Source organism: Phocaeicola sp. HCN-6420 (assembly GCF_037890145.1).
In the GTDB taxonomy this organism is placed as follows: domain Bacteria; phylum Bacteroidota; class Bacteroidia; order Bacteroidales; family Bacteroidaceae; genus Phocaeicola.
In genome coordinates, this window is record NZ_JBBKBJ010000008.1 from 115,343 (window position 1) to 161,268 (window position 45,926).

At 46.2% G+C, this 45,926-nt stretch carries 34 protein-coding genes and 2 pseudogenes (1 of these 36 cut by a window edge); 19 read left to right on the forward strand and 17 right to left on the reverse strand.

From position 1 onward, the window contains the following. Positions 1–1,188 carry the 5' portion of a site-specific integrase gene (locus WKT12_RS06995; protein ID WP_118773625.1) on the reverse strand. It extends 96 nt beyond the left edge of the window, so the window shows 1,188 of its 1,284 coding nt (coding positions 1–1,188); it begins with the start codon at positions 1,186–1,188; its stop codon lies beyond the left edge, outside the window. 430 nt (positions 1,189–1,618) lie between these two features. Between WKT12_RS06995 and WKT12_RS07000 the strand changes: the two are divergent. The 5 genes and pseudogenes from WKT12_RS07000 (at position 1,619) to rny (ending at position 6,940) form a co-directional block, all read left to right on the forward strand. After that, positions 1,619–2,018, forward strand: a pseudogene (locus WKT12_RS07000) (GNAT family N-acetyltransferase). Positions 2,019–2,219: 201 nt separating this feature from the next. Then, a complete protein-coding gene (locus tag WKT12_RS07005; protein WP_340319235.1) occupies positions 2,220–4,367 on the forward strand; it encodes a M3 family metallopeptidase in 2,148 nt (715 codons plus the stop codon). 313 nt (positions 4,368–4,680) lie between these two features. After that, complete coding sequence (locus tag WKT12_RS07010) at positions 4,681–4,974, forward strand: hypothetical protein (RefSeq protein WP_021971370.1); 294 nt, start codon at positions 4,681–4,683, stop codon at positions 4,972–4,974. 19 nt (positions 4,975–4,993) lie between these two features. Next, complete coding sequence (locus tag WKT12_RS07015; protein WP_021971369.1) at positions 4,994–5,293, forward strand: cell division protein ZapA; 300 nt, start codon at positions 4,994–4,996, stop codon at positions 5,291–5,293. A 111-nt stretch (positions 5,294–5,404) separates the two neighbouring features. Next, positions 5,405–6,940, forward strand: coding sequence for a ribonuclease Y (gene rny / locus WKT12_RS07020; RefSeq protein WP_021971368.1), 1,536 nt, complete (start codon positions 5,405–5,407; stop codon positions 6,938–6,940). Between the two features lie 207 nt (positions 6,941–7,147). Here the strand turns inward: rny and WKT12_RS07025 are convergent, their stop codons facing one another. Then, the gene (locus tag WKT12_RS07025; protein ID WP_021971367.1) at positions 7,148–7,993 is read right to left on the reverse strand and encodes a patatin-like phospholipase family protein; all 846 of its coding nucleotides are present in this window, start codon (positions 7,991–7,993) and stop codon (positions 7,148–7,150) included. Positions 7,994–8,114: 121 nt separating this feature from the next. On the opposite strand from WKT12_RS07025, the gene WKT12_RS07030 reads away from it, so the two are divergent. The 5 genes from WKT12_RS07030 (at position 8,115) to WKT12_RS07050 (ending at position 15,791) form a co-directional block, all read left to right on the forward strand. Further along, the gene (locus WKT12_RS07030) at positions 8,115–9,506 is read left to right on the forward strand and encodes an aminopeptidase P family protein (protein ID WP_340319237.1); all 1,392 of its coding nucleotides are present in this window, start codon (positions 8,115–8,117) and stop codon (positions 9,504–9,506) included. A 39-nt stretch (positions 9,507–9,545) separates the two neighbouring features. Beyond that, a complete protein-coding gene (locus WKT12_RS07035) occupies positions 9,546–10,739 on the forward strand; it encodes a C1 family peptidase (RefSeq protein WP_021971365.1) in 1,194 nt (397 codons plus the stop codon). A gap of 191 nt (positions 10,740–10,930) precedes the next feature. Further along, the gene (recJ, locus tag WKT12_RS07040) at positions 10,931–12,652 is read left to right on the forward strand and encodes a single-stranded-DNA-specific exonuclease RecJ (protein ID WP_021971364.1); all 1,722 of its coding nucleotides are present in this window, start codon (positions 10,931–10,933) and stop codon (positions 12,650–12,652) included. A 97-nt stretch (positions 12,653–12,749) separates the two neighbouring features. Continuing rightward, on the forward strand, positions 12,750–14,645 hold the full coding sequence (locus tag WKT12_RS07045) for a RecQ family ATP-dependent DNA helicase (RefSeq protein WP_340319258.1): 1,896 nt from the start codon (positions 12,750–12,752) through the stop codon (positions 14,643–14,645). A 42-nt stretch (positions 14,646–14,687) separates the two neighbouring features. Beyond that, positions 14,688–15,791 (forward strand): choloylglycine hydrolase family protein, encoded by a 1,104-nt coding sequence (locus WKT12_RS07050; protein ID WP_340319238.1) that lies wholly within the window; start codon positions 14,688–14,690, stop codon positions 15,789–15,791. Here the strand turns inward: WKT12_RS07050 and WKT12_RS07055 are convergent. The 5 genes from WKT12_RS07055 to WKT12_RS07075 all read right to left on the reverse strand — a co-directional run bounded on the left by WKT12_RS07055 (position 15,754) and on the right by WKT12_RS07075 (position 20,751). Beyond that, the gene (locus tag WKT12_RS07055) at positions 15,754–17,130 is read right to left on the reverse strand and encodes a VWA domain-containing protein (RefSeq protein ID WP_340319239.1); all 1,377 of its coding nucleotides are present in this window, start codon (positions 17,128–17,130) and stop codon (positions 15,754–15,756) included. The two genes, WKT12_RS07050 and WKT12_RS07055, sit on opposite strands and share 38 nt — an antisense overlap. Further along, entirely contained in the window at positions 17,045–18,682 is a 1,638-nt protein-coding gene (locus tag WKT12_RS07060; RefSeq protein WP_340319240.1) for an AAA family ATPase, read from the reverse strand. Before WKT12_RS07060 ends, WKT12_RS07055 begins: the two co-directional genes overlap by 86 nt. A gap of 3 nt (positions 18,683–18,685) precedes the next feature. Further along, positions 18,686–19,573 carry a DMT family transporter gene (locus WKT12_RS07065; RefSeq protein WP_021971359.1) on the reverse strand — a complete coding sequence of 296 codons (888 nt, stop codon included), beginning with the start codon at positions 19,571–19,573 and terminating at the stop codon, positions 18,686–18,688. Positions 19,574–19,648: 75 nt separating this feature from the next. After that, positions 19,649–20,251 carry a hypothetical protein gene (locus tag WKT12_RS07070; protein WP_021971358.1) on the reverse strand — a complete coding sequence of 201 codons (603 nt, stop codon included), beginning with the start codon at positions 20,249–20,251 and terminating at the stop codon, positions 19,649–19,651. Further along, complete coding sequence (locus tag WKT12_RS07075) at positions 20,236–20,751, reverse strand: flavodoxin family protein (protein ID WP_340319241.1); 516 nt, start codon at positions 20,749–20,751, stop codon at positions 20,236–20,238. Before WKT12_RS07075 ends, WKT12_RS07070 begins: the two co-directional genes overlap by 16 nt. A gap of 276 nt (positions 20,752–21,027) precedes the next feature. Here WKT12_RS07075 and WKT12_RS07080 point away from each other — a divergent pair, with 276 nt between their 5' ends. Then, positions 21,028–21,606, forward strand: coding sequence for a helix-turn-helix domain-containing protein (locus tag WKT12_RS07080; protein WP_021971356.1), 579 nt, complete (start codon positions 21,028–21,030; stop codon positions 21,604–21,606). Between the two features lie 14 nt (positions 21,607–21,620). Further along, a complete protein-coding gene (locus WKT12_RS07085) occupies positions 21,621–23,273 on the forward strand; it encodes an AMP-binding protein (protein WP_340319242.1) in 1,653 nt (550 codons plus the stop codon). Positions 23,274–23,414: 141 nt separating this feature from the next. Here the strand turns inward: WKT12_RS07085 and WKT12_RS07090 are convergent, their stop codons facing one another. Next, positions 23,415–24,119: a TapB family protein gene (locus WKT12_RS07090; protein ID WP_021971354.1), complete on the reverse strand. Its 705-nt coding sequence runs from the start codon at positions 24,117–24,119 to the stop codon at positions 23,415–23,417. Between the two features lie 126 nt (positions 24,120–24,245). Here WKT12_RS07090 and WKT12_RS07095 point away from each other — a divergent pair, with 126 nt between their 5' ends. Both WKT12_RS07095 and WKT12_RS07100 read left to right on the forward strand, forming a co-directional pair. Further along, positions 24,246–25,196 (forward strand): tetratricopeptide repeat protein, encoded by a 951-nt coding sequence (locus tag WKT12_RS07095; protein ID WP_021971353.1) that lies wholly within the window; start codon positions 24,246–24,248, stop codon positions 25,194–25,196. A 261-nt stretch (positions 25,197–25,457) separates the two neighbouring features. After that, the gene (locus WKT12_RS07100; protein ID WP_340319243.1) at positions 25,458–26,462 is read left to right on the forward strand and encodes a quinone-dependent dihydroorotate dehydrogenase; all 1,005 of its coding nucleotides are present in this window, start codon (positions 25,458–25,460) and stop codon (positions 26,460–26,462) included. 88 nt (positions 26,463–26,550) lie between these two features. On the opposite strand, the gene WKT12_RS07105 is transcribed toward WKT12_RS07100, so the two are convergent. The 9 genes from WKT12_RS07105 to WKT12_RS07145 form a co-directional block, all read right to left on the reverse strand. Further along, complete coding sequence (locus tag WKT12_RS07105) at positions 26,551–27,924, reverse strand: hypothetical protein (protein ID WP_340319244.1); 1,374 nt, start codon at positions 27,922–27,924, stop codon at positions 26,551–26,553. Positions 27,925–27,966: 42 nt separating this feature from the next. Then, positions 27,967–28,884 (reverse strand): hypothetical protein, encoded by a 918-nt coding sequence (locus tag WKT12_RS07110; RefSeq protein ID WP_340319245.1) that lies wholly within the window; start codon positions 28,882–28,884, stop codon positions 27,967–27,969. Between the two features lie 24 nt (positions 28,885–28,908). Continuing rightward, a complete protein-coding gene (locus tag WKT12_RS07115; protein ID WP_340319246.1) occupies positions 28,909–30,675 on the reverse strand; it encodes a tetratricopeptide repeat protein in 1,767 nt (588 codons plus the stop codon). Between the two features lie 12 nt (positions 30,676–30,687). Beyond that, the gene (locus tag WKT12_RS07120) at positions 30,688–31,233 is read right to left on the reverse strand and encodes a DUF3575 domain-containing protein (RefSeq protein ID WP_340319247.1); all 546 of its coding nucleotides are present in this window, start codon (positions 31,231–31,233) and stop codon (positions 30,688–30,690) included. A gap of 370 nt (positions 31,234–31,603) precedes the next feature. Beyond that, positions 31,604–32,620, reverse strand: coding sequence for an endonuclease/exonuclease/phosphatase family protein (locus WKT12_RS07125; RefSeq protein ID WP_340319248.1), 1,017 nt, complete (start codon positions 32,618–32,620; stop codon positions 31,604–31,606). Between the two features lie 14 nt (positions 32,621–32,634). Beyond that, a complete protein-coding gene (locus tag WKT12_RS07130) occupies positions 32,635–33,918 on the reverse strand; it encodes a DNA/RNA non-specific endonuclease (RefSeq protein ID WP_340319249.1) in 1,284 nt (427 codons plus the stop codon). Positions 33,919–34,012: 94 nt separating this feature from the next. Continuing rightward, complete coding sequence (locus tag WKT12_RS07135) at positions 34,013–36,469, reverse strand: choice-of-anchor J domain-containing protein (protein WP_340319250.1); 2,457 nt, start codon at positions 36,467–36,469, stop codon at positions 34,013–34,015. A gap of 25 nt (positions 36,470–36,494) precedes the next feature. Continuing rightward, the gene (locus WKT12_RS07140) at positions 36,495–39,203 is read right to left on the reverse strand and encodes a TonB-dependent receptor (RefSeq protein ID WP_021971681.1); all 2,709 of its coding nucleotides are present in this window, start codon (positions 39,201–39,203) and stop codon (positions 36,495–36,497) included. Positions 39,204–39,469: 266 nt separating this feature from the next. Next, a complete protein-coding gene (locus WKT12_RS07145; protein ID WP_340319251.1) occupies positions 39,470–39,598 on the reverse strand; it encodes a hypothetical protein in 129 nt (42 codons plus the stop codon). Between the two features lie 391 nt (positions 39,599–39,989). Between WKT12_RS07145 and radA the strand changes: the two genes are divergently transcribed. The 5 genes and pseudogenes from radA (at position 39,990) to WKT12_RS07170 (ending at position 45,892) form a co-directional block, all read left to right on the forward strand. Beyond that, positions 39,990–41,363: a DNA repair protein RadA gene (radA, locus tag WKT12_RS07150; RefSeq protein WP_340319252.1), complete on the forward strand. Its 1,374-nt coding sequence runs from the start codon at positions 39,990–39,992 to the stop codon at positions 41,361–41,363. Between the two features lie 22 nt (positions 41,364–41,385). Beyond that, positions 41,386–41,703, forward strand: a pseudogene (locus tag WKT12_RS07155) (cell filamentation protein Fic); the annotation flags it as partial. 53 nt (positions 41,704–41,756) lie between these two features. After that, a complete protein-coding gene (locus WKT12_RS07160; protein ID WP_340319253.1) occupies positions 41,757–43,409 on the forward strand; it encodes an NAD(P)/FAD-dependent oxidoreductase in 1,653 nt (550 codons plus the stop codon). Positions 43,410–43,537: 128 nt separating this feature from the next. Continuing rightward, the gene (locus tag WKT12_RS07165; RefSeq protein ID WP_340319254.1) at positions 43,538–45,112 is read left to right on the forward strand and encodes an RNA-binding domain-containing protein; all 1,575 of its coding nucleotides are present in this window, start codon (positions 43,538–43,540) and stop codon (positions 45,110–45,112) included. A gap of 192 nt (positions 45,113–45,304) precedes the next feature. Further along, positions 45,305–45,892 (forward strand): helix-turn-helix transcriptional regulator, encoded by a 588-nt coding sequence (locus WKT12_RS07170; RefSeq protein ID WP_340319255.1) that lies wholly within the window; start codon positions 45,305–45,307, stop codon positions 45,890–45,892. The last annotated feature ends 34 nt before the right edge of the window (positions 45,893–45,926 follow it).

Genomic DNA, 45,926 nt, shown 5'->3' on the forward strand with positions numbered 1-45,926 from the left:
TTTCATGACCACCTGTGCCGGGATTCCAAGAGCCAGCGCATTGCAGATGAATGTCCTTCTTCCGGCATGGGTGCTTAACAAAGCGTACTTGGGTGTGACTTCATCTATACGTTCATTCCCTTTGTAGTAGGTTTCCCGTACAGGCTCGTTGATTTCCGCCAGCTCACCCAGTTCTTTCAGATAATCATTCATCTTCTGATTGCTGATGACGGGCAATGCCATGTGATTCTCGAAATGAACATCCTTGTATTTTTCAAGAATGGCTTTGCTGTGGTCGTTCAGTTCGATTATCAGGCTGTCCGCTGTCTTGACTGTGGTGACTTCAATGTGGTCGGGTTTCACATCGCTTCTTTTCAGATTGCGAACATCCGAATATCGTAAACTCGTAAAACAGCAGAACAAGAAAACATCCCTGACACGTTCCAAATACTGCTTGTCATGCGGTATCTGATAATCTTTCAATTTGTTCAGTTCTTCCCACGTCAGGAATATTACCTTTTTAGAAGTGGTTTTCAATTTGGGTTTGAATGTATCGTATGCAATGTTCTGATGGTGTCCTTTCTTGAAACTCCAGCGCAGAAACCATTTGAGGAATCCCATCTGTTTGCCGATGGTACTGTTTCTCATGTCTTTCTTGTCACGCAAGAAATTGACATATTCGTTCAATCCGAACTCATTGAAATATTCAAAGGTTACATCTTCTTTGAACTCTTTGAGGTGATTTTTCACTGCTGCAAATTTTTCGTATGTGGATGCCGTCCAATTATTCTGATTGCCACACTCCTTTACAAACTCATCGAACACTTCCCAAAAGCTGACAGGGGCTTCTTCCGTCTGTTCTTCACTTGTATTTTTCATCCGTAAGTTGAACGCATCTTTTAACTGTTGCGTGGTAGGCATGGTTTCCTGTACCTCAAATTCCTTGAACACGTTTTGCATTTCGGCATAGTATTTCAGCAAGTCCGCATTGATTTCGGATGCGCTTTGCTTTAGCTTGTTGGTGCATCCGTTCTTTACCCGTTGTTTGTCGGCATCCCATTTGGCTACGTCAATCCGGTAGCCTGTTGTAAACTCGATACGTTGGCTTGCGTATATGACACGCATACGGATAGGCACGTTCTCTACGATTGGCACACCGTTCTTCTTCCGGCTCTCCAATGCAAAAATGATGTTACGTTTGATATTCATAATTGGGTGCGTTTGAAATTCTACACCCAAATATACACCCAAAAATTGAGATAGCAAAAGACATTTAGAAAAATTTAGATTTACTCCGTATCGTGGATAGTGTATGATTATCAGCGATTTGTGATTTTATGATATTTTCTGAAAGCGTAGGTTCGAGAGCCTGTCCCTCCGCCAATAAGAAGTGTAAATCAAGCATTTGCGAGGTTTACACTTCTTTTTTTATATTCCGAATTAGAACCTCTATCTGTTTTATTGGAACATCCAACAACTGAAGTGTCGTACAAGTCTATATACATAAAATGGTTCCACTAACAATACAGAACCATAAAATTCAGTTTATATTTGTTGAATACGTTACAGCCATCTAATTTATGACTTCAATAAAAAAAGTATTTTATAGCACATCAAACCATTTACATAAAAACTGAATATGATAAATATATATCCTATCTCCTACAACAAAAAGCAATATCTCGATTTACTGCTCCTTGCCGATGAGCAAGAATCCATGATCGATCGCTATTTAAAACACTGAAGAAGGTAAAGGTATCTACGAAATCAAAAACATTGCTGTCTATCCACAGTTCCAGCGTCAGGGATATGGAAAAAAGTTGATATTCTTTCTTCTGGAACATTATAAAGCTCGACGCCATACAATGCTTGTCGGAACCGGAGACTCTCCTATAACTATAGCCTTCTACAAGAATTGCGGATTTGTATATTCACATCGGATACCCAACTTTTTCACCAACAATTATGAGCATCCGATTTTTGAAGCAGGTAAACAATTGAAAGATATGATTTACCTTAAAATTAAGATAAGTAAATAAGGAGCAACGCAAAAATCAAAAAGATTCGTCGACTAAAATAGAGAGTTTCTCTAACTATACAGAAAGAATCACACACTTACCTAAAAACGAAAAAACATCAAATATAAAAACAGACAGTCTACCCCACTTGCTAAACTCCTGACATTTCGCTATATTTGCGCCCAATATAACAACAATTAACCAGACATACCTATTATCAAAATGAAGAAATGTTTATTAACTGCTGCTTTAGCCCTGACACTGGGAGGAGCCAGCATGGCACAAAGTACCAACCCATTTCTATCAGAATCGTATGGTACTCCGTATGAAATCGCTCCTTTCGAAAAAATCACGACCGACAACTATCGAGAAGCTTTTCTGAAAGGAATGGAACAACAGAAACAGGAAATCAATGCCATCATCCGAAATCGTGCAGTACCTGATTTCGAAAACACAATCGTAGCTCTCGACCGCAGCGGAAAACTGCTAACAAAAGTTGAATATGTATTCGGAGCCATTGCAAGCAGCAATTCCACCGAAGAAACCCGTGCACTGGAAAAAGAGCTTTCTCCTCTGTTCTCTGCTCATTACGACGACATTTATCTGAATCCTCAGCTTTTTGCTAAGGTGAAGGAAGTTTACGATAATCAGAAAAAATTCGGACTGGATAAAGAACAAACAAAATTACTGGAAAACGTATACAAACGCTTCGTTCGTGGTGGTGCAGGTCTGAACGACGAACAGAAAGCAGAACTACGCAAGCTGAACAGTGAAATCTCGTTACTGGAACTTACTTTCAGCCAGAACCTGATGCACGAAACCAACAATACATTTGTCACTGTCGACAAGCTGGAAGATATGGAAGGCCTTCCTGAAGCAAACATTGAAGCTGCGGCTAAAATGGCGGAAGAAAACGGACAGAAAGGCAAGTGGATGTTCAACATGCAACGTCCCAGCTGTAATCCGGTGCTGCAATATTGCAAGAACCGTGACCTGCGCCATCGTGTATACGATGCTTATTACAACAGAGGAAACCAGAATAACGAATACGACAATAAGGAAATTTCCCGCAAACTGGTTACCTTACGTCTGCAAAAAGCTAAGTTAATGGGCTACGAAGACTATGCTTCGCTTGCTCTCGACAACCGTATGGCAAAAAATGAACAGAATGTTTATCGTCTGCTCAATCAGGTATGGACACCTGCCGTAGAAAAAGCAAAAGAAGAGTTGAACGACATCCGTGCCGAAATCAAGAAAGAAGGATACGACTTCGAGCCGGAGGGATGGGATTATATGTACTATCTCAACAAGGCCAAACAGGCTAAATATGCCATCGACGAGGATAAAGTGTCAGAATACCTGGAAATAAATAATGTAATGAAAGGTATCTTCTATGTAGCCAACAAGCTGTATGGACTGACATTCAAGGAATGTACTGATAAATTCCCCGTATACGAAAAAACTGCACAGTCGTGGGAAGTTATCGACAAAGACGGAAAGGTACTGGCTATTTTCTACAGCGACTACTATCCACGCGACGGAAAAGGTGCGGGAGCGTGGTGTACCGGCTTCAGAGATCAGTCATACAATGGAAAAGAACGTGTACTGCCTATAGTAGTGAACGTCTGCAACATGACAACAGCCAGTGGCGACAAACCAGCGCTGCAAAGCATTGACAACGTAACAACCATGTTCCACGAGTTCGGACACGCACTGCATGCCTTTATGCACGACGTTCATTATAATGGAGTATCGGATGTAGAACGCGATTTCGTAGAACTTCCTTCACAAATCAACGAACACTGGGCTTTCGAACCCGAAGTGCTGAATATCTATGCCAAACATTACCAGACAGGAGAAGTCATCCCGATGGAGCTGGTACAGAAAATAGAAGAAAGTGCCAAGTACGGTCAGGGATTTGCAACCGTAGAATACTTAGCAGCCTCACTTACAGATATGGATCTGCACACCTTGAAGGAAGTTCCTGCCGACCTGAACGTGATGGATTTCGAAACTCAGAAACTGAAAGAACGTGGCATTCCGTCACAGATCCTTCCACGTTACCGCGTTACAAATTTCAGCCATACCATGGGAGGCGGATACACAGCTGGATATTATAGCTACATGTGGGCGGAAGTGCTCGACTGTGATGCTTTCCAAGCCTTCAAGGAAACAGGTGACATTTTCAATCAGGACCTGGCTGAAAAATTCCGCAAATATATCCTGACTCCGGGCGGTATAGACGACGGAATGACGATGTACAAGAACTTCCGTGGACGTGAGCCTCAAATTGATGCATTACTCAAGAACCGTGGATTACTGAAAGAAGAGCCTCAGACACTTACCAACGGCGACATCGAAAAAAGATAAATCCTTTCTACCACCAACCTTGACCGGTAGACTTACCTTATAATCCCTCCGGATGCCTTTACGACAAGACATCCGGAGAGATTTCTCGTTATAAACAGCAAACAGCAGACACAAACAGAACAGTCCGACCGACTCCTTCGAACTCCAATTCATCCACAGGCTTTTTCCACAGAGGACAAATAGAACATTCCGCGCCTCAATCTGCCATTTTACCCCATATCACTTAAAATTCACCACTTTTTAAAGAAAATATCAGCAAAAATTTTTGTGTTTCTCCTCAATCCACTATATTTGTATACAATTTTGGTACAAAATGACGGAAGAAGATAAAAAGCTATTGAACACTTTCGAAGGAAAGCTGAGGCATTTTATGTATTTATACGAAGAATTAAAGAAAGAAAACGCCTCTCTCCGACAGCTTCTTGCCGAAAAAGAAGTTGAAATATCCGAACTTCAAAATAGCCGGAAAGAATTAGAAGCCATGTATACCAATTTAAAAACAGCTCGCATAATCAGTATCAACGACAATGAACTCCGCGATACGAAACAGAGATTGGCGAAGCTTGTGCGTGAAGTCGACAAATGTATCGCTTTGCTGAATGAATAATCTAAACGGTGAAAAGAACATGACGGACGACCAAATGAAAATACATCTGCTGATTGACAATGAACGATATCCCCTGATCATCAAACGTGAAGAGGAACATTTATATCGGGATGCAGCCAAACAGATTGACTATAAACTAAACAAATACCGCAATAAGTTCCCAAATTTCAATACTGAGAAGTATTGGGTGATGACAGCTCTGGAACTGGCTTTTGAAAATATGTCTATGAAAGACCGTAATGATACGCAACCTTATCTCGAAAAGCTTAAACAGCTGGAAGAAGACATAGACGAATGTATCAAAAAAGAAAGTGAGTAAGCGTTTAGTGTACAGAAGATAGGAAAACATTTGCGCACAAGCTTGATGCCGGGAATATAACCCGACTGATAGTTTGTGCGCTTTTTATTTATATATTTAAACTAACTTGTAATGTTGACATTAGTAATATTGACGGTCATTGCCTTTCTGGTTGGAGGGGCACTTTCGTATTGCTTTTTCAAGTATGGCTTGAAAGCGCGATATGATAAAATTATAAAAGAAGCGGAAACAGAGGCCGAGGTTATCAAGAAAAACAAACTTCTGGAGGTAAAGGAGAAGTTCTTGAACAAGAAGGCCGACCTGGAAAAGGAAGTAGCTCTGCGTAACCAGAAAATCCAGCAGGCAGAAAACAAGCTGAAACAGCGTGAAATGGTTCTGAACCAGAAAAACGAAGAGTTGCAGCGTAAACGTAACGAAAACGAGGCTATCAAGGAAAACCTCGATGCCCAGCTGGTTATCATCGACAAGAAAAAAGAAGAACTGGATACACTCCAGGCTCAGGAACGTGAAAAACTGGAAGCTCTCTCCGGACTTTCTGCCGAAGAAGCAAAAGAACGCCTGGTAGAATCACTGAAAGAAGAAGCTAAGACGCAGGCTCAGTCTTATATCAACGATATCATGGACGATGCCAAACTTACAGCAAACCGTGAAGCCAAACGCATCGTTATCCAGTCTATCCAGCGAGTTGCTACAGAAACAGCTATCGAGAACTCGGTAACTGTATTCCATATCGAATCAGACGAAATCAAAGGACGCATCATCGGTCGTGAAGGTCGTAACATCCGTGCACTGGAAGCTGCGACCGGAGTGGAAATCGTAGTAGACGATACTCCCGAAGCTATCGTATTGTCAGCATTCGACCCCGTCCGTCGTGAAATTGCCCGCCTTGCCTTGCATCAACTGGTTACCGACGGCCGTATCCATCCGGCACGTATTGAAGAAGTGGTTGCCAAGGTTCGCAAGCAAGTGGAAGATGAAATCATCGAAACCGGTAAGCGTACGACAATCGACCTGGGTATACACGGTCTGCATCCTGAACTGATCCGTATCATCGGTAAGATGAAATACCGTTCTTCTTACGGACAAAACCTGTTACAGCACGCCCGTGAAACAGCCAATCTGTGTGCCGTCATGGCATCCGAACTGGGACTTAATCCGAAGAAAGCTAAACGCGCCGGACTGTTGCACGATATCGGTAAGGTACCCGACGAAGAACCTGAATTGCCACATGCACTGCTGGGTATGAAGCTGGCCGAGAAGTATAAAGAAAAACCCGATATCTGCAATGCGATCGGTGCTCACCACGATGAAGTGGAAATGACCAGCTTGCTGGCTCCTATCGTACAAGTTTGCGATGCTATCTCTGGTGCTCGTCCGGGAGCACGCCGCGAAATTGTAGAAGCTTACATCAAGCGTCTGAACGATCTGGAACAACTGGCCATGTCTTATCCGGGTGTTACAAAGACATACGCTATTCAGGCAGGCCGAGAGCTGCGTGTCATCGTAGGTGCCGACAAGATAGACGACAAGCAGACAGAAAGTCTGTCGACTGAAATCGCCAAGAAGATTCAGGATGAAATGACTTATCCGGGACAGGTTAAGATCACCGTTATCCGTGAAACTCGTGCGGTAAGCTTCGCTAAATAATGCCAAGACAAGCAATCATTCGAAAGAAAAAGATTAAAGCGAAAGCATTTACTCTGCAAAAGACATATTACAAGTAAATAAAAGAGCCGTATCATTACTCCCAAAATATTGAGGTATATGATACGGCTCTTTTTCTGTTTTTTCAATAACATACACAGTTTTGCCTCCAAATGCCAGCATCTTTGTGGAAAATCTTCAAGAGTTTTTTCAGATATACGGGCTCATAACTTTCTCCGCACAAGCATATCCTTCTTCGTATAGCGCACTCAGTTTTTTCACATCCTTCTCAATCCGGTTCACGACAACAGGCTGCTCGGGACGAATGACAATAATACTTCCCTCATCTTCCATACGCTCCACCATCGCAAGCTGTTCGTTGTAAACCCGACAACGGTGACTCAGTACCACACGCAGACGCGGATAACGGGTGTAAATGAATCTCGGAATCCGAATATCCTTTTCCGACTTGCGATAACCTCTGTTGCGGGTCAGTACTACAACATTCTGCTTATATCCCTGATTGATGGCACGTAACACAGGAATAGAATCGACAATTCCTCCGTCCAGCATCGGGCGTCCGTCGACATACGCAATGGGACATACATAAGGCAGGCTGCTCGATGCCTTCGCTATGGCTACCAAACGCTCCTTATCCTCCTTTTCCTCCAGATAACAAGCACGGCCGGTCACACAATTCGTCGTAACCATTTCAAAACGTGCCGGATTCTTAAAGTATGCTTCATAATCGTACGGCAGCAGTTCTTCGGGAAAGATTTCGTACAACAGCTTCTGATCGAGTATGCTATGCTGATACCACAAATACTTCAAACCTATATAATGATATTTTTTCATCATATCGATATTGCTGTATTTGGCACGTCCGCGCTGATGAGACATATAAGAAAGTCCGTTACACGCACCGGCGGAGACCCCGATACCATATGGAAACTCGATATGATGATCCATGAAATAATCCAGAACACCGCAGGTAAACACCCCACGCATGCCTCCTCCTTCGAGCACCAGGCCCATATTCTTCAAATCTAGTTTCATAGTGCACAATAGTTTAGTTTCACAAAGATACATTTTTTAGGAAAATGCTTAGGACATTATTCAATTTAATTTCCTATTTTTGCAACACTTATTACAATAAATTTACTTTAACAATAACAATATGTTTGATTCATCAGTATACCGCAACCGCCGTAAGGCACTAAGAGAGAAAGTTAGTAGTGGTATTATCCTGATACTGGGAAACAATGAAGCCCCCGCCAATTATCCCGATAATACATATAAATTCCGTCAAGACAGTTCATTTCTTTATTTCTTCGGCCATTCGCATCCGGGATTTGCCGGCGTGCTGGACGTAGACGCCAACGAAGATTATTTCTTCGGCGATGACGTGACGATGGATGATATTATCTGGATGGGCCCACAGCCCAGCGTAAAAGAACTGGGAGAACGCGTGGGTGTGGAGAAAAGTTTTCCGTTTGCACGACTGAAAGATTTCGTCGGAAAAGCTATTTCACAGCGACGCAAAATACATTTCCTGCCTCCTTACCGTTACGACAACATGATGTTGCTGGAAGACCTGACGGGAATCCGTGCATCCATGACCAAGCAGCATGCATCTTTGGAGCTTATCAAAGCTGTCATCAGTCTGCGTGCCGTAAAGGAAGCGTGTGAGATTGAAGAAATAGACAAGGCCTGCAACATCGGTTACGAAATGCATACGGCTGCCATGCGCCTGTGCAAACCGGGTGTTTCGGAACAATATATTGCCGGAATCCTCGACGGCATTGCTGCATCATACGGCAACATGGTATCGTTTGCCACCATTCTTTCGCAGAACGGACAGACGCTTCACAACCACGACCACAGCCAGATTCTTCAGACAGGACGTCTGATGCTGACTGATGCGGGCGCAGAAAGTGTTACCAACTACTGCTCCGACCACACACGTACCATACCGGTAGGCGGAAAGTTCACCAGCCGTCAGCGCGACGTATACAGCATTGTGCTGGCTTGCCACGACCGTGCACTGGAACTGACTCGCCCGGGAGTGACTTACATGTCCGTACATCTGGACGTATGTAAGGTACTGGCTCAGGGATTGAAAGACCTGGGACTGATGAAAGGTAACGTCGACGAAGCAGTAGCTGCCGGAGCACATGCACTGTTCATGCCTCACGGACTGGGACACATGATGGGTATCGATGTACACGATATGGAAGATCTGGGACAATGCTATGTAGGTTACGACGATGAAACCCGTCCGTCCGATCAGTTCGGACTGGCTTCGCTGCGTATGGGACGCCGCTTGCAGGAAGGTTTCGTCATCACCGACGAACCGGGATGCTACTTCATTCCGGCACTGATAGACAAATGGAGAGCCGAGAACATCAATACAGAATTCCTGAACTTCGACGCCATCGACAAATTCAAGGATTTCGGCGGTATCCGTCTTGAAGACGATATTCTGATTACTCCAGAAGGTTCGCGCTTTACAGGCGAGAAACACATTCCTATCACGATAGAAGAAGTGGAAAAGATTATGAACGAATAATAAACAATTAAATAATAATTAAAAACCTAACAGAAAACAATGAACAAATTAATTGCCATTTTGGCTTTGGGCGTATGCTTCAGCAATGTATATGCCAAGAGTCCGAAGAAGAACAAAGCGGAAGAAGGTTTTGTGTTTACAACAGTAAAAGAAGTTCCTATCACCTCTATCAAAGACCAGAACCAGTCGAGCACTTGCTGGGCATTCTCAACACTGGGATTCCTCGAAGCAGAACTTCTGCGTGCCGGAAAAGGTGACTTCGACTTGTCTGAAATGTTTGTCGTACACAAGACCATGGAAGACCGTGCCGTAAACTACGTTCGTTACCACGGCGACGCTTCATTCTCTCCGGGCGGAAGCTTCGAAGACATTGTATATTGCTACGAAAACTATGGTATGGTACCGCAGGAAGCTATGCCGGGCATCATGTACGGCGACTCTCTGCCTAACCATAACGAACTGGATGCTGTAGCTTCTGCATACATGAACGCTATCGCCAAAGGCAATCTGAAGAAACTTTCTCCGGTATGGAAAAACGGTATTCAGTCTATCTACGATACTTATCTGGGTGCATGTCCGAAGGAATTTACTTACAAAGGAAAGACTTACACTCCGAGAACATTTGCCGATGAAGCTCTGGGCCTGAACATGGACGACTATGTTTCACTGACTTCTTATACTCATCACCCGTTCTATACTCAGTTCAACATCGAGGTACAGGACAACTGGCGTAATGCGCTTTCTTACAACCTGCCTATCGACGAACTGATGGCTGTTATGGAAAATGCCATCAACAACGGTTATACTTTCGCATGGGGTGCCGATGTAAGTGAACAAGGCTTTACACGCGACGGTGTGGCTGTTTGCCCGGACGCAGAAAAAGGTGCCGAACTGACAGGTTCTGATATGGCACGCTGGTTGGGTATGAGCCAGGCCGACAAGCGTAAAGAGCTGACAAGCAAACCACTTCCTGAAATCACAGTTACTCAGGAAATGCGTCAGCAGGCTTTCGACAACTGGGAAACTACCGATGACCACGGAATGGTAATCTATGGTATCGCTAAAGACCAGAACGGAAAAGAATACTTCATGGTCAAGAACTCATGGGGTACTGAAGGTAAATACAAAGGTATATGGTATGCTTCAAAAGCATTTGCTGCTTACAAGACTATGAATATTCTGGTAAACAAACATGCCATCCCTGCCGACATCGCCAAGAAACTGGGACTGTAATTGGATAATATAGACCAATTATAAATAATTAAACGGTTAATCCCCGAAAATAAATACGGGATTAACCGTTTTTTTCTTTCTTTTTTTCTAATTTTACAGATTGAATAACCAGGCAAAGAAAAAGAGAAACGGCTTGATACCTGTCTTGACCTGGTTCCTGAAAAAAGAAAAGAAAGAAAAAACATATATAAATGAATTACAAATGGAACTATCAACCTCCGACACTCGAACAGCGGGAAGCAGCTAGGGCACTGGCTAAGGATATAGGCATCAGTCCTATATTATGCCGTCTGCTACTGGAGCGCGGTATCACTTCTACCGCCGAAGCCAAACGATTTTTCCGACCGCAACTGAGCGAACTGCACGATCCGTTCCTCATGAAAGACATGAGCATTGCTGTGGAACGGCTCAACAGGGCTATGGGACGGAAAGAACGGATTATGGTGTACGGAGATTACGATGTGGACGGAACAACGGCCGTCGCATTGGTATACAAATTCCTTCAGCAGTTCTATTCGAACATCGACTACTACATTCCCGACCGTTATAACGAGGGGTATGGAGTTTCGAAGAAGGGAGTGGACTACGCCGCCGAAACGGGCGTAAAACTGATTATTGTATTGGACTGCGGCATCAAGGCTGTAGAGGAGATTGCATATGCCAAGGAAAAGGGTATCGACTTCATCATCTGCGACCATCATGTGCCCGATGACGTGCTGCCACCGGCTGTGGCTATCCTGAACCCTAAACGGTTCGACTCGACTTATCCGTACGATCACTTGTCGGGCTGCGGAGTGGGATTCAAATTCATGCAGGCTTTTGCCGTGAACAACGGGATAGAGTTTCATCAGCTTACCCCGCTGCTGGACTTGGTTGCCGTGAGCATTGCCTCCGATATCGTGCCGATTATGGGCGAAAACCGGGTGCTTGCCTATCACGGACTGCGTCAGCTTAACTCGAACCCGAGCATCGGACTGAAGGCTATCATCGATGTCTGCGGACTGGCCGACCGGGAAATTACGATGAGCGACATTGTGTTCAAAATCGGCCCGCGCATCAATGCTTCCGGACGCATACAGAACGGGAAAAAGGCGGTCGACCTGCTTATCGAAAAAGACTTTCAGTCGGCTCTCGAAAAGAGTAACCAGATCAACCAGTTCAATGAAACCCGTAAGGACCTCGACAAGACGATGACCGAAGAGGCAAACAAGATTGTAGATCATCTGGAGAATCTGTCGGAACGACGCTCCATCGTAATTTACAACGAGGCTTGGCACAAGGGAGTGATCGGTATCGTCGCTTCCCGTCTGACGGAGATTTACTACCGTCCTGCCGTGGTACTGACACGTACCGACAACCTGGCAACCGGTTCTGCACGTTCGGTTTCGGGATTCGATGTGTACAAGGCTATTGAAAACTGCCGCGACCTGCTGGAAAACTTCGGAGGACATACCTATGCTGCGGGACTTTCTATGAAGATTGAGAACGTACCGGAGTTTACACGGCGCTTCGAGCAATATGTAACCGACCATATTCTGCCGGAACAGACCAGCGCAACCATCGACATTGATGCCCAGTTGGATTTCCGCGACATCACCCCGAAGTTCTTCTTCGACCTGAAGAAGTTCAACCCCTTCGGGCCGGATAATCCGAAACCGGTCTTCGCCACCCTGAATGTCTATGACTACGGTACGAGCAAGGTGGTAGGACGCGATCAGGAACACATCAAGCTGGAACTGGTAGACAACAAGTCGAACAACGTGATGAACGGCATCGCGTTCGGACAAAGCTCGCAGGCACGCTACATCAAGACCAAACAATCGTTCAACATCTGTTACACGATTGAAGAAAATACGCACAAACGTGGAGAAATCCAGTTACAGATAGAGGACATCAAGCCCTCTTTCCAATAAACAAAAATGATGAATGAAGAACTGCTTCCGGCAGGACATTTCTTCATTCATCATTGTTCATTTCAGCACCTTCTTTCATAACTTTTCAATCGACAACGTGGACTACAAAAGCATACTGAAGCAATATTGGGGATACGACAACTTCCGTGGCATACAAGAAGATATCATCAACAGCATCGGAAGCGGACGCGATACTCTCGGACTGATGCCGACGGGAGGAGGTAAATCCATCACCTTTCAGGTTCCTGCCCTTGCCCAGCCCGGACTATGCCTGGTGGTTACTCCACTCATTGCCCTGATGAAAGATCAGGTACGCAACCTGCGCGACCGCGGTATCAAAGCCATTGCCGTTTATTCGGGCATGACGCGTGAAGAAATCCTCGTGGCACTGGAAAACTGTATCTTCGGCGATTACAAGTTTCTCTATATCTCTCCCGAACGACTGGACACGGAGATTTTCCAGACCAAGCTGAAAAGTATGAAAGTCAGCATGATTACCGTCGACGAATCACACTGTATTTCGCAGTGGGGATACGATTTCCGACCGGCATACCTGAAGATTTCAGAAATACGCAAGCTGCTCCCCGGCGTACCCGTACTCGCCCTTACAGCCACTGCCACCCCCGAAGTGGTAAAAGATATTCAGCAACGACTGGCATTCAAGGAAGAAAACGTGTTCCGGATGAGCTTCGAACGCAAAAACCTTGCCTACATCGTACGCTGCACGGAAAACAAAGCCGAAGAACTTCTCCACATTCTGAACAGTGTGGAAGGCTCGGCTATCGTCTATACACGCAACAGGAAGAAGACCAAAGAGGTTGCACAATTTTTGAATGCACAAGGAATTACCGCCACATTCTACCACGCCGGACTAAACAATGATACCAAAGACCAGCGACAGAAGGGCTGGATAAACGGAGAATTTCGGGTAATGGTGGCCACCAATGCCTTCGGTATGGGTATCGACAAGCCCGATGTCCGTCTGGTAGTGCACATCGATTTTCCAGATTCCCCCGAAGCCTATTTTCAGGAAGCGGGACGTGCCGGACGCGACGGACAGAAAGCGTATGCCGTTCTGCTGTATGCCCGCAGCGACAAAACCATCCTGAACAAACGTATCACCGATACTTTTCCCGAAAAAGACTATATCCGTCAGGTATACGAACACATCAATTATTACTATCAGATGGCAATGGGCGACGGACTGGGCTGCACATATGCCTTCAACATCGACGAGTTCTGCCGAAACTTCAAGCATTTTCCCATTCAGGTAGACAGTGCATTGAAGATTCTCACCCGTGCCGGTTATCTGGAATACACCGACGAGCAGGACAACGCCTCCCGACTGATATTCACTTTACGACGCGACGAATTGTACCGCATCCACGAAAGTAGTCAGGAAACGGAAAATCTGATTCGTATCATCTTGCGCTCCTATACAGGTGTGTTCAGCGATTATGCTTACATCAACGAAGATACGCTTGCTTTGCGAAGCGGACTTTCACGCCAGCAAGTGTATGAAACGTTGGTATCGCTCACCCGGCAACACATCTTGCACTACATACCAGGAAAGAAAACACCTTATATCATCTATACCCGCGAACGTCAGGAAAGTGAACGTATCGTGCTGAGCCGGGAAGTTTACGAAGACCGGAAGGCAAGTTACGAACGGCGCATCAAAGCCATGCTCGACTATGCTGATGCCGAACAACAGTGCCGAAGCCGTCTGCTCCTGCAATATTTCGGTGAAAAGAACGAACACAACTGCGGACAGTGCGATACCTGTCTTGCCAAACACGCTTCCGGACTGAAACAGGGAGAGTTTGAAGATATCCGCAACGAAATCATGTCTATGCTGCAAACGCCCCGTTCCTCACACGAACTACTGGAAAACCTGCCCGGCGACATAGAAAAAAACAAGAAAACTCTGTCGTACCTGCTTGCAGAAGAAGTAATCAGCCAGCAGGATGGAAAACTATTTATCTGCAAATGAACATATTTACCGAACCTTTGTTATATTAAAAAAATACAGAGTATGAAATCAACGTTATCAATTTTATTACTGGGCCTGGCCGGTTTATTCACCTCGCAGCCCGCAAATGCCTGCACAGGCATCACACTGAAAAGTAAAGATGGAACAACCATCGTAGCACGTACCATCGAATGGGGAGGAAGCGACCTGAAAAGTCAGTACATCATTGTTCCGAGAGGATATACGGCACAATCGTATACACCCGAAGGAGTGAACGGAATGAAGTTCACGGCACGATACGGATATGTAGGTCTGGCGGTGGAACAAAAGGAATTTATCGCGGAAGGCGTGAACGAAGCCGGACTGTCTGCCGGACTGTTCTACTTCCCTGCCTACGGAGAATACGAGAACTATAACGCAGCAGAGAAAGAAAATACCATATCCGACCTCCAACTGGTTTCGTGGATTTTGGGTAACTGTGCCACACTGGATGAAGTAAAAGAGGCGGTAAAGAATGTGCATGTAGTCAACATCGACCCGCGTTCGTCTACCGTTCACTGGCGATTCACCGATCCGGCCGGCAAACAACTCGTACTGGAGATAACAGGCCAGACCCCGCACTTCTTCGAAAACAACTTAGGTGTGCTGACCAACTCTCCGGGCTTTGAATGGCAGCTTACCAACCTGAACAATTACGTGAACCTGTTCCCGGGAACGGCTCCGGCACAAGACCTGGGCACTACCCCGCTGAAATCGTTCGGAGCAGGAAGCGGATTCTTAGGCATACCGGGCGATGTAACCCCTCCTTCACGTTTCGTGCGCGCAGCTTTCTACCAGTCGACTGCTCCGCAACAGGACACTGCCGAAAAGACTGTACTTCAGGGATTCCAGATTCTGAACAACTTCGATATTCCGGTAGGCATCGAATTTCCATTAGGACAAGTACCGGCCGACATTCCGAGCGCCACACAGTGGACATCGGCTACCGACATGGCGAACCTGACCATCTATTACCGCACGATGTACAACAGCGCGATACGCAGCATCGACCTGCGGACCATCGACTTTGCCAAGGTGAAATATCAGGCTATCCCGCTGGACAACGTTACTCAGCAACCCATCCAGCAGATCAAGGTATCTCCATCTCCCAAGTCCGGTCGCAAATAGTGAGATAATCCATTTCGGGCCGAGTCCCGAAAACCAACGCATAAAACGAAGTATCTCTCTGCTTCAAACGAATTATCTGTTTCATTAACTCGTCCTCTACGGGTGGCATTTCGAAATCGGAAATCATCACGACGTCCGAACGATGCCACCCGTTTGTCTGTATCATACGGATGGCTTCCTTCAGCGCTGGAGCCATATTGGTTCCACCATCGAAACGATAATTCAGAAAATCGGCCAGTAACGGAAAGTCGGTACGCAAATCTTTTATCAGCATACAACGAATATCCTCGGCAAAGTTGATGATATAACACTTGCGATGCGTACTGTCTACCAGCTTCGCCACTGCCAGCAAAGCCGATTTTGCCAGCATTTCACGCTTACCCTGCATGGAGCCGGAAGTATCCAGACAAACCACAAACGGCCCCTGACCGCTCACGGGCTTTCTACCTTTCTGAAGTGTCGAGCTGTCTTCTGCCGAACGGCTGTCGAATACCTGCAGGCGTTTTTCCACAAACTTCTGCATAAATACCGGACGAAGTGCCTCATCCGTCAGGTAACAATACTCCGTCGGGAGCAGATGATTCAAATCGTTTCCCAATGTTACTCCCTCGATATCGCTGCGCACGGCATGGCGCACCAGTTGTTCTTCACGAATACCTCCCAGCGGGTCGAAGCTGCGCTTCTCTCCCTTGCTGTGCTTTCCTAATATCCGAACAAGTTCACGGATATGACGGTTCTGTTCCATCACTTTTTCATAGGGCACAACACGACGGTAAAGTTCCGGATGATTCAGCAACAGCCACCTGACGCGCGAGCCCGTCACATCCTCCACTGTTTTCAGTCCGCTCTGCTTGTCGAGCAGAACAAATCCCTCACACAGCGATTCAATGTGATGATACTGATAATCGTATTCCTTATTCGTAAGGAGGCGATGCCATTTATCCAGAAAAAGTTCCTGCAAGCGTTTCCGTTCCGGACTCAGCAAAGGCAGCCGTTCCAGCCGTTCGATGTAATAAGGCACGTCGAGCTCGGCAAGCGAATAACGCTTGCGAAAAGCCGACTGCATGCGGTAAAGAAAATCGAGGAAATCGGACGGCAGCAACTGTTCGTGCTCGTAAAACACCTCCCACTCGGGTGTGTAGCGCGAATAAAACTCCTGCAGAGATGGAGCCGTCTTGCGGTAATACTCCCAGATTTCCCCTTCCAGCTCTCCCGGACGCACCGTCCCGTACTGCAAAGCCTCGCCCAGACACTTAAAGCACCTGCTCCGAAGCTCCTCCAAATAAGTCGCTTTCAGATCCTTGATCCGGATACTCCTCGTTCTCTTTTCGGTACGCATGTTTTAGCTCATCAAGTTCATTTTTATACTTCTCCAGCGAATCGTGCTGCATGCACAGCATGTCTTCCATCGTCCGGCGTTGTTTCTCGTTCAGGAACAGGTGGTTCCGGCAGTATTCCCTCTCTGTTTCGAAAAACTCCCTGCTGCCGGCATCCACCCGCGAAAGCAGTTCCTCCAATTCCCGGAAACGTCTGGTCAGGTCACTTTCCGGACGTACCTCGATAGCCGGAAGCGGTTCTGCATCGGCGTTGCAGCGCAAAGGATACTCATAATTGTTGATGAACACCGAACGTCTTCCCTTGCGCAGGGAATAAATCTTGTTCTGAGGTACCTTACCTCGCATGGAAAGGTCGTACTTCTTCAGAATGAAACATTGCGACTTGTACTTGTCTTTATGCAGATAAAAGAGTTTTCCCGTATCGTCGAGCGACTGGAAATCGGAAGCAAACATCAGCAAGCGTCCTGCCAGCCGCACCCGATCTATCTGATAATAATACGAGTCGACCAGCATCAGTCCCGGATCGTGACTCTCACGAACCGTACCCGTTGCCTTCAGTTCCTCTTTCAGTGTCTGCAACTCACGGTCCACTCCCTGCAAGTTCAGCAGGTACCCTTCGGCACTCTGACGTATTGCCGCGGAAAGCATTTCCTCCGAAACATTCTTCTGCGTCACGTCGCTCCACAGGCAATGTACCAGCAACAGACAGTCCGACAGACGGACGGCCTCCGAACCGTTCAGGAAAGCCGATGCACGCAGCAGCTTGACCATCTTCTTCCAGCGGCGGTCGGATACATACAGCGGAAGATCTGCCGACTCATCATTCTGCAAGCGACGGTTGTATTCCTCTATCTTTTCCTTCAGCAGATGAATCACTTCGAAAATGGAATAATGCAAGGTAATGCCTGCTATCTGCTGCTGCCATCCGCTATACTCCTCGTCGCCGATGGCAAGTTCCTCCGATACACACGGCTCGCTCTCGTCGGCCGAAGCAATCATCCGGTCGAAATCGGACAAATCTTCCACCCCTGTCACCATGACACGCAACAGAAAACGGTCCCACAAAGCCTCCAGTCCCTGACCTACCGCCGGCAACTCATTCGATGCCGCCACCAGTCCTTTAAGCGGAAGCTGCATCGTCACCCGTCCGTTGCGGAAAATCTTCTCGTTGATAGCCGTCAGCAACACATTCTGAATAGCCGGTCCCGCCTTCCAGATTTCGTCAAGAAATACCACCGTAGCCGAAGGCAGATACCCTTCGGTCACACGTTCGTACGTATCGCCTTCCTTCAGTTTCGAAATGGAAACCGGTCCGAAAATCTCATCGGGCGTACTGAAACGCGACATCAGATACTCGAAAGCCTCTCCACCGCGGAAAGCCAGTTTCAGGCGGCGTGCCACCATACTCTTTGCCACTCCCGGAGGTCCCAGCAGAAAGATGCTCTCGCCTGCCACGGCAGAAAGCAGCGACAGCGCAATGACATGCTCCTTGCCGAACACCCGTTCGTTCAACTGCTGCAACAACTGTTGTATGCGTAATCTCAAATCGTCCATGCTTTAGGGTTTTAATTGATTTTTCTTCGCCTGCCAAGCCACCCTTCCCGTCTGCATCACGACAGAAAGAAATATCAGTCCCAGTCCGGTATAAAAACTGAAGTTCAAGTCCTTTGCTTCCCGAAAGATAATCATTGCCAGAATGATGCTGTAAATAGGCTCCAGATTGTAAGTGAGATTGAACGTAAACGCCGAAATCTTCTTCAGCACCTGTATCTGAAGAATATACAACAGAACGGTACACACTGAAGCAAACACCAGCAAATAGCCGAAATCGGTAGCCGAAGGCAATATGGTAGGTACAGGAAAGAAATACAGATACAAAGGCAACATGCAGGTCAGGCCCGCAAATCCCCCTCCCATTTCATAGAGCAAGGTAATGCCCGACGGATAACCCGATGCCACTTTCTTGTTGCAGATGGTAAACAAGGAAGCCAGTGCCGACGACACCACTCCCATGAGAATACCCGTCCGATAACGGGTATCGAAATGAAAGATGAGCACAATGCCCGCCACTCCTATCAGACTGAATACGATTTCGCTTGCCGATACGCGGTGACGGTTGATAAGCGGATCGAACAAGGCGGTGAAGAAACTCATCAGCGACAGGCAGACCACCCCGATAGATACGTTCGATGCCTTGATACTGCCATAGAAAAACAGCCAGTGTACTGCCAGCAACAATCCTACCGAGGCAATACGCAGAGCATCGCGAACTGGAAGTTTACGCAGTTTCTTCAGCAGGAAAAGTACGATATAAAACAACACACCTGCAAAAAGCATACGATACCACACCAGCAGTCCCTCGTTCAGGGTAATCAAACGCCCGAATACTCCCGTACCTCCGGCTATCAGTACCGAAAGATGAAGTTTGATAAAAGCCTCTTTCATTCGTCTTATTTTTTGTCGGCGCAAAGGTACAAAACAATTTTGTAGCACAGGAGGCGAACGGATGCAAAAACATCCTTACTCAATCTTCATGGTCTGCATCTGCTCCTTGGTTGTTCCGAAACGCTTGCCGTACCAAGTCCAGTAGTACGTGGCAGCCCAGAGAAACAAGCGTTTGCTCAGCGGCATGGTGGCACGTATCGTACGGTAACTCCCGCTTCCGACAGATTTCGCCAGTTTCTTGACCGCTCTGACCGCTACATAACGGAACGGGGTGCCAAGAATCGCTTCTCCACTTCCCAATGCCAGCACCGAACCTATCTGATAGCCGTTCTTCCGGCAGAAGAAACGAAGCATCTTCAAGGCGATATCGTTTTGCTGATGCTCCAGAAAACCGCAGTTAATCAGGATAGACACAATTGGTTTCCGCTTCGGAGGATTGGCTTCCAGATGCTTCAGGAAATTCAGGAAACCTACCGGAAGCGAATCGGCATAAAGCGGAAACACCAGCAACACATCGGAATACTCCGACATCCTCCGGCAGAGTTCGGCATGATTGCTCTTCGATATATTGAAATAGTCTGACGGCAACTGACAGTTGGCCGAAAAGATTTCGGCATATTGCCGCGAATTAGATTTCGGTGCCCTCGGGCTGCCGTTCAGAATCAGCACGTTTCCCATTTTTCCACAATTTCTTTTACCACATCGTTCAACATGGCCTCGGTTGCAAACTTCACTTCATAACTCTCAAAACTCATATTGATGGCATTACGGGCTATCAGTTGCCGGAAAATCTCCTGCTCTTCGGGCGAGATGTCACCGTAGGCAAGAATCGTGGCTTTCTTCATCGTCACGGCACGCTGTACGTGATGCGTTTCTCCCTTGTGGATGCGTATAAAAGCCTGCTGCACGGGGATGGCACGCTCCAGCATGGTTTTCATCACGCTGTCGTAGCCGCCGTAACACAGCCGACTGACATACAGTACCGTATCGCTTGCGGCGATATACGGATAAACCCGGGTGGCGTCGTCACGAATCACACATTTGCCCGGCGTCTTTGTCCAGCATCCAAAGCATCCCATGCAGTTGGCTATCCGCAGGGATGACAAATCGATATATTTCACCGCCTCGTTCTTCAGAAAACTTACGTCGACAGGGCGGTCGGTCATAATCAGTTTCATACTCTTTCTGTTTATGTTTGAAAGAACTTCAAATGTCTTTTAAACGGCCAAACCGTCTAAATCAGAACAAGGGTACTTTCACTTTAGTTCACAACCAGCCTGCCGTATATGTTTTTTTATGAAAATATTAGTTAACTGAATATGAACGGAAAAGCACAGTAACCTTTTTTAGACATCTATACCGTGCGTATTATAAAATCTTTACTATATTTGTCACCGACCTTATTCATTAAAAGCCCAATAAGGGCTTACGCATTAACAAAAACTGCTTATACTATGGATAGAACAAACGTTATCGGAGAAAAGATTAAAGGTCTCAGAATGGCCAAAGAAATAAGTCTGGATGAACTGGCAGACCGTACCGGCCTCGCCATCGAACAAATAACCCGCATCGAAGAAAATATTGATATTCCGTCGCTTGCTCCACTGGTAAAACTGGCACGCGCCTTGGGAGTACGTCTGGGAACCTTCCTCGACGACCAGCCCGACGAAGCCGGTCCGGTAGTATGCCGGCGCGGAGAAGCTGACGATACCATCAGCTTTTCGAACAATGCACTCGACGCCCGGCAGCATCTGCATTATCATGCCCTGTCGCGCAGCAAGACCGACCGACACATGGAGCCGTTCATTGTCGACATCGATGCAGACGGGAACAGTGAATTCAATCTCTCGGCACACGAAGGAGAAGAGTTCATCATGGTACTGAAAGGAACGCTGGAAATTAACTATGGCAAGTATACGTATCTGCTGGAAGAAGGAGATACCATTTACTATGACTCTATCGTACCGCATCACGTTCATGCGTTCGAGGGACAGGAAGCCCGCATCCTGGCCGTTATCTATACTCCCATCTGATAAACCGACTGCGTATGATACAATTATCGGAAAGAACATTGGGCGACTGGCTGGAGCACTGGGCCGCCGAAACGCCCGACAAGGAATATATCGTATACTCCGACCGTAACCTGCGTTTTACGTGGAGTCAGTTCAACCGCCGTGTAGACAATATGGCAAAGGGATTGCTTGCCATCGGCATTACGCACGGCACGCATGTAGGAATATGGGCACGAAACGTCCCCGACTGGCTGACGTTTCTTTATGCCTGTGCCAAGATTGGTGCGGTAGCCGTTACCGTCAATACCAACTACAAGCAGGCGGAGCTGGAATACTTGTGCGAGAACTCGGACATGCATACACTTTGTATTGTCGACGGAGAAAAGGACAGTAACTTTGTGGAAATGACGTACCGCATGCTTCCCGAGCTGAAAACATTCGAGCGTGGTCACATGAAAAGCAAACGTTTCCCGCACATGCGAAACGTCATCTATATCGGTCAGGAAAAGTATCGCGGCATGTACAACACGGCGGAGATTCTGCTGCTGGGAAACAACATCGACGATACGGTACTCGACGAGGCAAAGAAAAAAATCAACTGCCACGATACAGTAAACATGCAATATACTTCGGGTACGACGGGCTTCCCAAAGGGAGTGATGCTTACCCACTATAATATTGCCAACAACGGATTCCTGACAGGAGAGCACATGAAGTTCACTTCCGACGACAAGCTCTGTGTCTGCGTACCGCTGTTCCATTGTTTCGGGGTGGTGCTCGCCACCATGAACTGCCTGACGCACGGCTGTACGGAAGTCATGGTAGAACGGTTCGACCCGCTGCTGGTGCTCGCTTCCATCCATAAGGAACGCTGTACGGCACTCTACGGGGTACCGACCATGTTCATTGCCGAACTGAACCATCCGATGTTCGACCTGTTCGACCTGTCCTGCCTGCGCACGGGTATCATGGCAGGATCTCTCTGTCCGATAGAGCTGATGAAGCAGGTGGAAGAAAAAATGTTTATGAAGGTAACCAGCGTATATGGTCTGACAGAGGCCTCGCCGGGCATGACGCACAGCCGCATCGACGATCCGCAGGAGGTACGCTTCACTACGGTAGGACACGACTTCGAGTTTACAGAAGTAAAGGTTCTCGATCCGGAAACGGGTGAAGAATGTCCACAAGGCGTACAGGGCGAAATGTGCAACCGTGGATACAATACCATGAAAGGGTACTACAAGAATCCGGAAGCTACTGCCGAAGTAATAGACAAGAACGGCTTCCTGCACTCGGGCGACCTGGGTGTAAAAGACGAGAACGGTAATTATCGCATCACGGGACGTATCAAGGACATGATTATCCGTGGAGGAGAGAATATCTATCCGCGCGAGATAGAGGAATTTCTCTATCAGATGCCGGGCATAAAGGATGTACAGGTGGCAGGTGTCCCCTCAAAAAAATACGGTGAGGCGGTGGGAGCCTTCATCATCCTGCACGAAGGATGTACGATGAACGAATACGATGTCCGTGAGTTCTGTGAAGGAAAGATTGCCCGCTACAAGATTCCGAAATACATTTTCTTTGTAAAGGAATTCCCGATGACGGGAAGTGGAAAGATCCAGAAGTTCAAACTGAAGGATTTAAGTCTGGAACTTTGCCGGCAGCAGGGCATTGAAGTGATTTAAGATTATAAAAAAAAGGTCGCCTCAAAATAGAATTGCAGAAGTAAAATCTTACATACAGATTGAAACTTAGAAATAAAAAATCTCCTACAAAAGTAGGAGATTTTTATGTTACCGGCACATACAGCCTGTTTGTTTATCAGCTTATTTTACAATTTTCACCAGAATCGTCTTGCCATCCGGCTCGCCTTTGGTATTGTAAGTTTCCGATTTTACCAGACCGATACCTTCGGCATACCATTCAGTCACACGGATAGTTTCCGATTTCAGCACAATCTTTGTACGTTTCAGGTATGAAATCTTGATACAATCGAACTTACCGGCAGTTGTACTGACCTGTTCCGTTCCCATGTAAGCTGCGCCCGAAATAGTCACTTCATTCTTCAACATGTTTGAAATCAGCGAATAAGAGCGGTCAGGAATAGCTTCACCTGCATTGGCCTGCTTTTTGATCGTGAAAGAATTATCCCCTTTCAGCTTCAAATCGTCTGCCATAGCCTGACGTGCCTTCGAGTCATATTTGGCCGGATCGGAATCCGATTTGATATAAGGGCCGTACATCAAGTCTTCCTGACAGGTAGTTACATTACCATCGTAACTCCAGTTATAAAGTGTATAGCTGGTATTGTTCTTTGTCTTGTTGGTTACAATCTTAGCCAAGTACTGCGCACTTGCTCCTGAAGCGTTATTCACCCCATTATATACTGTAACCGTTTCGTTCGACAGGCTTTGTCCCGCCTCATCATAATTTACGTAGTGCAATTCTGTACCATTAGTTGTACAGAAATATTGTGCCTGCATGGTATGGCATGCCAGCAAGGCTACAATGGCCAACAGCATCTTTTTCATAATTTATCTTTTTTAAATTCACAGCTTTATTGTCGTGCAAACATACGAATTTCTTTTCAGCAAACATATTCATTAAGTTAATTTTCTCGTTATCTTTGCAACACATTAACATAAAAAGATAAAATTATGGGCTTATTATCATCCTTATTCGGAGGAAGCAAACCGAGCGAAGACCAACAAGCTAAACAGGAAAAGAAAAATTTCGAAATCCTGAAATACGACGGCATACGCGCACACAACATGCATCAGCTGGCTTATGCCATAAAATGTTTCGAACAAGCCATAGAGCTGAACGATGAGCCGGAAACATTACAACTGCTTGCTAATGCTTACGTGGAAGCGGGACGTACCGACGATGCACGCATCACTCTCGACCGCCTGATTGATAAGACTCCCGAAAACGTAAAAGGTCTGCTGTCGCTGGCCAGCATCTGCTACATGCAGGAAGATTACGAAAGCATGGACGACGCTTGTCAGAAAGCCATCAAGCTCGACGAAACCAATGCCCTTGCCTACTACCTGGCAGCCAAGGCTGCACGTGGCATGAAGAACGACTTGCAAGCTATCGTCATGCTGACTAAGGCTATTGCCCAGAACGAAGAATATGCCGCAGCCTATCTCCTCCGTGCCGAGGTCTTGTGGGACATGCGTCAGGCTAAAGATGCCATGGGCGATCTGGAAAAAGTCCTTTCCATTGCTCCCGAAGAAGAAGATGCTCTCTTGCTGAAAGGAAAGATACATGCGGCACTCGGTGAAACTCAGGAAGCCTATACATGCTTCGATCAGGTACTGGAAATCAACCCGTTCAATGAAAAGGCTTACTTGCTGAAAGGAGAAATGCTGGCTGAACAGAAGGAATTCGACAAGGCCGTCGAACTGTATACCGAAGCAACTGAACTGATGCCTCAGAATGCTGTCTTCTATCAGGAAAGAGGACGTATCCGCCTGCTGAAAGGAGATAAGGACGGCTCGGTGGAAGATATGAAAAAAGCAATCGAACTGAATCCTGAAAACGAAAAGCAGATTACAGGAAATTACGACAACTTTAAGCAGAACGCTGCTCCAGGTATATACTAAGGCAATACGGGACTATTATCCTGACTAAAATACAAACATTAAAATAAACTCCGCTCCTCAACCGAACTCTTCTTCAATCCCGGAAACCGGCCAACCCCGTTTTCCGGGACACAATAAAAAAGGAACAACATATTATCATTTACTTCCAACCGAATCCGGTTTCTCTTGCAGGCAGTAATAGGCGATAACTTTTTTTTATGACAGATTCTCGAACGGAAGTCGTACCTTTGCAGTACGAAAACCAATTTAATATTTACAATTATGTATAAATCAATTATTCGTCCCTGGTTATTCCGTATCGATGCAGAGAAAATCCACAACCAGATTATAACCATGCTTCATGTATATCGTCACCTGCCCCCGGTAAAAGGTCTGATCCGTTCGGCTTACCGTCCTAAGGCTGCTCCCTTCCAGTGGCAGAACCTGACATTCGGCAACCGTGTGGGACTGTCTGCCGGTTTCGACAAGGAAGCAAGTTGTTTCGACGAATTAAGTGATTTAGGCTTCGGGTTCCTCGAAGTAGGAACGGTTACCCCCGAAAAGGTTGCCGGAAACCCCTCACCGCGCATCTTCCGCCTGCCGCAAGACCATGCCTTAGTATCCCGTACCGGCTTCAATAATCCCGGAAAAGCTGCCGTACTGGAAAACCTGAAACGGAAACGAAACGGAAAATATATACTGGGTGTCAATATCAACAGCAATCATCCGGCAGACGAAGCCCTGGCTGTAGCGGAGGTTACCGACCTGTACGATACGTTCAGCACGTATGCCGATTACTATACCATCAACTGGGGAAGCATCGCTCCCGAGATACTGGGTACCATACTCACTGCCCTGACTGACGAGAAGCAGCATGTACGCAAGCCCGTCCTGCTGAAACTTCCGGCTGATATTCCTCTCGAAAAGCTGGACGGCATCATCAACTTTGCCTGCCAGCATCACGTCAGCGGATTCATCGCTACCGGACCGACACAAGACCGCTCGCTGCTCATCCACTCCAGTCAGTCGGAAATCACTCAGGTAGGTGCCGGAGGTATCAGCGGACTGCCGGTCATCCACAAGTCGGTAGAAGTTGTCAAATACCTTTCCGCCCATGCCCCCAAAGACATGCTGATTATCGGAGCTGGAGGCGTCATGACACCGCTGGAAGCCCACAACATGCTCAAGGCAGGCGCACATCTGGTACAGATTTATTCAGCCTTCATCTACGAGGGACCGGGCATCGTGAAACGTATAGCGGAAGCGTTACCTTCACAGCAAAAATAAACCTTCCTCTGTTGCCGCATAAAAAAAACTGACCCCCCATCACAGGCGAGTCAGTTTTTATTAATTATAAGAGTTTAACTAAAAAAAATTACTTGTTTAAGCCAAAATAGCCGTCCCATGCATCGTCAATCTGGAGATAATAGTAATCGTAACCGGTTACATCATCGATATCCAACGGATCATCATCATCATCAGGATCACCAGAACCTGGAAGGTCCGGTGTCTTTTTTGTACCGATTGAGTAGAAATGATTGCGGGTAATGGAATAACCTTCACTATTATCAACATTACTATCTTTAAGTGGAACAGCTTTTATCATCTGGCCATCTGTACCCCAATACACAATGTTCAGTGCATTCCAGCCATCATGTGAAGTATTCTTTGCAGGGAATGGAAGCAGGAAGCAGCTACCAAACAAGGTATTGCTCTTACATTCGATGTTGTCATCCATATATTGTTTCACGTCATCATCCATTTCGTCTGGCAGTAAAAATCTCTTATTGTCGGTTTTTTCTTTCCCATTACTTTTTCTTGAGAAGATATAAGAACCTCCGTTTGATGCAGCATCAAAATTGCTCGTATTATCTGAATTAAAAGTAAAAGTCAACAAATCTGTGTTAGAAAAGCTATCATTAGTATATCCATTATATGCTGGATTCAACTCACCATTCTCACCTTTATAAGGGAAATACAATCCTTCCACATTTATAATGGTAGAAATAGTGATTTTTCCAACTTTTTTGTTCAATACATAAGCAGGTACATTTTCCAGATAAACCAACATACCGGCTACCTGACGTTCGAGAGTAAGTGTATTTTCTGCTGTAAACAACCCATGTTCATTTACACTTGCCTCAATGGCTCCTGAAAAAATCTCCTCAGGAAACTTTTCCGGATTATTTGTAGTGTTTATTGCACATTTCAAGCCGACAATATCAACCATTTTTGGTTCTTCTTGACCTTCAACCTCGACCTCCTTTTGCTGATTCGTCAAAGTATAGGGAAAAGTTGTTCCGTCTGCTGCATTGTATCCATACGCAATAATCTTATTAATTCCTTGAGACAATCCCGACAGTTTAATTTTTATCGTCTGGTTGCTCGCATAGCTGCTTAAATTTCTCTGCAGCACATACTCATTCAATGTTGTTTCTGTAACATCAGAGTTGTCTACCGCAGTAACTTTTACATTACCATCAAGTGCTCCTGCATTATTATACACCCTAAAGCCAATACAGTTTACATTGTTTCCACCATCCGTAGTAGCAACTGTAGGATTAAAATGATCGATAGGACGTGCCGCACGTGTAGTAGCACTCGACAATGCAATTTCAACGATACCTTCGCCCGGTTTAAGCTGTTCAGTACCATTGTCACTTTCCACATAAACAATCTTTTCATTGGTACATGCCGTAAAAGCCATCATAGCAGCCCCCACAGCCATCATTAAAAATTTTGCTTTCATTTTTTACTTATATTTAGGTTAAACATCTATCTTTCCATCAGTCTATTTCTCCAGATTATGCACTGCATCCCAGCCGTCATCCAGTAAAACATAAATGTTTGTATTACTTGTACTCTCATCATATACATAGCGTAACACGGTTATTTTATTGCGCTCTATTTCTACAGAAACAGTTTCAAGATTGATCACAGGCTCCAGCATTTCTGGCTCATCATACAAATCTGCATCTACCGTACTACCGGACGAAGTGGCAGAAGGCGACAAAAACGTACTGCTTACAAACTCCGATGTCCGGTTTTTCCACTCCGTATAGGTTACTACTGTTTCCGGTTCCGAGTAATTCAACTCATAATCTACATTTCCGGTTACTCCACTGACCGTTTTCTTAGACCAACCTATTTCCGGAGGAAAATTTAATGCCTGAATAAGCAGCTTCCCCTTAATCCGCTTCAACTTCACTACATAACTGTAATTCACTTCATCATAGAGTAATTCATCGGCAGTCATATACACATCATATCCTTCTACATGTCCCTGATGCAAATCATAAGTGCCAAAGCGACCATCTGCAACAATACCATCTTCTCTGAGAATATTTCCCCATACCACCAATCCATAACGCCCGAACGGAAGATTTTCCGGCAAGTAGGCAGTAGCCATTGAAGCATCTCCTTCTACATCGTGTAAATGGCGAGTAAAAACAATCTCACCGGTTTCCAGATCATAGAGCGCATAAAACAACTTTTGGATATAACTCCGAAAGCTCATGCTTTCATCCTTACGAAAATCCAACCCGGTCTTTTCTTCGATAAAGTCAATATTGTCATAATTCTTGTCTTCAATATCAATCATCACTTGCAGAGGCGGACAAGGCAATATTTCATCACGGATACATGATGTTAACCCAACCATGTGTATCATCAGTACCCAGCAGACAAGATATAATCTATTCTTTTTCATAACTTCCACTTCTGTTAATGTTTATCATTCTACAATTTTCCGAAAAGCAGCTTCCCCCCGATAATCAATAAAATCAGGTTCTCCGGCAGCCCTGATACGCAATGATTCTTGCTCACAAGCTTTACGTATATGTTTGTAAAAACCAGAATCATTATTCATACGTGCATCAATCAGGGCACGTACATATTCGGCCAGACAACTGTTATCTTCTACACTATCCATAATTTCCTTTGCCTCAGTATTGCGGGCTACACTTAGTGCTACCACTGCAACATTTACGTCACGAAAATCTTTCAGCAGATGATAAGCCTCATTTAATTTACGCTGCCGTGCTTTCAAAAGTCCCAGATTATAACGTGCCTGTGGCAAATCCACTTCCTGCAATAATTCTATAGCCCGTTCATAATCTCCAGCATAAACATATCCTGCGGCAAGCGTATTAATCGCTTCCGGAGAATGACTATCAAGTCTCTCAAGTGTATGCCTTGCCTTTTCTTCCTCTCCGTCACGCAAATAGAGTACTGCCAGATTGTTGGCAGCTACCTGCGACTGTGGGAAATATGTCATCAGTGTATGATAAACCTCTTTTTTCTTGCTATCTTCTTCCATTAACGAAGCGACACGCAGTAATTCGTCTTCATTGAAAGCATCTGGACGCTTTGTATACATATCCAGCAGTTCTTTGTCGGTAGTAAAGCTTCGGAGTGTATAACTGTAGATATATTCCACTTTACGGTCTTTCTGAAGATATTTGTTCTTAATGTCATTCCAGCAAGGCAACTTACGGATGTAACGTTCTTGTACATCATCGTTTCCTTCCGTATAACGAGTCAATATTTGTTTTACCGCCAACGAATCCGGATTCCCGTCTGCTACCATCGCTTCGTATACAGGCCACCAGCCCTCGGGCTTGGACCCCACTTTTATAAGTTTCTGTATTTCCGGACGGATATTCAATGTTTCTATAACCCATTCTCTGGCCGATGCCGCACGATTTCGTGCCAGTCTGGTATTGAAGGCATATCCTCCGTCGGCCGAAGCCATCCCATTAATCAGAAAATCACGTAACTGTGCCAGTGTATCTGCAAAGAGCGGACGTAAAGTCTGAGTCATACTTTCCATCTCCTGCCGGTTGTTTCCCAACTCCATATTGATATCGTACCGGTTTATAAGGAACTGAAGGCGTGCCTCTCCTCGTCCCTCACGTATTTTCGGACGGATGACAAACTCCGGTTCTATCCAAACCAGATTCATTCCCTTCTTTACATCGACAAGCGATACCGGATTACTAATCTGAGCTATGTCTATCGTATCAATGCCCGTACATTCGCCACAGCCGTCCTTACTTATCACTGCACGTACATATCCGGTTTCCATGTCATCGGGAACAACAAAACTGCTCCGGTAAGGAATATCGATTCTTTTTGAAACATCGTCTATCTTCATTCGTGTATCATACCTATCTCGATATCCCTCAATCTTCTGTTTACGAGTTAGCTTCTTATCATAAATAGATGCATCAGCAACAACCGGTGCCAATTCCTCACGCACCTCACCGTTTATCAGTAATTGAGGTACAACAACCAGCCTGTTACGTTTCGACAAATAATGTTCCGGCAATTGGAAAACCATATCCAGATGCACACTCCCCAACGTATCCGGAACCAGTACAGAGGAATCAGGAAGTACAGACAGTCGGTTTTGGAGATGCCGACCAGAAGCACATCCAGCGAGCAAACTTACTAACACTATACCTGATAGTCCACTTAATAAACCACGTCGTTTCTTCATACTCCATTTCTTTTAAAAAACATAGATTAACGAAATAGCAGCTTTAGTTGGACCGAAATAGTTTTTCCGTTCGCTATTCCTGCATTTTTCACAATAAATACGCGGGCTCTTATCAAACCACAAATGAGCATATCCTATTCCTAACGCCATTTCCAGATTCCAATGAGGTGATAAAATCCAGTCATATCCGTAAGATACACCCGCACCTGCTAAATATCCATCATATCGTGTATCATTAAAGCCACCGAAATATTGCCCTCCATGCAAATGGAAACCGACAAAATGCCCCTCAAACTTTTCACACAACCAATATTTTAATTCCGGTTGCGCCAGCCAAAAGCGCATTTTTTTGTCATCTTGAAATGTCCATGGGTTATAGGCTGCCTGAAAATCTATAGTCAGCTTATTACTAACAGCAATCTCCACTCCTGCATTGACAGTCGTTGTCAGCCAATACAATCCATTGGTCTTAAGAGCAATATCCTGGGCTGATAAACGAACAGTACCTAATATTACAGAAGCCGATACCAGTATATAAAACAAAACAGATTTAGACATACAGAACAAAGGAATTAAATACAATTACAACATTCAAAATACTCTTCTCTATCTTATCACACTGTAAATATATTTAAAATTTTTTATAAAACAAATCATTTTGTAATAAAAAAATACAATACAAGAAAACGTATTCCAGAACACAAAACGTTTCATTATTTGTACAAAAAAGTTTTTAACCTATAATATTCGTACGACTCCTGTTCCATAGTCCACATACGCCCTTTTAGCCCAATTCATCTCTATACGTGACTACACGTGGAATACCCCTTAATAATTCTATAATGGAAAACAAAAAAGATGACGCGTCACTATGACGCGTCATCTTTTAATAAATCATATTACATCTAATAAATCTTACTTGAATAAATTATTTCTTGATGAAATACACCACCGTAGGCAGATGATCGCTGTAGCCGTTCATCCATCGGCCCCCCGCCTGTGTACGCAGCGGATAACCTTTATATCTGCCATCCGACTGCATCAGGAAATCGCGCTTGAAAATCTCGTGACTGTAATAACTCAGTTTCTTATGGCGTTTGTTCAGGAAATTGCCAGTAAAAACAATCTGGTCGAACAAATTCCATTTACCTCTATACTTTAATGTACCATCGCCTCCGGCAAGCGTATTCCACCAAGGATTATATAAATCTTTCTTCTTCACATCTTTCATTTCACGCTTTGCTCCCAGGGCTTCTGCCATACTCTTGTCCATCGGATCATCGTTCATGTCGCCCATGATAACGATCTTGATCTTCGAGTCCAGACGCTGCAAGGAATCCTTCAAGGCACGTACCTGCACGCCCGCACGTTCACGAGCCAGCGAAGCAGCACCTCTTGACGGCCAGTGGTTGACGATAAATGCTACACGCTCGCCTGCCAATTTGCCGTCGGCTACAAGGAAACCACGAGTCGGACGGTCAGTCGGCTGAGCCAGTACATATGGCACCAGCTTTGTAGCTGTCACCGTATACAGTTTCGGGTTATAGAAAAACGCACAATCCACACCCCGTTCGTCCGGTCCCTCATAATGGATAATTTCGTAACCACGATTTGCCAGAGCCGGCTGTTTCAGCAAGTCCTCCAGCACACGACGGTTTTCCACCTCAGCCATGCCTATTACCGCAGCCCCCTCAGGTGTCTTGTCGGTAGCCAGCGATCCAAGTACCGTCGACATATTTTTCAGTTTCGACTGATATTTCTTATCGTCCCATTTATTTCTTCCGTCGGGCAGATATTCATAATCTTTCTTACCCTCATCGTGCTTCGTATCAAACAAATTTTCGAGGTTATAAAAGGCAACTCCGTAAACCGTACCTTTCTGCTCTTGAGCATAGCCCGCTATTACCAGACATGCCCAGAAAAACGCAAACAGATATTTTTTCATATATGTGCCTCCTGTTACCATGCCCAGTCATTCAGGTTACAAGCAGCCTCTACCTCATTTTCAAGTACATCAGGCAAATTACAGAAGAAATCAATGCCTGTTTCTTCTTCCAGTTTGTCTACAGAAACCACATATTCTTTCAGTTCGTCAGACGAAGGATTTTCGGTCATACCTTCTTTATGAGGTACCAGGAAAGCAATAGCATGGAATACATCGTCTTTCTGGCTCAGAACAGCCATAAAGTAATATTCCGGACAAGCCAGTCCGTGTATAGTAAATCCGTTTGCATCTGTTGTAGGAGTACCACCATTAACTGTAGTACCTTTGAAGTTTTTCAGCAGCTTATTCAGCGTACCACCTTTTGTAACATACACCTTATCGTATACACCATCGGCTGTAGAACGTCCCCATGTCTGTACACGAGTCTCCAGCTTACGCCAGAAACCACCGTTGAAGTCCTTCAACTGCGGTGACATATTACTGTAATAGAAAGTCTGTTCGTTAGCTTCTTTCAGATAAACACGGTCTTCCGAAGCGCACAGGTGTCCTTTATCAAAACCGTCGTTCTTATGATCGCTTTCCTGAACTTGCATTTCTGCCGGAAGCTTCGGATCTACGGACCAGGCATCTGTACGTTTCACATTATCAGCCGAAGTTGTAGTATCGAACGTAAAAGCTACCCAGTTGGCATGACGTTTTGTATTATCCCATTCTAATGCATAGTTCAGAATCTGTACTCCGTCCATTGTTACATAATGATCGGCGTATACATTCTGGTCATTCAAATGAGGAATTTCATAACCGGTTACCGAAACATTATCATAACCAGTATTTGCATTGACATTATCGTTCGGACGTTCTTCGGTCTGGTCGGTAACGACATACTCAATCGTTACATTATTTCCATTAATATCAGATACACGGAATTTTACAAAACGATATACCGTTGAAGCAGCATAGCGAGCCCAATAAGCCGCACCAGCTGTTACAGTAGCATTCGACTGCCATTCTACATTTGCAGGAACAGTTGTCATTTCATCCAGACGTGCAGCTGCTACCTGGGTAAAACTGTAAGCGTTTCCGGCAAACTTTTTATCCTGTATATAAAACGGAGAATCAAATCCTTCCGGTTGGAATACAGAAAAGCCTAATGCAGCATTTTCGTATCCTTTCAGAACAAGTGTAGATGCTCCTTCCTGAGTTGTCTGTACATAACCATTAGGTATGGTATTCTGATCATCACAACCGACATTGAACAAAGCCAGTGCCAGTCCTAAAATAAATAAATGTTTTTTCATGACTAAACCTGTTAGATTTCGTTAGTAAAGAGAAAAATATCCGCCGGTTCTCACCCTTCGGCAGAGAAAGAACCAGCGGATATACATTATAAAATTATTCTGCTTCGTTTACCAGAACATTCTTAATTTCCCAAGTAGGAGCAGCACTGCTTGTGCTCTTGTAAACAAAGGCAATACGGATAACCTGACCAACATATGCGCTCAAGCTATAAGGACCTACTTTGTAGAAGTCCCAGCTCTGTCCGTCAGACCACTGTGTTTCATCAACTTCAACGGTTTCCCATGTACAAGATTCTACATCGTCTATATAATCAGTAGAAACTTTTACCATCATGTATTCAGAAAGCGGATTACCGTTCAGGAACTTATGAGCTTCTTCGAATGACAGCTGAGGTGTCATAGCTTCCGACAAATCGATAGCCGGAGTCAGCAGCCAGCTTTCAGTTTCATTGTTCGTATTGTTCATAAACGCTGAAGCCTTCCATCCATAGCTTGCATCATTCTTCCATACATAACTTACACCTGTCAGTGCAATATCCTGTACGGTAAATCCTCCGTCATTGCCACCAGTCAGCGCTTCGTCCAGATAAACACCAGCCTGTGCTGTATATGTACCGTCGGCAGCTTTTTCGAAGATAGTAGTACGTGTAGAATAATTAGTAGAAGCAGCCCATGTACCGTTCAGTGTATATTCTTCAACAATCGGGTTACTGTCGGCAGTCTTCTTATAGACTACAGCTACCTGTTCGCCCTTCACTGCATACGGGAACTTCTGTGCCAGATAAACCGGGAAGATAATAGACGGTTTAGAAACATAGTCAGTACCAATTTCAGCGTAGAGCTTCGGATCAGCAACCAATACATTAACGTCTTCTTTAGCATATTCAGCCCATGTACCATTAGTGTAGACATACAATGCAGCAGTATTAGCATAAGCACCCGAAGCACGTGTCATGCGCATCATAGCCGCAGCCACTTCGTTTTCAGGAACTTCCTTAAACAGACATACATCCCAGTATTTTGCATCTTTTTCTTTCACCAAAGTATTTTTCAGTTCCACAGTCGGAGCGCACTTGTCTGTACTCTTATAACCGTATGAAATCACGATTTTCTGTCCTTTAAACTGGCTCAGGTCGATAGACTGATCAGTAAAGCTCCACGAGCTACCCACCTTCGATGCATCGTAAGTCAGATCAGTCCAGGTAGCACCTGCCACATCACCCGTATAATTAGAAGAAACTCTTACGGTAAAGAAATCGGTAGCCTTGTTACCTTTCAGGAAGTTGATAGCCAAAGTGAAGTTCAATACCGGAGCTGTAGCTTTTGAAAGATCGATTTCCGAAGATACCACATAACTTTCAGAAACCAGATTCTTATTGTTTACGAAAGCAGAGCCTTTATAGTAACCATAAGAGTCATCGATTTTCCACACATATTTAGAACCTTCCGGCAGCGTCACATCCTTGATGGTGAATTTGTCGCTCTCCTTGTTCATCGGGTCGGAGAAATACATATAGCTTGATTCCGGATAAGCCCCGTAACTGTACTTATTATCCTTGGTATACGTCAGTTTTACAGTCTTGTTCTTTTCTACATTCACCAGTGCAAAGGTACCGTCTCCGTTGTTGTTCACGGTCCATTCACCACCTTCGGTAGGAAGTGAAGAAGAAACGTTGAAGCTGTTGTATGTACCGCTCAGGTAAATATACTTCGACCAGCCGTTCAGCAAGGTAAATCCATTGTCGCTCTTACCCAGTGTAACCACCTGTTCCGCACCGTCGGCATTGGCAATCACACCATTCTCGCCCACCGTAATAGGCGACGGGTTCATATAACCATAGTTATAACTTTCCTTGTCCAGTTTTCCGAACGGATAATAGTTACCGTCGTCAGCCTTGGCAGCAATCACATAGTTACCAGCCTCGCCGTCGAACGAAGTCACCTTCTGGTACACCATCGGAACGACAGAACCACCGCCAGCACTCGGCTCAAATTCAGAATATGCATAGTTTACCACCATCATATCTCCCTCGGCAGGATTGCTTACGGCACCCGACAACACTTCAGGAAGTTTCTTCAGGGTAGACGGAGAAAGATAAGTAGCCGAAGCCGTTTCACCCCATACATTGCGGTAATCGGTATTCGAAAGCGTATATTCCTTCAGGTTCTTGAAGTCGGCCAGATAAGTAGACGGTTCCTTATACATGTTGTACGAAACCGAGAAACGAGATCCGGCATCAGCCTGCGGATATTTTTCAGTAATGAAAGCCGGCAGGAACCATTCAGCTTCAGTCTTGCTGGCAAAATATCTGTTTTTTCCGATAGCCTCGAGCGCTGCTACATACGTACCGTTTTCGGGGTCTTTCGACAAAGCGATTTCCTTGTTGGTTGCATTATTGGCAATGGTTGCATAATCTGCTGCCGCCAATTTGATAGCGACTCCCTTCTTTACATCCGAAATCTGAGAGTCGAGGTTAAACTGGTCATTATAATCATCACATGCAGTCAGCGAAGCCAGCAATGCGGTTGATATAAATAATATTTTTTTCATAAATTCTATTCTATTAAACAGGTGATTAGAAGTTTACTTTCAATCTCACACTATACGTACGTCCGAAAGCATAGTAACAGTAAATCGTCTGGTCCGAAACCTCTCCCGATTTAGGATTGAATGCTTTAGAAATGTACTGGTAGTCAAGCAGGTTGTTCACGTTTCCAGACAGAGTAGCATCCAGCTTACCCAGTTTGAAACGATAAGAAGCATTCATATCAATCTGACTTGCAGCAGGTATCTTCCATGGGTCGGCGATGCTGATTTCCTTACCCAGTTTCAGGTCGCTTCCGCTGAAAGAATAGTAAGCATAGTTACGTCCGTAGTAAGTCCAGTCGGCACCCACACGGATAGACTTGTTGATCTTGAAGGTAGCACCCAGAGCAGCAGTAGTCTGAGCAGAACCACCTACACGTACACCCTTCAGGTTGATGGAAGCCGATACATGGTCGGGAGCACCGATGCCACTTGCCTGTGTACCGTCTTCTCTCAGCGGCATACCCTTGTCGTCGTAAGCATAACCGGTAGCGTTGCTGTCCCATTTCCAGTCACCCAAAGAGAACATACCGGTAATGTCCAGCCATCTCAGCGGAGTAATCTTCACATCCAGTTCCACACCCTTGTGCAGTGCGTTTACACCGGTCATGTTCATGTAGTATTCCGTACGTTCCTGATTGTCGAGCTGACCAGACTTTGTCATCGCCTTGTCCAGCCATTTGGTCCAGTAAGCATTCACGTTGGCAGTCAGCCAGCTGTTGCGGAAACCGTAACCCAGCTCGAACGACAACACCTTCTCGTTCTTGGCATCCTTGTTGATGGCGTGGCTTGCATTAGCCTGCATGAACGCACCGTAAGAGAACTTCGGCGCACGGCTGATGTAACCCAAGTTGAAGAATACGTTATGATTGTCGGTGATATTGTAGTTGGCACCACCTTTTGCAGTAAATCCGATGAAGCTGACATTATCCGATTTGGCATGAGCCTTGTCGTAGAACAGACGGTCGTAACGCCAGTAAGTAGTGTTCGACAATGAACCTGCCAGGAAAGCCGACAGCTTGTCTTTGTTGAACTCGCCCTGGAAGAAAGCACCTTCCTGCAGCACATGTCCGTCGTAGTCACGGTAAACCACGTCGCCTACACCCAGCTTTTCATACTTCCACATCGGGTCGGCAGCAGCGATATTGTTTTCAGCCAGCACATCGCCACGGGTAGAGTCCATGAAGTACTGACCACCGTACAAGTCTGAAATTTCGTTGGTGTGTGTACCCTTGTAGTAACGGAAATCCACACCTCCGTAGAAGTCGATATACTTGCCGAACTTGGTAGTATAAGTCGACAGCAAACCATACCAGTTGTGATAGTTCTTCGACAAGCTCATGGCAAGCATAGAACCGTATTCACTCTGCGCATTGATGTCTTCGATAGCTCCATAGTCGAACGTACCGTCCGGTTTACGGAATTTAGTCTGAAGCACGCCATAGTTGGCACCCTTCCAGTCCTGATAAGAATAACCATAATATTCATTACCCTGTCCGGAGTAACCGTAACCACGACCGATAGAAACATAAGCAACCGTACTCAACGATGACTTTTCGTCAATCTGCCACTGATGGTTCAAGCTGATCTGCGGCTTGTGGTACGAGTTATATTCGCTGGTGCGGCGACGTCCTTCGTTATCGAAACCATAAGTAGAATTGTATTTGTAATTCTTCACGCCATACACCTCTTCAGTCATCTTCCAGTCGGCGATTGTCAAGGCACCATTACGCTGATAGTGCGTCTGCGGAGCACCGAAAACAGTCAACGACAACTGATGAGCATCATTCAGACGCTTTGAAATATTCAAGAAGTAATTGTATCCTTCGAAGTCGCTACCCTGTACATATCCGTCACCCCAGGTCTTGGCACCCAGCAACGTCATGGCCCATCCCGACTTGGAAAGACCGGTAGACACGCTGAACAGGATTTTGTTCATACCGTCGTTACCCAGCGAATATGCTACTGTACCGCCTTTCTTGCTTTCCAGACTCTGAGTGATGATATTAATCGTACCACCCACAGAAGGAGCAGAAACCTTAGAAGCACCCAGTCCGCGCTGTGTCTGCATCGTACGAGTCACATCGGTCAGTCCGGCCCAGTTCGACCAGTAAACTCCACCCCATTCCATATCGTTCATCGGCACACCGTTCACCATCACGGCGATATTCTCATTACCGAATCCACGCATATAGATTTCAGAGTCACCATATCCACCACCGTCTTTGTTGGCATGTACACCCGGAGTAGATTTCAGGATTTCAGGAAATTCCTGTGTACCCAGCTTTTCTTCGATGAAATCCATGGCTACACTCGATACGGCAACCGGTGTCTTACGGGCTACTGCGATAGACGAAGTAATCACCACATCATTCAGCACATGTGCGTCCGACTCCATAGAAACTGTACCAAGATCAACAACACCCTTCTTGGTTATTTTCATGGTTTTGGTCTTGTATCCCAAATACTTGAATTCGATGGTTACTCCCGACTTCTGTATTTTCAACGAGAACACTCCGTCGATGTCCGTTACAGAACCTTCAGTTGAACCTTGCACGGAAACCGTTGCCCCGATAAGAGGCTCATTATTTTCCGCATCTACAATCTTGCCTTTCAATGTAGCCTGAGCTACAGCAGTGACTGTACTAAATATGACAAGCACCGCAAACAATAGAAAATGCTTCAATTGATTTTTCATACGTTTTCTCAAATTGTTTTTGTGTTATTAATAAATCAAACACAAATATAGCAAAAAAATTTAAAAAATCAGGAGCAAAAGTCAAATTTATCAGGACATTAACTCGATTATGTTAATTAATTTATTATTAAAAATGCAAATAATATGCAATACAAGCCAGCCTACGGATTTTACGCCGACACTATCACACCGAAAGCAAAATTATCCTTTACATTTTCCTCACAAAAACAGAAAATCACATAACATTTTATCAGGAACGCAAAAATTTAACAGAAATGAAACATCCCTGCACGTAGTTGCGATTTAAGCAAGTTCGCACCGGCAGCAAACTGGGGAAAAGGAGGCAAAACAGCAGGCGGACCACCGATGGCACCACCAACGGTACCACCTATCATATTGTATCACAAATAATTATCACCATAAGCGGACCACCGATGGTACCACCAGTGTTACCACCCTTTCCTATTATATATAATAAACAAAGATATAATCAAAGAAGAGTTTCGGCCGAAACTCCGGGGAGGGCATTGAAAGCAGAAAGGCATTAACTTTTTTTAAGCCTGCGAAAATTCCGGACTTTTCCACAAGACCTTCAGCAGAATTTGTACAAAAGATTTTAGTTTTTGTACAAAAACCGGTAAATCGCCCCGTCATCACCCGGAAAACCCTCCCCCGACTTCCGCCACAAGCCGTCCGAAACCCGAAAGAAAGCCGTCTAAACACGAGGAAAAACGCCCGTTTTTTAGTATCTTTGCAAAGATAAGAACTTAACCCAACCAACGAATCATGGCGAAAGAAAAAACCGTATATGTTTGCACCAACTGCGGACAGGAATCACCCAAATGGGCAGGCAAGTGTCCGTCGTGCGGGCAGTGGAACACGTTTGTGGAAGAGGTGGTGCGCAAGGAAGTGCCCGTAGCCAAGCATGTGGCGCACGGTATCGAGTCGGTACGCTCGAAACCGCAGCGGCTGCACGAAATCACCTCGGGAGAGGAAGAGCGCATCGACATGGGCGACGACGAGCTGAACCGCGTACTGGGCGGCGGACTGGTAGAGGGTTCGCTCACGCTGATAGGCGGGGAACCGGGCATCGGAAAGTCGACGCTGGTGCTGCAGACGGTACTCCGGCTCACGGACAAGAAGGTGCTGTACATTTCGGGCGAAGAGAGTGCACGGCAGTTGAAGCTGCGTGCCGACCGCATCCTCCATCCCGAGGCAAGCAACCTGCTCATTGCGTGCGAAACGTCGCTGGAGCAGATTTTCACGAACATCAAGAACACGGCTCCCGACCTGGTGGTCATCGACTCCATACAGACCATTTCGACGGAGAACATCGACTCGTCGCCGGGCAGCATCGTACAGGTGCGCGAGTGTTCGGCTTCCATCCTGAAATTTGCCAAGGAAACGGGTACGCCGGTCATCCTCATCGGGCACATCAACAAGGAGGGCAGCATCGCCGGACCGAAGGTGCTGGAGCATATCGTCGATACGGTGCTTCAGTTCGAGGGCGACCAGCACTACATGTACCGCATCCTGCGGAGCATCAAGAACCGCTTCGGAAGTACGGCGGAACTGGGTATCTACGAGATGCGTCAGGACGGGCTGCGGCAGGTGAGCAACCCTTCGGAACTGCTGCTGACGCAAGACCATGAGGGCATGAGCGGCATTGCCATCGCCTGTGCGGTAGAGGGTATCCGTCCGTTTCTCATCGAGGTGCAGGCGCTGGTGAGCACGGCGGCATACGGTATGCCCCAGCGTTCGGCTACGGGATTCGACCTGCGCCGCATGAACATGCTGCTGGCGGTGCTGGAGAAGCGTGTGGGATTCAAGCTGGCACAGAAGGATGTCTTCCTGAACATCGCGGGGGGACTGAAGGTGAACGATCCGGCTATCGACCTGGCGGTAATCAGTGCCATCCTGTCGAGCAACATGGACACGGAGATTGAAGCGGGCGTATGCATGGCGGGCGAAGTGGGACTGAGCGGCGAAATCCGTCCCGTAAACCGCATCGAGCAGCGCATCAGCGAGGCGGAGAAGCTGGGCTTCACACGGATGCTCGTCCCCAAGCATAACCTGCAGGGACTGGACCGCAAGAAGATCAAAATCGAGCTGGTACCCGTACGCAAGGTGGAAGAGGCTTTCCGGCAGTTGTTCGGGTAAAAGAGTGCTAACAAGATAATTTATGGCAAAGAAATTCAACATACGAAACAGTACGGCAGAATTTCTCATTTTCCAACTTGAAGGAAAAGAGAACGGTATACAAGTGCTCTATAAAGACGAAACAATCTGGGCTACGCAAAAAGCAATAGCCGAGCTGTTCGACATAGGAGTGCCAGCCATCAGCAAGCATCTGAAAAATATATTCGAAGACGGTGAGCTGAATGAAAATTCAGTTATTTCCAAAATGGAAACAACTGCCTCCGACGGGAAAATGTACAACACCCGGTTTTATAATCTTGATGCCATTATTTCCGCTCTTCGACCGCTTCAATACAGACAGCTTATTATCATTTAAACCTGACTCTGATTCATAGTAAACAAAAACAACCATTTATGATACAAGAATACCAGTTAAGAGTTCTGCCCGAGCAGGCAGCCAGCGAACAGCATATCAAACAATACGTGAGCCGCGAGAAGGGGCTCGACATTCGTACCATCCACGCCGTACGGGTGCTGAAGCGGAGCATCGATGCCCGCCAGCGGACCATCTTCGTGAACCTGAAGGTGCAGGTGTTCATCAACGAAACGCCTACCGAGGAGGAGTTCGTACGGACGGAATACCGCAACGTGGAGGGTAAGCCTCAGGTGATTGTGGTGGGTGCCGGACCGGGCGGTCTGTTTGCTGCCCTGCGCCTGATAGAGCTGGGACTGCGTCCGGTAGTGGTGGAGCGCGGAAAGAACGTGCGCGACCGCAAGACGGATCTTGCCCGCATCAGCCGTGAGCATAAAGTAGATCCGGAATCGAACTACAGCTTCGGCGAGGGAGGTGCGGGAGCTTACTCCGACGGCAAGCTGTACACGCGCAGCAAGAAGCGTGGCAGCGTGGACAAGATTCTGAACGTGTTCTGCCAGCACGGGGCAAGTACTTCCATCCTGATAGACGCGCATCCGCACATCGGAACCGACAAGTTGCCGAGGGTGATCGAGAACATGCGAAACACCATCATCGCCTGCGGTGGAGAGGTACACTTCCAGACACGCATGGACGCCCTGCTCATCAAGGACAACAAGGTGGCAGGCATTGAAACGAATACGGGAAAGACCTTCCACGGTCCGGTGATTCTGGCTACGGGACATTCGGCACGCGACGTATACCGCTGGCTGTATGCCAACGGAGTGACCATCGAACCCAAGGGTATCGCCGTGGGGGTACGTCTGGAGCATCCGTCGATGCTGATCGACCAGATTCAGTACCACAACAAGAACGGACGCGGAAAGTATCTGCCGGCAGCGGAATACAGTTTCGTACAGCAGGTAGACGGTCGCGGGGTGTACAGCTTCTGCATGTGTCCGGGAGGATTTGTGGTGCCGGCAGCCAGCGGACCTCATCAGATAGTGGTGAACGGCATGAGCCCCAGCAACCGTGGCACAAAGTGGAGTAACTCCGGCATGGTGGTGGAACTGCGTCCCGAAGATCTGCTCCTGCCCGACTTGCAGCTTCAGACGTGCGAAACCATTCAGGGTTCGGCAGAGGCACAGACCGAGGAACTGATTGCCCGTTCGGGAAAACTGCCCGAGGGAAGCGTACATACACTGGCTGTGATGCACTTTCAGGAGAAGCTGGAACAACTCTGCTGGCAGCAGGGTAACATGCGACAGACGGCTCCTGCGCAGCGCATGGCGGACTTCATCAACCGGAAGGTGAGCTACGACCTGCCCGACACATCGTACAGTCCGGGACTGGTTTCTTCGCCGCTTCATTTCTGGATGCCGAAATTCATCAGCAGTCGTCTGAGCCGCGGCTTTCAGTTGTTCGGCAAGAGCTCGCACGGCTTCCTGACCAACGAGGCGGTGATGATTGCCGTGGAAACACGTACCTCGGCGCCTATCCGCATCGTGCGCGACAATGAAACCTTGCAGCACGTCACCGTAGAAGGGCTGTTCCCCTGCGGAGAGGGTGCGGGCTATGCAGGCGGTATCGTGTCGGCAGGTATCGACGGCGAACGGTGTGCCGATGCCGTGGCGGCGTACTTGCAGCGAGGATAAGGGAACAGGTAAACGACTTGTCCGAAGGATTTCCGGAAGGAATTACCGCCGTACAGGAGCTATACGAGAAGCAAGCTATTGACATTCAGCAGAATTGAAAAAAAATTTAGCCATACAATTCAGAAAGCATGATGGATATAAAAAATGACATACACGCACTTATCAAAGGAGCCGAGAGTGCAGAAGTAGAATTCAAATCGGCAAAAGGTGGATTGCCGGAAAGCTTTTGGGAATCCTTTTCTGCCTTTGCCAATACAAACGGCGGCATCATCGTGTTGGGTGTAAAGGAAAAAGAAGGACGTTTTCTACTGGATGGATTGACGGAAGAACAGATAACTCTATATAAGAAACGCTTTTGGGATTGTGCACACAACAAAGAAAAAGTAAGTGCCACCATGCTTACGGAACGTGATGTGGCAGTAGGTGAAGCGGACGGTAGTTTCTATCTGGTCTTCCGTATTCCCCGAGCTACATACAATGTCCGTCCGGTCTATCTTACCCGCAATCCTTTTGGCAATACGTACAAGCGTAACCATGAGGGTGACTATCATTGTACGGATGATGAAGTGCGCGAAATGTTTGCGGATGCCCATCATGCAACGGCTCCTTTTGATAATCAGATTTTACCAAACTACAGTATAAAGGATATAGATCCTGTAACTTTGCAGGGTTACCGAAAACGATTTGCGCTTAGAAAAGAAAATCATCCATGGAATGACTTGGATGACCGGGCTTTTCTGATGAAAATCGGAGCCTATCGGATAGACAGAGAAACAGGTACGGAAGGTTTTACCCGTGCGGGCATTTTAATGTTTGGAAAAACAGAAAGCATTACCGACACCACCTGTACACCATGGTATTTTGTGGATTATCAGGAGAAACTATCCGATACTCCCGGTGTCCGCTGGTCCAATCGTATTTATCCCGACGGAACATGGGAGGCCAATATTTACCAGTTCTTTTACCGGGTTTACAATGAATTATCTCAAACCATACCTACTCCTTTCAGGCTGGAAGGCATTACCCGCGTAGAAGAAACGCAGGCCCACATTGCTATCCGTGAAGCATTGGTAAATACGCTTGTACACGCCAGCTATGCAGAGCCGGGAAATATCATCGTGATTCGTGAGCCTGATAGAATCATCATGCGGAATCCGGGCAGAATGCTGATTTCCGTAGATGATTTTTATGCAGGAAGTCATAGTCTTTGCCGTAATCCGATTATCCAGAAAATGTTTATGCTGCTGGGATATGGTGAAAAAGCCGGAAGTGGTGCCGATTATATCGTGAAAGGATGGGAAAATAACCAATGGGGACGGCCTGCAATTGAAGAAACGGTACAGCCTGACACCGTCTTGCTTACCCTGAAACTGGGAAAAGAAGAGATGCAAAAGGATAAGGAGATACCCAACGAACATTTGTCCCAAGCTGTCCCAAGTCTGTCCCAAGCTGTCCTAAGCTTGTCTCAAGCTTGTCCTAAGCTCAACCAGTACACCTCTGAGGTGATAGCCGAATTCATTTACGCACTAAGGGAGAAACCGCAGTCCATTCTGAAACTAATGGAGATACTGGGAGAAACAAACAGGACACGGTTCCGTAATAAAATTCTGATACCGTTGATGGAAAATGGACTTATAGAACCAACCATTAAAGAAGTACCCAATAGCCCCAAACAACTGTATCGGCTTTGTAAACAATTGTAATTTGAATAATTATGACAAAGCAATATAAATCGCCCAAATACTTCCTCCCATGTCTATCTTTGATAAAAACAGAGAAATAAAAAAGAAAACGGTTTTGGAAAAACTAAAAGCCTTTTTCAATCGTTTCTTTGATATAGCATTCCTCCGATACGAATCAATGAACCTGTGTGAAAAACATAACCTATAACCAAGATGCAACATATCCCTGAAATAGCAATCGTAGAACAGAATACGCTGACAGCACTGGGCTTGCAGACCATTCTGGAAGAACTTATCCCCGTAGCGACCATCCGCAGATTTCCGTCGTTCGCCAGACTGATAGACGATACGCCGGACATGTACAGCCATTATTTTGTTTCGGCACAGACGTACTTCGAACATACGTCGTTTTTTCTGGAACGACGTCCGAAGACCATCGTGCTGGCAGCGGGCGAACAGCCTCTGCTGAACGGTGTCCCTACCCTGAATGTCTGTCTGCCGCAGGACAAGCTGGTGGCTTCCATCATGCAGATGCGGAAACAGGGACACGAAGCGACACATCATCCCGTATCACCGCAGGAAATGCAGCAGGAGCATGATCTGTCGCCTCGTGAAATAGAGGTACTGATTCTGATTACTAAAGGGCTTATCAACAAGGAAATAGCCGACAAGCTGAACATCAGCCTGACGACGGTTATTTCGCACCGCAAGAACATTACCGAGAAGCTCGGCATCAAGTCGGTTTCGGGGCTTGCCATCTATGCCGTGATGCACGGGTATGTGGAAGCCGACCGGATATGATACGACCGGTAAGTGCCTGCTCTGTTGATTGTAC

Excerpts from the sequence above, each read along its gene's own strand:
- WKT12_RS07005 (WP_340319235.1), top strand. The coding sequence starts at position 2,220 with ATGAAGAAATGTTTATTAACTGCTGCTTTAGCCCTGACACTGGGAGGA.
- WKT12_RS07010 (WP_021971370.1), top strand. The coding sequence starts at position 4,681 with ATGACGGAAGAAGATAAAAAGCTATTGAACACTTTCGAAGGAAAGCTG.
- WKT12_RS07015 (WP_021971369.1), top strand. The coding sequence starts at position 4,994 with ATGACGGACGACCAAATGAAAATACATCTGCTGATTGACAATGAACGA.
- rny (WP_021971368.1), top strand. The coding sequence starts at position 5,405 with ATGTTGACATTAGTAATATTGACGGTCATTGCCTTTCTGGTTGGAGGG.
- WKT12_RS07025 (WP_021971367.1), bottom strand. The coding sequence starts at position 7,993 with ATGAAACTAGATTTGAAGAATATGGGCCTGGTGCTCGAAGGAGGAGGC.
- WKT12_RS07030 (WP_340319237.1), top strand. The coding sequence starts at position 8,115 with ATGTTTGATTCATCAGTATACCGCAACCGCCGTAAGGCACTAAGAGAG.
- WKT12_RS07035 (WP_021971365.1), top strand. The coding sequence starts at position 9,546 with ATGAACAAATTAATTGCCATTTTGGCTTTGGGCGTATGCTTCAGCAAT.
- recJ (WP_021971364.1), top strand. The coding sequence starts at position 10,931 with ATGAATTACAAATGGAACTATCAACCTCCGACACTCGAACAGCGGGAA.
- WKT12_RS07050 (WP_340319238.1), top strand. The coding sequence starts at position 14,688 with ATGAAATCAACGTTATCAATTTTATTACTGGGCCTGGCCGGTTTATTC.
- WKT12_RS07055 (WP_340319239.1), bottom strand. The coding sequence starts at position 17,130 with ATGCGTACCGAAAAGAGAACGAGGAGTATCCGGATCAAGGATCTGAAA.
- WKT12_RS07060 (WP_340319240.1), bottom strand. The coding sequence starts at position 18,682 with ATGGACGATTTGAGATTACGCATACAACAGTTGTTGCAGCAGTTGAAC.
- WKT12_RS07065 (WP_021971359.1), bottom strand. The coding sequence starts at position 19,573 with ATGAAAGAGGCTTTTATCAAACTTCATCTTTCGGTACTGATAGCCGGA.
- WKT12_RS07070 (WP_021971358.1), bottom strand. The coding sequence starts at position 20,251 with ATGGGAAACGTGCTGATTCTGAACGGCAGCCCGAGGGCACCGAAATCT.
- WKT12_RS07075 (WP_340319241.1), bottom strand. The coding sequence starts at position 20,751 with ATGAAACTGATTATGACCGACCGCCCTGTCGACGTAAGTTTTCTGAAG.
- WKT12_RS07080 (WP_021971356.1), top strand. The coding sequence starts at position 21,028 with ATGGATAGAACAAACGTTATCGGAGAAAAGATTAAAGGTCTCAGAATG.
- WKT12_RS07085 (WP_340319242.1), top strand. The coding sequence starts at position 21,621 with ATGATACAATTATCGGAAAGAACATTGGGCGACTGGCTGGAGCACTGG.
- WKT12_RS07090 (WP_021971354.1), bottom strand. The coding sequence starts at position 24,119 with ATGAAAAAGATGCTGTTGGCCATTGTAGCCTTGCTGGCATGCCATACC.
- WKT12_RS07095 (WP_021971353.1), top strand. The coding sequence starts at position 24,246 with ATGGGCTTATTATCATCCTTATTCGGAGGAAGCAAACCGAGCGAAGAC.
- WKT12_RS07100 (WP_340319243.1), top strand. The coding sequence starts at position 25,458 with ATGTATAAATCAATTATTCGTCCCTGGTTATTCCGTATCGATGCAGAG.
- WKT12_RS07105 (WP_340319244.1), bottom strand. The coding sequence starts at position 27,924 with ATGAAAGCAAAATTTTTAATGATGGCTGTGGGGGCTGCTATGATGGCT.
- WKT12_RS07110 (WP_340319245.1), bottom strand. The coding sequence starts at position 28,884 with ATGAAAAAGAATAGATTATATCTTGTCTGCTGGGTACTGATGATACAC.
- WKT12_RS07115 (WP_340319246.1), bottom strand. The coding sequence starts at position 30,675 with ATGAAGAAACGACGTGGTTTATTAAGTGGACTATCAGGTATAGTGTTA.
- WKT12_RS07120 (WP_340319247.1), bottom strand. The coding sequence starts at position 31,233 with ATGTCTAAATCTGTTTTGTTTTATATACTGGTATCGGCTTCTGTAATA.
- WKT12_RS07125 (WP_340319248.1), bottom strand. The coding sequence starts at position 32,620 with ATGAAAAAATATCTGTTTGCGTTTTTCTGGGCATGTCTGGTAATAGCG.
- WKT12_RS07130 (WP_340319249.1), bottom strand. The coding sequence starts at position 33,918 with ATGAAAAAACATTTATTTATTTTAGGACTGGCACTGGCTTTGTTCAAT.
- WKT12_RS07135 (WP_340319250.1), bottom strand. The coding sequence starts at position 36,469 with ATGAAAAAAATATTATTTATATCAACCGCATTGCTGGCTTCGCTGACT.
- WKT12_RS07140 (WP_021971681.1), bottom strand. The coding sequence starts at position 39,203 with ATGAAAAATCAATTGAAGCATTTTCTATTGTTTGCGGTGCTTGTCATA.
- WKT12_RS07145 (WP_340319251.1), bottom strand. The coding sequence starts at position 39,598 with ATGATAGGTGGTACCGTTGGTGGTGCCATCGGTGGTCCGCCTGCTGTT.
- radA (WP_340319252.1), top strand. The coding sequence starts at position 39,990 with ATGGCGAAAGAAAAAACCGTATATGTTTGCACCAACTGCGGACAGGAA.
- WKT12_RS07160 (WP_340319253.1), top strand. The coding sequence starts at position 41,757 with ATGATACAAGAATACCAGTTAAGAGTTCTGCCCGAGCAGGCAGCCAGC.
- WKT12_RS07165 (WP_340319254.1), top strand. The coding sequence starts at position 43,538 with ATGATGGATATAAAAAATGACATACACGCACTTATCAAAGGAGCCGAG.
- WKT12_RS07170 (WP_340319255.1), top strand. The coding sequence starts at position 45,305 with ATGCAACATATCCCTGAAATAGCAATCGTAGAACAGAATACGCTGACA.